The following is a 57,671-nucleotide window of genomic DNA, read 5'->3' on the forward strand; positions in this document are numbered from 1 at the left end:
GGAGCCGGGGGCGCGGTGGGGGGGCGGGGGTTTTGCCCCCCGACGGCCCGCGGCGGCCCACGCCCCCCCCGCCCCCGCCCCCCCCCCGGCACGGGGGCGCCCCGGCGCGCCCGGAGCGGTTCAGCCCCGGAAGACGTCCTTGACGTTCTCCCCGGCCTGCTTGGTGCTGGCGACCTTCTGGTCGGCCTGCCCCTCGGCCTGCAGGTCGCGGTCGTCGGTGGTCTTCCCGGTGGCCTCCTTGGCCTTGCCGGCCGCCTTCTCCGCGGCGTTGTTCAGCTTGTCCCCGATGCCCATGTGGACGCCCCTCTCGGTGATCGACGGATCCCCACGCTAGGTCGGCGCGGGCCCGGGCGCCCGTCGAGGAGGCGCCGGGGTGCGGCAGCATGCGCGCATGGACGCCGAGAGCACCACCACCTCCACCGCGAGCACCACCAGCGGCCCCTGGGGCCGCACCCGCCGCGGTGAGCCGGTCGAGCGCTGGGAGCTGCGCCTGCCCTCGGGCGCGGGTGCGTCCGTGCTCACCCGCGGTGCCGCGCTGGCCTCGCTGCGGGTGCCGGACGCCGCCGGGCACCTGGCCGACGTGGTCGTCGGCCTGGCCGACGTCGCCGCCTACGAGGAGGCCTCGGGCTACCCGGGCGCCGTCGTGGGCCGGGTGGCCAACCGCATCGCCGGCGGCCGGTTCGTCCTGGACGGCACCGAGCACCGGGTCCCCGTCAACGACGGCGCGCAGGCGCTGCACGGCGGCGCGGAGGGCTTCGACCAGCGGGTGTGGAGCGCGCGGGCGGTGGACGTGCCCGGCGGCGCGGGCGTGCGCCTGGAGCTGGTCTCCCCCGACGGCGACATGGGCTTCCCCGGCCGGCTGGAGGCGGCGGTCACCTACGCGCTGACCGAGGAGGACGGCGCGGTCGTCCTGGCGCTGGAGTACGAGGCCCGCGCGGACGCCCCCACCCCCGTCAGCCTGACCAACCACGCCTACTTCAACCTCGACGGCGCGGGGTCCGGCAGCGTCGAGGACCACGTCCTGCAGCTGCGCGCCGCGCGGTACCTGCCCGTGGACGCCGGTCTGGTCCCGGCCGGCGGGCCCGCCGACGTGGCGGGCACCCCCTTCGACTTCCGCGAGCCGACCCGGGTGGGCGACCGGCTGCGCGAGGCGGACGAGCAGCTGCGCCGCGCGGGCGGCTACGACCACGACTGGGTGCTCGACGAGCCGGCCCCGGGCCGGCCCGGCACGGCGGCCGTGCTGCGCGCCGGCCGCAGCGGGCGCGTGCTGACGGTGACGACCGACCGGCCGGGCGTGCAGTTCTACTCCGGCAACTTCCTCACCGGCGCCTGGCGCACCGCCGACGGGCGCGCCGTGCGGCAGGGCGACGCGCTGTGCCTGGAGACGCAGGCGCACCCGGACGCCGTGAACCAGCCGGAGCTGGGCGACCCGGCCGGCGTGGTGCTGCGCCCGGGCGCGGTGTGGCGCTCGACGACGGCGCTGCGCTTCACGACCGGCTGAGACGGGGCCGGCGGGCCCGGGCGCGGAGCCCGGGCCCGGGCGCGCTCAGGCCCGGCGGACGGTCAGCTGCGGGGGCGTGCGCAGGGTCTGCGCGATGACGCAGTACCGCTCGGCGAGGGAGACCATCTTCGCCTCGGTGGCCTCGTCGGCGTCGGAGGTGAAGTCGAAGGTGACGGTGACGTCGGTGATGCCGACGGGCACCTCGCGCGAGACGCCGAGGGTGCCGCGCGCGTCCCAGGTCGCCTCGGCGGTGACGGAGGCGTTGCGCAGCTCCACGCCCATCGCGGTGGCGACGCTGCGCAGCGTCACCCCGGCGCACGCGGCGACGGCCTCGCAGAGCATGTCGGCCGAGCAGGCCTCGGTGCCGTCGCCCCCGGCGGCCGGGTGCAGGCCGGCGCGCGTGGTGCCCGCGAAGCCGTCCACGGACACGCCGATGGAGGCCCCGTCGAGGACCGCGACGGCCCTGGCGGGCACCGCCGCGGTGGCGGGGTCGTCGCGGTACTTGTCCTTCAGCGGCTTCTGCAGGGCCCTCAGCTCGGTCGCGTCCACCGGGCGAGGATAGGCCGCCCCCGCGGGGCGGGCGACCACCCCCGCGCTCCGCGCGGGTGCCCGCCGGTGCCCGGGGACCCGGACCGCGCGAGCATGGGGCCGTGAGGTGGACGACGGCCGTGCGGCAGCTCGAGAAGGTCGCCGCCGGGTGCGCGCACGCGGCCCGGCTGCCGTTCCTGGGTCTGCGCGTGGACGAGGCGTGGGTGCACGGCCGCCTGCTGGGCCCGCGCGCCGAGGACGTCCCCGACGACGCGGTGGCCGTGGCCCTGGTGTGCGACGCGCAGCGCGCCGACGTGCCCTGGGGGCGCGCGCCGGCCGGCGCGCAGCACTGGCTGGGCGCCGCCGGCCTGGCGACGCTGCCGGTCGCGGTGGTCTTCCGCTCCGCGGCCGGGCCGGTGGCCGGGCACGCCGTCCAGCGGCCGGTGCGCTTCTGGAGCCGGGAGGGCGGTGCGGACGAGGACGTGCTGGGCGCCGTGCGCGACGGCGGCGCCGGGCGGCTGCGCCCACCGGCGCCGGAGCCGGAGCGGGCGGCCGCGGGCCTGGCCGAGGAGGCGCGGGTGTCGCTGGCCGCGCTGCGCCGGGCGAGCGCCGACTACCGCGAGCACCGGTGGGGCGGGGGCTCCCCCGTGGCGCGCGCCGACGTCCTGGCCGACCTGGTGGCGGGCTGGCTGGACCTGCTGGACGCGGGTGCCACCGGTCTGACCGCGCCGCCGCCGGGCGCGCCGGGCGGGCGGGGGTCCTAGGGTGCGGGCGTGAGCGAGGAGAAGCTGCGCTACCGGCTGCTGACGGGACCGGACGACCGGTCGTTCTGCGAGCGCGTCAGCGCCGCCCTGGCCGAGGGGTACGAGCTGCACGGCAGCCCGTCGGTGACCAGCGTGGACGGGAGGGTGGTGGCCGCGCAGGCCGTCGTGCTGCGCACCCCGCCGGCGCCGCGCACGCTGCCCGCCTGAGCCCGCGGGACCGGCCGGCGAGCCGGGTCAGTCGGGGCAGACCGCCCGCCAGGCGTCGGCGCGCATCTCGAAGCGCTCGTGCGTCTGCTCCGCGCTCACCTCGCCGTCGGAGTTCAGCCGGAACGGCCCGCCCGCGGAGGTGACCTCCACGACGCGCCCGCGGGCGGTGCGCACGTCCTGCCGCTCGACGTGGACGCCGTGGCGCAGCCCGGCGGCGAAGCCCACGCGCGCCAGCGGACCCGTGGAGGTGGACACGACGACGTCGGCGACGCCGTCGTGCGGGTCGGCGCCGGGCACCAGGGGCGCGCCGCCGCCGATGCTGCCGCCGATGCCGATGGCGACCAGGAGCACGGGGTCGTCCGGGTCGGCCACCCGGCGCCCGTCGACCTCCACCCGCAGCCGGTAGCCGCGGCCGATGCCGACACCGGCCCACACGGCCCCCGCGGGGTAGGCCGCCGGCCCGAGGAGGCCCTTGAGCCGGCTCGCGCGCGCGGTGGCGGCGGCGCCGATGCCGGCGTGGACGGTGTTGACGGTGATCCGGTCGCGGCTGTCGACGAGCAGCTCCAGGTCGCGCGCGCACCCGCCGAGCGCGGTGCGGGCGGCGCGCACGGGGTCCAGCGGCAGCCGCAGGGAGCGGGCCAGGTCGTTGCCGGTGCCCAGCGGCACGATCCCCAGCGGGCCGACGTCGCGGGCCGCCCCGGCGCTCCACAGCACCTGCAGGGCGGCGTGCAGGGAGCCGTCGCCGCCCATGAGCACCACGCGGCGCCCGTCGTGCTCGAGCAGCGCACGGCGCAGGTCGTCCAGGGTGGCGGTGCGCCGCAGCTCCACGGGGGCGCCGCCGCTGCGGCGGCGCAGCTCGTCGAGCACGGCGGCCACCGTCCGCGGCTGCGCCGAGCCGGCGCCCGCGTTGACGACGGCCACGACGCCCTCGACGGCCGGGCGCGCCGGTTCCCCCGCCGTCCCGTCCGCCGGTCCTGCTGATCCCGCTGCTCCCACGAGGTCCTCCTGTCCTGTCCTCCGGCGGTGCCAACGCCGGGCGGACCGCGGTCGTGCCCGGACGCGCTCAGCCGGGCGGTCCGGCCGCGCGGCCGTCGCCGCGCTCGGCGACCACCGGCGTCCCACCGTCCCGGCGCAGCACGACCCGGCCCTCCAGGACGGTGCTCACCACCCGGGACGTGACGTCCAGCGGGTCCCCGGACCACAGCACGAGGTCGCCGTCCAGGCCGGGCGCCAGGGACCCGACGCGGTCGTCGAGGCCGAGCAGCCGCGCCGGAGAGGACGTCAGCGCGCGCAGCGCCTCGTCGCGGTCCAGGCCCTCCCGGACGGCGACGGCGGCCGTCAGGGCCAGGTGCTGCACGGGCACGACGGGGTGGTCGGTCGTCAGGGCCAGCGGCACCCCGGCGGCGGCCAGCGCGGCGGGCACGGCGGGCGTGCGCCCGCGCAGCTCGGCCTTGGAGCGCGAGGTCAGCAGCGGGCCGACGACGGCGGCCGCGCCGTGCTCGGCGAGGAACCCGGCGACCAGGTGGCCCTCGGTGACGTGCTGCAGCAGCAGCCGGTAGCCGAACTCCTCGGCCAGGCGGACCGCGGTGACGAGGTCGTCGGCGCGGTGGGCGTGCTGGTGCCACAGCAGCTCCCCGTCCAGGACGCGCGCCAGGACCTCCGCGTCGCGGTCGGCGCCCGTGGCGGGCAGGAGCTCCTGACCGGAGGCGAGGCGCTCGGCGCGCCGGGCGGTGAGGGCCTGCGCGGCGGCGAAGGAGTCGCGCAGCGCCGCGGCCACGCCCATCCGGGTGCCGGGGCCGGGGTTGCCGGCCTTGCGGGGGTTCTCCCCCAGCGCGCTCTTCACCCCCAGCGGGGCGCGCACGAGCACGTCGAGGACGGTGCGGCCCCACGTCTTCAGCGCGGCCGTCTGCCCGCCGACGACGTTCGCCGAGCCGGGCATCACCACGGCCGTGGTGACCCCGCCGGCCAGGGCGTCGGCGAAGCCGGGGTCGGCGGGGTCGACGGCGTCCAGGGCCCGCAGCCGCGCCCCGCGCGGCTCGCCCTTCTCGTTGACGTCGGCGCCGTGCCAGCCCTCCCCCTCGGCGTGCACGCCGAGGTGGGTGTGCGCCTCGACGAAGCCCGGCAGCACCCAGCAGCCGGTGGCGTCCAGCACCGGAACCCCGGCGGGCACGGCGACGTCGGGGCCGACGGCCGCGACGACACCGCCGCGCACGAGCACGGTGACCGGCTCGCGCTCGCCCGCCCACCCGGGCGTCATCCGCAGGACGCTGCCGCCGACGACGGCCAGGTCGCGCCCGCGCGGGGTGGTGCGCGGGGCGCCCGGCGCGGCGGGAGGCGGGGCGGGCGGGACGGGGACGGTCACCGGGCCAGCCAACCAGCGGCCCGGTGACCCGACCACCGCGCGCACGTCAGCCGGCGCGGCCGCCCGCGCCGACCGCCGGGGCGCGCCCGTCGCGCCCGTGGTGCCCCTCGTGCCCGTCCAGCTCGGCGCGCACGGTGCGGGCGGCGGCCACCAGCGCGCGCAGCGCCGGCTCGACCTCCGCGTAGCCGCGGGTCTTCAGCCCGCAGTCCGGGTTGACCCACACCTGGCGCGCGGGCACGGCGGCCACCGCCAGCCGCAGCAGGTCGGCGACCTCCTCCTCGCCCGGCACGCGCGGGGAGTGGATGTCGTACACGCCGGGGCCGATGCCGCGGGCGAAGCCCTGCCGGGCCAGGTCGGGCACGACCTCCATGCGCGAGCGAGCGGCCTCGATGCTCGTGACGTCGGCGTCCAGTCCGTCGATGGCGTCGATGACCTCGCCGAACTCCGAGTAGCACAGGTGGGTGTGCACCTGGGTGGCGTCGCCCGCCCCGGCGGTGGCCAGCCGGAACGAGCCCACCGACCACTCCAGGTAGGCGCCCTGGTCGGCCTCGCGCAGCGGCAGCAGCTCGCGCAGCGCCGGCTCGTCGACCTGCACGACCCGGGTGCCGGCAGCCTCCAGGTCGCCGACCTCGTCGCGCAGCGCCAGCGCCACCTGCCGGGCGGTCTCGCCCAGCGGCTGGTCGTCGCGCACGAACGACCACGCCAGGATCGTCACCGGGCCGGTGAGCATCCCCTTGACGGGCCTCGCGGTGCGCGACTGCGCGTGCTGGGCCCAGCGGACGGTGATCGGCTCGGGGCGGACCACGTCGCCGAAGAGGATCGGCGGGCGCACGCAGCGCGAGCCGTACGACTGCACCCACCCGTTGCGGGTGACGGCGAACCCGTCCAGGTGCTCGGCGAAGTACTGGACCATGTCGTTGCGCTCGGGCTCGCCGTGCACGAGGACGTCGAAGCCGAGGTCCTCCTGCAGGGCCACGACGCGGTCGACCTCGGCGCGCAGGAACTCCTCGTACGACTCGGTGGCCAGTTCCCCGCGCGCGTGGGCGGCGCGCGCGGCGCGGATCTCGCGGGTCTGCGGGAACGAGCCGATGCTCGTGGTGGGCAGCAGCGGCAGGCCCAGGACCTCCTCCTGCGCGGAGCGGCGCACCGCGTAGTCGCTGCGGCGGAACGCCTCCGGGGTGAGGGCGGCCAGGCGCTCGCGGACCTCGGGGCGCACCACGCCGGGGGCGCCGGCCCGGTCGGCGCGCACGCGGGCGCTCGCGGCGAGCGCGTCGGCGACCGCCGTCTCGTCGCGCAGCGCCCGGCCCAGGACGACGACCTCGGCGACCTTCTGGTCGGCGAAGGCCAGCCAGCTGCGCAGCCGCTCGTCCAGCTGCGGCTCGTCGGCCACGTCGTGCGGGACGTGCAGCAGGGACGTCGACGTGCCCGCCGCGACGTGCGCGGCGGCCGGTTCCAGCGCGCGCAGCGACGCCAGGGCGCGCGGCAGGTCCCCCGCCCACACGTTGCGCCCGTCGACGACCCCGCCCACGACGAGCGTGCCGCGCAGCGCCTCGCGCAGCCCCGCACCGGCCTCCCCGTCGACCTCCGGCAGCCGGCCGCGCACGAGGTCGAGGCCGACTCCCTCCACGCCGGTGCGGGCCAGCGGTTCCAGCAGCTCCCCCAGGTCCCCGTAGGGGGCGGCCACCAGCAGCTGCGGGCGCTGCGGCAGCGCGGTCAGCCGCTCGTAGGTGCGGCGCACCAGCCCCGGCAGGTCCGCCACGCCGGCGGTGGCGGAGTCGCTGACGAGGGCGGGCTCGTCCAGCTGCACCCACGTCGCGCCGGCGGCCGCGTGGGCGGCGAGCAGGTCGGCGTAGGCGCCCAGCAGGTCGTCCATGCGGTCCAGGGGCCGGAACCCGGCGGGCGCGCCGTCGGCGGGCTTGGACAGCAGCAGGAACGTCAGCGGCCCGACGAGGACGGGCCGGGTGAGGAAACCGTCGGCCAGCGCCTCGGAGAACTCGCGCACGCTGCTGTCGTCGGCGAAGCGGAACTCCGTGCCCGGACCGATCTCGGGGACGAGGTAGTGGTAGTTCGTGTCGAACCACTTCGTCATCTCCAGCGGCGCGTCCGCCCCGCGCCCGCGGGCGATGGTGGAGCGCCCGGCGACGTCCACGCGCCCGTCGGGGCCGACGACGTCGGCGAAGCGCGGCGGGACGGCGCCGACGGCGACGGCCGCGTCGAGGACGTGGTCGTAGCTGGAGGCCGCCGAGGGGATGGACGCGTCGTGGGCGTGCAGGCCCAGGGCGTTCAGGCGGCGCAGCGTGCGCGCGCGCACGGCGGCCAGGGCCTCCTCCGTGGCGGCGACGTCGGCGCGCCCGGCCCACAGGGCCTCCAGCGCCTTCTTCGCCTCGCGGCGCGGGCCGGTGCGGGGGTAGCCGAGGACGGTGGCGTCCCAGCCGGTCCCGGTGCGGTCGGTGGGGTGGTCGGTGGTGCTCATGCGGTGCCTCCAGCCGGCTGCGCGGCGGGTTCGGGGAGGGGTGCCTCCGGGGAGCTGCCGGCCTGCGGCCGTCCGGCCGCCGGCGGGACCGTCGGGGTCCGCGTGTCGAGGTGGGCGCCCTCGAGCAGGTCCAGCGCGTGGTCGTGGGAGTTGAAGGTGTAGACGTGCACGCCGGGCGCGCCGGCGTCGAGGAGCTCGCGGACCAGCCGCGCCCCCCAGGCGGTGCCGGCGCGGCGGCGGGCGGTCTCCCCGGACTCCTGCGCCGCCTCCAGGACGGCGAGCAGCTCGCGGGGCACGGGCACGCCGGTCAGCTGCTGCAGGCGCAGCAGCCGGGCCGGGTCGGTGGTGGGCACGACGCCCGGCAGCACCGGGATCGTGATCCCGGCGGCGCGGGCGCGGGCCAGGTGGTCGGCGTACTCGCTCGCGCGGTAGCAGACCTGCGCGACCGCGAAGTGGGCGCCGGCGTCCTGCTTGGCGCGCAGCGCCGCCAGGTCGTCCGGCCCGCCGGAGGGGAAGGCCGCCACGGCGATGCTCAGCGGCTGCTCGTCCACGGGCCGGGCGCCGCCGCGCTGGGCGAGGTGGCGCCGGTCGGCCACCTGCAGCAGCTCCACGAGGTCGCAGGCGCGGTGGACGCCGTCGGGGTGCGGGCGCCAGTCCTCCTGCCCGGTCGGCGGGTCCCCGCGCAGGGCGAGGACGTCGCGGACCCCGGCGTCGAAGAACGCCGTGGCCAGCTCGACGACCTCGCGCCGGGAGGCGCCCACGCAGGTCAGGTGCGCCAGGACGGGCACCGGGGTGCTGGCCAGCACGTGCCGCACGAGGTCGGCGCTGGGCCCGCGGGTGGCGCCGGAGGCCCCGTAGGTGACGGAGAAGAAGTCCGGCAGGACGGCGGACAGCTCGGCCACGGTGCGGTGCACGGCGTCCACGCCCGCCGCCGAGCGCGGCGGGTACAGCTCGAAGCTGACCGTGGGCCGGTCCGTCCCCCGCAGGCGCGGGGCGAGGCTCACCGCGGGGCCCGGGCGCCGGTGCGGGCGGGGGTGGCGGGGATGGCGTGGGTGCGTGACATCGACATCGGAACTCCATCGGCCTGGCGTTAGCACCCTCGCCCGGGCTCGGGGGGTTGCTGCGGCGTCACGGAGCCAGGACTCTCGACCGCTCTGGATGGGCTGCGTCGATGCTAGGGGCACGGGGCCCCCGCTTCAACACCCTTCGTGTCGGCCGCGCGCTGGGCGTGCCTGATCGCCCGAGCGGGTGAGGTGCGGACCGCCGCCCCGGCGGGTCTTCCGGAAGCCCTCTCGGCGCGTTCTGTGGTCAGGAGTCTCGACGTCGAGCTACCGTCGGCGCCCTCACAGCCGGGGCTCGGGGTCCCGGCGCTGACGAGGAGGTCACCGTGAGCACGACCGACCACGGCCGGTCCGGGCCGGCCGGCGAACCGCCCGGCGGGTCCGGGCCCCTGGGCGGGCGCACGCCCTACCAGGAGGTCCAGGACTCCCCCGAGTTCGCCGCGCTGCGACGGCGCTTCCGCCGCGTCGTCTTCCCCCTGACCGCGCTCTTCCTGTTCTGGTACCTGCTGTACGTGCTGCTCGCCGACTACGCGCACGGCTTCATGAGCACGCGCCTGGGCGACAGCAACATCACGATCGGGCTGCTGCTGGGGCTGAGCCAGTTCGTCATGACGTTCGCCATCACCACCGTGTACGTGCGCTGGGCGAACAAGAAGTTCGACCCGGCGGCCGAGGAGCTGCGCGAGCGGATCGAGGGGGTCCGGTGAGCACCTTCGCGACGGGCCTGCCCACCGCGGCGGCCGCGGGCACGGACATCGGCAACCCCTGGGTCAACATCGCCATCTTCGGCGCGTTCGTCGCCGTGACGCTGACCGTGGTGCTGCGGGCCAGCAAGAACAACCGCACGGCCGCCGACTTCTACGCCGGCGGGCGCGCCTTCACCGGCCGGCAGAACGGCGTCGCCATCGCCGGCGACTACCTGTCGGCCGCCAGCTTCCTGGGCATCGCCGGCGCCATCGCCCTGTACGGCTACGACGGGTTCCTGTACTCGATCGGGTTCCTCGTCGCCTGGCTGGTGGCGCTGCTGCTGGTCGCCGAGCTGCTGCGCAACACCGGCCGCTTCACGATGGCCGACGTCCTCAGCTTCCGGCTGCGCGAGCGGCCCGTGCGCACGGCCGCGGCGATCTCGACGCTGGCCGTGTCGTTCTTCTACCTGCTGGCGCAGATGGCCGGCGCGGGCGGGCTGGTCTCGCTGCTGCTGGGCATCGACTCGCGCGCCGGGCAGAACGTCGTCATCGCCGTCGTCGGCACGCTGATGATCCTGTACGTGCTCGTCGGCGGGATGAAGGGCACCACCTGGGTGCAGATCATCAAGGCGTGCCTGCTGGTCACCGGCGCCGGGATCATGACGGTGTGGGTGCTGAGCCGGTACGGCTTCAACCTGTCCGACCTGCTCGGGGCGGCCGTGGCCGCGCCCGGCTCGGCCGGCGAGGCGCTCATCGGGCCGGGCGCGCAGTACGGCGCCAGCGAGGTCTCGAAGCTGAACTTCCTGTCGCTGTCGCTGGCGCTGGTGTTCGGCACCGCGGGCCTGCCGCACGTCCTCATGCGCTTCTACACGGTGCCCTCCTCCAAGGAGGCCCGCCGCAGCGTCGTGTGGGCCATCTGGATCATCGGCATCTTCTACCTGTTCACACTCGTCATCGGCTACGGCGCCGGCGCGATCGTGGGCGCCGAGGTCATCCGGGCGGCGCCCGGCGGCGTCAACTCGGCGGCACCGCTGCTGGCGTTCGAGCTGGGCGGCACGATCCTGCTGGGCATCATCGCGGCCGTCGCGTTCGCCACGATCCTCGCCGTCGTCGCCGGTCTGGCGATCACCGCGAGCGCCTCCTTCGCGCACGACATCTACGCCAGCGTGCTGAAGAAGGGGCAGGTCGACCCGGACGGGGAGGTGCGGGTGGCGCGGCTGACGGTCGTCGTCATCGGTGCCGTCGCCATCGTCGGCGGCATCTTCGCGCAGGGGCAGAACGTGGCGTTCCTCGTGGCGCTGGCCTTCGCGGTCGCGGCGAGCGCGAACCTGCCGACGATCATCTACTCGCTGTTCTGGAAGGGCTTCACCACCCGCGGGGCGATGTGGAGCATCTACGGCGGGCTGATCTCCTGCCTGGTGCTCATCGCGTTCTCCCCCGTCGTCTCCGGCAAGGTCGACCCCAACACCGGCGCGAGCCTGTCGGTCATCCGGGACACCTCGGTCGACTTCTCGTGGTTCCCGCTGGAGAACCCGGGCCTGGTGACGATCCCGCTGGCCTTCTTCCTGGGCTGGCTGGGTTCCGTGCTCGGCAAGGAGCGCGGCAACGAGAAGCGCGCCGCCGAGATGGAGGTGCGCTCCCTCACCGGCGCCGGGGCGGAGAAGGCCGTCCAGCACTGACGCCGTCGCCGGCCCCGTCGCGGGGCGGGGCCGGCCGGTCAGCGGGGCGGGTGCCGTCGGGCACCCGCCCCGCTGCCGTCCCCGCGCCCGTCCGCGCGCCGGCGCCCGGGCGCCTGCGCTGCCCCAGGACGAGGGTGCGGGTCAGCGCCCAGCGGCGGGCCACCAGCTCGACGAGGACGCCCACGGCCAGCCCGGCCAGGACGCCCAGCAGCAGGTGCAGCGGTACCGACTCCACGCCCAGGCGCTCCAGGACGACGCGCGCGGCCGAGGTCCCGAACACGTGCGTGGTGTAGATCGTGAAGGAGAAGGCGCCCAGGGCCACCAGCGGGCGCACCCGCCACGGCACGAGCAGCAGCGCCAGGCAGGCGCTGAGGCCGACCGCCGCCCCCACCGGGTCGCGCCGCGAGGGCACCGGGTCCACGACACCGAGCAGCCCCAGCAGCACCCACGCCGCCAGGGCGAGGGCGACCAGCACGACGCCGGCGCGCAGGGCGAGCGGAGCGGTGGTCAGGGAGAAGCGCTGCGCGGCCAGGCCGGTGAGGAAGAACGGCAGCAGGAACAGGGCGCTGCGCAGCCCCAGCGGGTCCACGCCGAACGGCACGAGCACGTCGGCGGCGACGGCCGCCACCACGAGCGCGGCCACGACCGCCGGGCGGGCCAGGCGCCCCGCGACGTCGAGGACGCCGACCAGCACGAAGATCCAGAAGACGGCCTCGAGGAACCAGAAGTGCGCCACCGGCAGGACGTGCCACAGGTACCAGGGCGTCCCCGCACCGCTGTTGGCGGCACCGGCCGCGAAGAGGGCCTCGCGGAACAGCGCGAACGCCGTGCCGACGACGAGCATCGGCACGAGCAGGCGCCGGGCCTTGCCGCGCACGAAGCGCCCCAGCCCCTGGCGCACGGGCCGGTACGCGTAGACCACCCCGGACAGGAACGTGAACAGCGGCATCCGCAGGTGGTCGAAGGCCGAGACCGCGCGCGACCACGGGTCGTCGGCGGCCAGCTGCAAGCCGTCGGCGGGGGTGCCGCCGCGCACGTGGTAGGCCACCAGCAGGACGCAGGCCAGGCCCCGCAGCGTCTCCACGCGCGCGTCGCGCCCGCGGGCGGGCGCGGGCCGGCCGGCCGCGGCGAGGGGGGTGGTCGGCACGAGGTGCTCCTCGGAGGTGGCGGGCGGGACGCTCGCCGTCGAGTGGTCGCAGTCTGTGCCGCCCCCTCACCGGGTGTCAAAGACGGGGCACCGCCGCCGAGCCCCCGGTCACCTCAGTCGTCGACCGGCGCGCGCCCGGCCTCCCGCACCTCGTTCCGCGAGCGCCACCAGGCGCCCGGGCCGGCCGCCGTCCCGCGGACCTGCGCGGCCAGCACGTCCCGCGGGGCGTCGTCGTCGCTCCAGGCGGTGGCCGCGGCCCGGCGCGCCAGGTCGCGCGGCAGCCCCCACGCCAGGCGGCCCAGCCCGCGCACGTCGCCGTGCCGGGCGGCGACCTGCAGGTGGTAGGCGACGTGCCCGGCCGAGTAGGCGCGCAGCTGCGCCAGCAGGCCGGCGCGGTCGGCGCGGTGCTCGTGCAGGACCACCGCGGTCGGCTGGTGCACGACGCGGTGCCCGGCGCGCAGCACCCGGTGGAACAGCTCGGTGTCCTCCCCCACCCCCGCCGGGCGGCCGGCGCCCAGCACCTCGTCGAAGGGGCCCACGCCGGCCAGCACGTCGCGGCGCACCGCGGCGTTGGCGGTGGCGCCGATCCGCCAGGTCGGCGCCGGCCCGCGGTGGCCCTCCAGCCACCGGCGGTCGTAGACGTGCCGGTGCGGGCCGCGGTCCAGGCCGCCGTAGTCCTCGAACAGCTGCGGGTCCAGCGCCCGCAGGTCCGCGGGCAGGACGGCACCGGTCACCAGCCCCACCGACGGGTCGGCGAAGGGCGCCAGCAGCTCCTCCAGCCAGCCGGGCGTGACGGCGACGTCGTCGTCGACGAGGACGACGACGTCGCCGGACAGGTGCGCCAGCCCGGCGTTGCGGGCCGCGGACAGGCCCGGCCACGGCTCGTGGACGATGAGGACGCGGGGGTCGCCGCCGGCCGCGGTGCGGGTGGCGGCCGGGTCGGGCGAGTTGTCGACGAGGACGACGCGCAGCGGCCGCGACGGCTCCTCGAGGAGCGCCGCGAGCGCCCGGCGCAGCTGCCGGGGGCGCTCGCGGGTGGCCAGCAGCACGTCGACCCGCGCGCCCGGGTCCAGCCGGGACGGCTCGCGGCGCACCGCGGCCGCCAGGGCGGCGGTCAGCGGGGCCGGGCCGCCCGCGACGGCCGCGGCGTGCAGCTCCTGCCAGGAGGTGCCGGGCGCCAGCAGCGCGGGGCCGAGGTGGTCGACGACCTCGCGGGCCAGCCGCGCCGCGGACACGTCGCTGCCGCCCGCGCGCACGGTGAGCACGGTCTGCGGCAGCCCGTCGCGCAGCAGCCGCACCCGCAGCCGCCGGGCGCCCGCGACCGGGGGCACGACCACGGCGTCCGGGGCGGTCCCCGCCGGGACGAGCACCCGGCGCAGCACGTCGACGTCGAGGACCGGGTCGGCGCGGCGCGGCGGGCGGGCGCTCGCGGGCCGGTGGACCAGCGGCCCGGCGGTCGGCTCGCCGGGGTGCGCGGCGGCCCGCTCGGCGGCCTCGCGCTGCGCGCGCCGGTAGTAGCGCCCGGCCACGGCGTCCAGGGCCCCGCGCGAGTCGGCGCGCACCAGCTGCGGCGGGTACAGCTGCGGCCACACGAGGCTGCGCAGGTGGGCGCGGCCGTGGTACTTGGCGAACCAGGCGGTGGAGGACAGCGCCATGTCCCGCGCCTGGACGCGGCCGTAGTTGCCACCGGCCCCCGCGAAGATCGAGAAGGCGCCGGTGCCGTTGCCGCGCAGCTGCCGCCGCAGCTGCTCCAGCGAGGCGCGGTGCCGGTGCAGGACCACCACGGCCGGGTCGTACACGCACAGCCCGCCCGCGGCCAGCACCCGGAAGTACATCTCCAGGTCGCCGCCGCCGCCGGTCGCGGTGCCCACGTCCAGGGCCGGGTCGAACCCGCCGAGGGCCAGGACCTCCTCGCGGCGCACGGCGGTGCTGGCGCCGGTGCCGAGGTCGCCGGTGCCGGGGTGGGCGCGGGCGGCGACCTGCCCGTCCCCGACGGCGACGGAGAACCAGCGCTCGCGGTAGCCGCGGCCGAAGCCGCCGACGGCCTCGAAGAGCACCTGCGCCGGGGTGGCGAACTCCGCCGGGGCGACCAGGCCCGTCACGACGAGGGCGGCCGGCTCCTCGGCGAACGCCCGGACGGTGGCGCGCGCCCAGCGCGGGTGCACGAGCACGTCGTCGTCGGCGAAGGCCACCAGGGGGGTGCGGGCCTCCAGCAGCGCCCGGTTGCGCGCCACGTCCAGCCCGGCGCGCGGTTCGCGCACGCAGCGGGCGCCGAACTCCTCGGCGACGGCGCGCGTGCGCCCGTCGCGGGAGGCGTTGTCGACGACGAGGACCTCCGCGACCGGGTCGGCCAGGCGCGCGACCGCCTCCAGGCAGCGGCGCAGGTCCTCGGGGCGGTCGCGGGTGCACACCGCGACCGTCAGCGCGCGGGTGTCGGCGTCCTCGGCGGCCCGCAGGCGCGGGCACTCCCGGGCCGGGGCGGCCGGGTCCAGCCCCTCGCGGGCGGCGCGGCGCACCCCGCCGGGCACGCGCAGCGCGTCCAGCAGCAGGTGGTCCAGGACGGCGTGCTCCAGCTCACGGGCCGCGCGCGCGGGCAGGCCGGGCAGCACGACGTCCGGGTCGCCGGGGACGGTCAGGTCGCCGACGGGCACGCCGTGGAACCAGACCAGGGCGTGCACGCCCTCCGGCGGGTGCTCCGGCGGGGTCAGCGCCGGGCGCAGCACCGCGGTGCGCGCGTCCAGGTCGACGTCGGCGACGGCCAGCGCGCGGTAGCGGCGGCGGGCGCCGGGCGGCCGGTAGCGGTCGAGCCCCTCGGGCCGGCGCACGGCCGCCACCGCCTGCTGCACGCCCACCCGGGCGGCCCTGCGGGCCGCCGACGTCCACGCGCCCACGCGCGCCTCCTCCCCGCGCGCGACGGAGCGCCGCGCGCTGACACCCTGCCAGGGCCGGTCGACCGCGCGTAGCGGGACGTCACCGCTGGTCGGGACTCGCCGGGTCGCGCGGGTAAGGTCCGCCGCGACCACCGACCGTCACGCGAGCCCCAGGGGCCGCGCACGCCGCTCCCGTCGCAGCTGCGGCGGGCCACCGACGCCGTACCCACCTGGAGACGCCCTTGCCCGCCACCGCACGCCTCGGCTGGGTCGACACGGCGCGCGGAGCCGCCCTGCTCCTCGTCGTCGTCTACCACGCCTTCCTGTTCGCGGACGCGGGTGAGCTCACCTCCGGGCTCGCCGCCAGCGCGTGGGGACAGCTGGTCGGGGCGGCGGGCGCGGTGCGGATGCCCCTGTTCTTCTTCCTGTCCGGGCTGCTGGCCGCCCGCGCCGTCCACCGGCCCTGGCCGGTCCTGGTGCGCGGGCGGGTCGGCACCCACCTGTGGCTGTACCTGCTGTGGGCGAGCGTGGCCTACGCCGTCTTCTCCGTCGTCCCGTACCAGCGCGAGAGCCCCCCGGACGGTGTCCGGCGCTGGCTGGAGAGCACGGTGTGGCTGCCGCACAACGCCGCCTGGTACCTGCTGGCGCTCGCCCTCTTCGTCGTCGCGGCCCGGCTGCTGCGCAGGGTGCCGACCGCGGTGCTGCTGCCGGGCGCCGTCGTCGTCGCCGTCGGGACCGCCGCGGGCGCGCACACCGGAGCGCTGGAGGTGCGCAGCTTCGTGTGGTTCAACGTGGCGAGCCTGTTCGTGTTCTTCGCCGCCGGGACGCGGGCCGAGCGGTGGGCGCCGGTCCTCGTGCAGCGGTGCAGCGGCACGGTCGCCGCGGGCGGGCTGCTCCTGACCGTCGGCGCGGTCGCGCTGCTGGCGGCCCGCGCCCAGCTGCTGACGGTCCCCGGCGTCGCGCTGCTGCTGGGCGCGGCCGGGGTCGTCGCCGGCCTGGCCGTCGCGGGGCGGCTGGCGCCCACCGCTCCCGGGCGGGCGCTCGCGCGGCTGGGCCGGGACACCCTGGGCGTCTACGTGCTGCACGAGGTGGTCCTCGGCTGCCTCGTGGCGGTCCTGGCCGTCACCGGGGCGGCGGACCTCGTCGCGGCGGGTGGTGGCGCTGGTGTCCTGGTCTCGTGGCTGGCGGTCCCCGCCCTGGTGGTGACCGCGCTGGCGCTGGCGGTGCTCCTCACCCGCCCCCTGCGGCGCGTGCCGGGGGCGCTCGGCGCACCGTGGCGGACCGCCGGGACGGGGACGGCAGCGCGGACCACCTGCGTGCCCGCGCAACCGGGCGCACCGGGCGAGCGCGCCGACGCCGGCCGCTGAACCGCTCGCGGCACAGGCTGGACGGACGCCACCGGTCGCGCGGTCCCGCGCGCCCGGTCCGCTGCCGGCGGGACCGGCTCAGGGGAAGACGACGCGGTACTTCACGCTGCCGACCAGGCGGCCCAGGAGGTACCCGCCGTGCCGCAGCACCTGCAGCCGCTCGACGTCGCCGCGGTAGCTGTAGCGCACCATCCGCAGGAAGCCCTTCCAGCGGCGCAGCAGGTCCCGCGGGTCGAACCTCAGGCCGTGGGCCCGGAAGTCGCGGTACAGCATCGGGGACTGCCGACCCCAGATGTACATCTGGCGCACCGACGTCCTCAGGTCCGGGCGCATCCGGTAGTGCACGACGGCCTCGGGCACGTCGACGAGCGTGTGGCCGGCCAGTTGCAGGCGCCAGTAGAACTCCGTCTCGGTCCCGCCGCGGACGTAGTCCTCGTCGAAACCGCCCAGCTCCTCCCACACCGACTTGCGGTACCCGGCGTTCGCCCCGACCGGGCGCGGCAGGAAGCCGAGCTGCCGGGTGATCCCCGTCTGCCCCCCGGGGGTTCCCCACCGGGCGGCGTACTCGGTGTTCAGCTTCTCCCGCTCCAGCCGGCCACCGACCCCGTCGGCGGTCTCCAGCGCGCGGGCCAGGTGCTCCAGCCAGTCATCGGCGACCTCGTCGTCGGAGTCGCACAGCAGCACGGACTCCGCGCGCGCCGCGGCCGTGCCGATGTTGCGGGCCACGTTGGAACCGGTCCGGGCGCTCGCGTCGACCCACCGCAGCCACGGGTGCTCGCGGGCGTACTCCTCCACGAGCTCGCGGGTGCCGTCGGTGCTCCCGTTGTCCGCGACGATCACCTCGAAGCGGCGGCTGGTCCGCTGGCGCGCGAGGGCGTCGAGCTGCACGGGCAGCGTGCGGGCGCCGTTGCGGGTGGGGATGACCACGGACACGTCCGGGGCGGCTTCCACGTTCTCGAGGGGGTTCACGGCCGTAGCTTGGGGAAACGCCTCACCGACTGTCAACCGAGCTGTACCCGCCGTGCTCGCGCGAGCCCACAGGGGGGTCCTCAGACAGCGGCGGGCTTCTTGCGGACGGACCGCACGAGGGTGGTGATCTCGCGGCGGGCCGACGGCCACACGAGGACGAGCAGCACCGCCACGAGCGCGCCCGGTAGACCGCCCGCGAGCAGCTGCACGAAGGGGGCGCTGCCGGAGACCAGCCACCAGGAACCCGCCGCGGTCAGGCCCGCGCCCGCCGCCACGACCCCCGGGCGCCAGGCCACGCCGAGCACGTCGCGCAGGGAGACGGGCGTGCCGCGCCCGGCGCGCGCGATGCCCAGCGGCGTGAGGACCAGCTGCGAGAGCGCGTACGCCATCGCCACACCGGTGATGCCCCAGGGCAGGCCTGCCACGAACGACAGGATCAGCACGGGCCGGCTCACCAGCGCCCAGCGGGCCATCGCCCAGGAGCGGCCCGACGTCGCGTACAGCCAGCCGTTCGTGAACCCGACCACCTGCAGCAACCCCGCGACCGACAGCCACCGGAACACGTCCGCCGACTGCGACCAGTCGGGTCCCAGCAGCACGAGCACCACCGGGTCGGCCAGCACGGCCAGCAGCACCACCACCGGCGCCACCACGAAGCACAACCCGGACAGCGCGGACAGGTAGTAGCGCCGGTAGCGCTCCGGTTCGGGCCACAGGGCCGCCATGGTGGGCCGGACGACGTTCGCGACCGGACCGTGGATCTGCGCGAGCGGCGCCATGAGCAGGCCGTAGCCGCGCGTGTAGAGGCCGAGGGCCTCGCCGCCCAGGAAGCGGCCGATGAGCAGGTTGTCGGCGTTGCGCGAGGCGTAGTCCAGCACGCGGAAGGTGGAGATGCCGCCGCCGAAGGACACGAACGAGCGGACGCCGGAGCGCCGCCGCGGCAGGCCGGGGCGCCAGTCCACCGCGCTCCACAGCACCACGACGTTGAGCACCACGCCCGCGAGCTGGCCGTACACCAGCGACCAGTACCCGGCGCCCATCAGCGCCGCCACGATCGAGACCGCGATCTCGGTCACCCCACCGGCGAAGTTGCGCAGCGCGAGGGTGCGGAACTGCAGGCGCCGCAGCAGGACAGCCTGGTGCTGCACCGTCAGCGCCCCCAGCAGGAACGTGGTGGACAGGACGATCGTGACGGCGACGAGCTCCTGCCGCCCGTAGAACATCGCCAGCAGCGGGGCGCTGGCCGCCACGAGCAGCATGAGCACCGCTCCGAGGGCGATGTTCAGCCAGAACAGGGTGCTCGCCTGGGCGTGCGTGACCTTCGCGCGCTGCACCACGGCCTCGGACAGCCCCAGGCTGCCGACCGTGCTGACGAACCCGGTGATCACCCACGCCATCGCCATGAGGCCGTAGTCGTCGGGCGTCAGCAGCCGCGCCAGCACGACGATGCTGACCATGCGCACTGCCTGCAGGCCCCACTGGCCGCCCAGCGTCCAGGCCACGCCGCGCGCGCTGTGCGCCCCGACGGCCTCGACCTTGCGACGTTGGAGGGCCAGGTCTCCCCGCTCCTCGCGGGCGGTCCTCCGCACTCCGCTGGACACGATCGCGTCGACCTCCGCCCGTCCCGCGCCGATCCCACGACCGGTCCCGGGCGAGATCAGCCGTCCTCGCTACCGACCGTGCCGAACCATAGCAGCGGGTGCCGGAGGTCCCGGGTCACGCGGACGGAGGCGCAGCACCGCTCCCGGCGGCGCGGCGGGCCGCGAGCACGGCCTCGTACAGGTCCCGCCGCGACGCGCCCGCCGCGTCCGCCACCTCGGCGCAGGCGTCCTTCAGCCGCGCGCCGCGTGCCGTCAGCTCCTCCGCGTCCGCGACGAGCTCCGCGACCCCGCGGACCCGCGGGCCCGCGCTCCCGGCGACGACGAGGCACACCTCCCCGCGCACCTCGCGCCCGGCCGCCCACGCAGCCAGGTCGGCCAGCGGACCGCGCACGACCTCCTCGTAGGTCTTCGTCAGCTCCCGGCACACGGCCGCCGGCCGGTCGCCGCCCAGGGCCTCGGCCAGCGCCGCCAGGGTGGCGGCCGTGCGGTGCGGGGACTCGAAGAGCACCACCGTGCGCCGCTCGTCCGCCAGGGCGGCGAAGGCGCGGGCCCGCTCCCCCGGCTTGCGGGGCGCGAAGCCCTCGAAGGTGAAGCGGTCGCTGGGCAGGCCCGAGACGGCGAGCGCCGCGAGGACCGCCGAGGGTCCCGGCACGGCCGTCACGCGCAGGTCCCGCTCCACGCAGGCCACCACCACGCGGTAGCCGGGGTCGGACACCGACGGCATCCCCGCGTCGGTCACGAGGAGCACGGTGCTCCCGGCCGCGACCGCGTCCGCCAGGTCGCCGGCTCGGGAGCGCTCGTTGTGCTCGTGGTAGCTGACGACCCGCCCGGCCGGTGCCACGCCGAGCGCGGAGCACAACCGGTGCAGGCGGCGGGTGTCCTCGGCGGCGACGACGTCGGCCGTCGCGAGCAGCTCGCGCAGGCGCGGGGAGGCGTCGCCGACGTTCCCGATGGGGGTGCCCGCGAGGACCAGGCGCCCGCCGGCGTCCCCGGCGGCAGGTGCCGCGTCGGTGGTCCCGGGTTCCTCGGTCGTGTCCACCCCGCGATGCTCCCCCACCGCGCGCGCCCGCCGTCGACCGCACCCGCCCACCTACGATGACCCCGTGATCGTGAGCACCGGGGACGCTGCGTGACCGCCTCGCCGACGTCCCCGGGCACGTCCCCGGGCGCCGCCGTCCGCCGCGGCGACGAGCGGGCCCTGCGGGCCCGCCTGCTGGGCGGGCCCTCCGAGATCGACGGCGAGGGCTGGCGCCGGGCGTGGCTGCCGCTGCTGCTGGTCACCGCGGTCGGCGGGCTGCTGCGGTTCTGGCAGCTGGGGCGGCCGCACCAGCTCGTCTTCGACGAGACGTACTACGTCAAGCAGGGCTGGTCGCTGCTGCAGCACGGCGTCGAGCTGCGCAACGACCCCGACCTCGCCGAGCCGGACGCGCTCTTCACGGCCGGCACGCCCGACGTGTTCGACACCGTCGGCGACTTCGTCGTCCACCCGCCGGTCGGCAAGTGGATGATCGCGTTCGGGCAGTGGGTCTTCGGGGTCGACAGCTCCTTCGGCTGGCGCTTCTCCGCGGCCCTCGTGGGCACCCTGTCGATCCTCGTGCTGGGCCGCGTCGCGCGGCGGCTGTTCCGCTCCACCCTGCTCGGCGTCACCGCGGCCGTCCTCGTCTCGGTGGACGGCCTGCACTTCGTGCAGAGCCGCACCAGCCTGCTCGACGTCTTCCTCATGTGGTGGGTGCTCGTCGCCTTCGCCTGCCTGCTGGCCGACCGCGACCGGGCGCGCGCCCGGCTCGCGCGGGCCGTCGCCGAGCACGGCGCCGACGGTCTGGGTCCGCGGCTGGGGGTGCGCTGGTGGCGGCTGGCCGCGGGCGTCAGCCTCGGCCTGGCCTGCGGGGTGAAGTGGTCGGGGATCTACGTGCTGGCCGTCTTCGGCCTGATGACGGTGCTGTGGGACGCCGGCGCGCGCCGCGCCGTCGGGGTCCGGCGCTGGCTCCTGGCCGCCGCCTGGCGGGACGGTGTGCCCGCGTTCGCCTCCACCGTCCCCGTCGCCGTCGTCGTCTACGTGGCGACCTGGTCGGGGTGGTTCGCCACCTCCGCCGGGTACCTGCGGCAGTGGGGCGAGCAGAACCCCGCGACCGGCGCGGCGGCGCTCGTGCCGGACGCGCTGCGCAGCCTGTGGCACTACCACGCCGAGGCGTACCGGTTCCACATCGGGCTCTCCAGCCCGCACCCGTACTCGGCGAACCCGTGGTCGTGGCTCGTGCAGGGCCGGCCCACCTCGTTCTTCTACGAGACGGTCCAGCAGGGCAGCCAGGGGTGCGACGCGTCCACGTGCTCCTCGGCGATCACCTCGCTCGGGACCCCCGTGCTGTGGTGGGCGGCCCTGGTGGCGCTGGCCGTCGTCGTCGCCCGCTGGGCGTTCGCCCGCGACTGGCGCGCCGGGGCCGTGCTGGCGGGTGTGGCGGCGACCTACCTGCCGTGGTTCCAGTACCAGCAGCGGACGATCTTCACCTTCTACGCCGTCGTCCTCGTGCCGTTCCTCGTCCTCGCGCTGACGTACGTCCTGGGGCTGGTGCTAGGGCCGGACCCCTCCCGCGCCGCGCTGCGCGCCGGGGTGCGGGCCGAGGCCGCTCTGCGCCGGCGCCGGTGGGGGGCGCTCGTCGCCGGGGCCGTCCTCGTCGCGTGCGTGGCCTGCTTCGCGTACTTCCACCCCGTGTACACGGCCGAGGTCATCCCCCACACCTCCTGGCAGCGGCGGATGTGGCTGCCCAGCTGGGTGTGACGCGTCACCCGCTGTGCCAGCATCATCGCGTGCAGGTCACCTTCCTCGTGCTCGCCCACCGGCAGCCGGAGCAGCTCGCCGCGCTCGCGGACCTGCTCGTGCACCACGGGGACCGCGTGGTCGTCCACGTCGACGCGAAGGTCGACGCGGTCCCGTTCCACGCCGCGACGCGGGCGCTGGGCCCGGCCGTGCGCTTCACCTCCCGCCGCCACGAGGTCCGCTGGGGCGGCTTCGGGGTGGTCGCGGCCACCACCACCGCGCTGAGCGAGGCGGTCAGCGACGCCCCCGGCGACTACTACGCGCTGCTCAGCGGCGCGGACCTCCCCATCAAGCCGCTGCCCGCCCTGCACGCCGAACTGGCCAGCGGGGCCGTGTACATGAACAGCTGGCCGATGCCCGCCGAGGAGCGCGGCAAGCCGATGTCGCGGCTGGAGCGCTGGCACTACGCGCCGCGCGACCGGGACAGCCGCGCCGCCAGCCGCCTCAACCGGCACGTGCTCGCCCGGCTGCCGCGCCGCGACGTCGCCCGCGGCCTCGGCGGCGCGCGCCCGTACGGCGGCTCGCAGTGGTGGCTGCTGCCGCACGGCTGCGCCGAGGACGTCCTCGGCTTCGTCGACCGCTCCCCGCGGTTCGTGCGGTTCTTCCGCCACGCCACGGTGCCGGACGAGATGTTCTTCCAGACGGTGCTGCACGCGCTGCCGGGCGAGCGCGAGGTGCGCCCGCACCTGACCCACACCGACTGGTCCCGCTCGCCGGGACGGCTGAGCCCGGCCGTCCTCACGGTGGACGACCTGCCCGCCCTGGCGGCGAGCCCCAAGTTCTTCGCCCGCAAGTTCGACCCGGACGTCGACGTCGAGGTGTGCGAGCGCGTGCGCCGCGAGCTCGTCGGAGCCCCCGCTCGACCCCGCGGCTGATCCCCGCCGCACCCCCTCCCGCGGCCACCGGCAGCCCGTCTCACGCGCGGTGACGGACTCGGGTCGCCTGAACGGGCCAGCGGCCACGCAGGGCGACCGTCACCGCCGCCGCCGACCGGGTGAGGAGCGCGGCACCGTCCGCCGCGATCACCGCCACGCCGTGTCGACCAGCCGCCGGTGAAACCTCGCGGGCGGGTGACAACCCCGCCCCGGACTGCAGCCGGGTCCCGGGCGGACCCGATGGGTGAGCTCCGACACCGCAGCCCACCTGGAGATCCCCGTGCTCCCCTCCCGCCTCGCCACCGCCCTCACCGCCGCCGCCTGCTCGCTCGGCCTGGTGGCCCTGTCGGCCACCGCGCTGGCGGGACCCGCCGCAGCCACCTCCACGCCGACTGCCACGCCCACCACCACCGCACCCCTCAGCAGCGCGCAGCGCACGACGGTCAGCGGTCACGGCATGCCCGCCGGTGGGGTGTTCACCGCCGGCACCGCCTGGAAGCTCGACGTCCGGAACGCGCCCCTGCACGCCAACTCGGCCGCGATGGTCGCCAACGTCGCGCGGCAGACCGCCGCCCAGTACGACGGGGTCGCCGCGTTCAACGCCTACCAGTACAGCACCAGCTTCTACACCGTCCCCGCCGACCAGCCGAAGGTCGACGTCCAGTGGAACAACTGCCAGGGCAAGACCTACACGCCCGCCGGCCTCCTCGGCCCGGGCGGCCAGTTCACCCAGGTCCCCATCCCCTCCCGCGCCGTGCCGGCCAAGGGCACCGACAGCCAGCTCACCGTCTACTCGCCCGACACCGACCAGCTGTGGGAGTTCTGGGTCACCAAGAAGGTCGACGGCGTGTGGTCGGCGTGCTGGGGCGGGCGCATCGACGGCGTCTCGCACAGCGACGGGTTCTTCCACGACGGCTTCGGCGCCAGCGCCAGCGGCCTGGCCCTGGCCGGCGGGACGATCGGCATCAAGGACGTCCAGTCCGGTGTCATCGACCACGCCCTCGCCCTGCACCTGCCCATGCCCGGCAAGGCCTCGGAGTGGAGCTACCCCGCCCAGCGCAGCGACGGCTTCGACACCGCCGCGGACCGCGTGCCCGAGGGCACCCGCCTGCGCCTGGACCCCTCGGTCGACGTCGACGCGCTGCCGATGCACCCCGTCGCCAAGATGGTGGCCCGGGCCGCGCAGAGGTACGGGTTCGTCGTCACGGACAAGGCCGGCTGCACCGCCGTGGTGGCCGAGAGCCCGGAGGCCTCGATCAACGCCACGGGCGTCGACCCGTGGAAGGCGCTGCTGGGCAGCACGCCCAGCTACTCGGTCATGAAGGGCTTCCCGTGGGAGAAGCTGCAGGCGCTGCCCAAGGACTGGGCCAAGCCGGCCCCGGTGTCCTCCGGGGACCCGGGCACCGGCCCGCTGGACACCACCGGCTACGACGTGCGCTACGCCTCCGACACGGCGTACCGCACGGTCAAGAACGGGTGGGGCCCGGTCGAGAAGGACCGCAGCAACGGTGAGTCGGCCGCGGGTGACGGCAAGGTCCTCAAGATCGCGGGCACCACGTACGCGAAGGGCCTCGGCGTCCACGCCTCCAGCGAGGTCCTGGTCCCCGTCGGTGACGCCACCGTCTTCACCACGCAGGTCGGCGTCGACGCCGAGGTCGGCACCAAGGGCTCGGTGGTGTTCCAGGTGTGGCGCGGCGGCACCAAGCTGGCCGACAGCGGCCTCCTGAAGGGGGGCCAGGCCGCCCGGACCCTGACGGCCGACGTGCGGGGGGCGGGCGAGATCCGCCTCGTGGTGACCAACGGCGACGGCAGCACGACGGGTGACCACGCCGACTGGGCCGACGCCAAGCTGCTGACCCCGAAGGTCACGGCGCCGGCCACGCCGGCGCCCACGCCCACCGCCACGCCCACCGCCACGCCCACCGCCACGCCCACCGCCACGCCCACCGCCACGCCCACCGCCACGCCCACCGCCACGCCCACCGCCACGCCCACCGCCACGCCCACCGCCACGCCCACGTACGTGTCGGACACCGCCTACCGCGTCGTGAAGAACGGCTGGGGTCCGGTGGAGAAGGACCGCAGCAACGGCGAGCTGGCCGCCGGCGACGGGCGGACGCTGACCATCGCGGGGGTCAAGTACGCCAAGGGTCTGGGCGTGCACGCGGCCAGCGAGGTCGTCGTGCCGGTCGGCGCGGCGCGCACGTTCACCGCCCAGGTCGGTGTGGACGCCGAGGTCGGCACGCAGGGCTCGGTCGTCTTCCAGGTCTGGCGGGGCACGACCAAGCTCGCGGACAGCGGCCTGCTGCGGGGCGGGCAGGCCGCCAAGACCCTCACGGTCGACGTCGCCGGCGCCGGTGAGGTCCGCCTCGTGGTGACCAACGGCGACGGCAGCTCCGCCGGGGACCACGCCGACTGGGCCGACGCCAAGCTGCTCCCCTGAGCTCCCACCCGTCCCGAGCACCCCGGTGCGGTGACATTCCGTCACCGCACCGGGGTGCTCGCGCATCTGGTGGCGACGGGACGTGATGGGTCTGTGGCTGTTCGTCGCCGAGCGGCGACCGGGACGGCCCGGCGCGGGTACTGTCTGCCCCGATCCGACTACAGGAGCCCTCGCCGAACCAGATGGAGCAGAGCCTCGTGGCCCAGGACGCCAACACCCCCGTGAGTCCCCTCACGGCCCTCGCGCGGCGCTGGAAGCTCGCCGCGGCCCTCGTCGTCGGCGGCGCGCTGGCCGGTGCGGGCCTCGCCCTCGCCACCCCCGCCACCTACACCGGCGAGGCGCGCGTCGCCGTCGGCAGCCAGAGCCTGGACGCCCGCATCGTCGCCGGCTACTCCGTCGCCGCCAACCAGCTGGCCTCCGACATCGCCCGCTACGTCAACGACCGGCAGGCGCAGGGCGACCTCGCGCCCGTCCTCGGCGAGCGCGCCGACGAGGTGGAGCGGGTCTCCGCATCCCCCATCGCCGGCTCCAGCGTCATCGTCGTGGAGGTCGACGCGACGGGCGCCGACACCGCCACCCAGGCCGCCCAGGCCGTCGCCCAGCAGCTGGTCGACCAGGTCAACTCCGCCAACACCGGTGCGCCCGACGCCCTGCTCCAGCAGTACCGCGACCTGACGGCCGAGGTCGAGCGGGCCCGCCAGGCCGCCGCGCAGGCCGAGGGCGCGCTCGCCGAGGCCCAGGCGACCGGCGCCGCACCCGCGCAGGTCGAGGCCGCGCGCCTGGCCGCCCAGGAGAGCGCCGCCGCCCTCGACGTGCTCGAGGTGCAGCAGCAGGCGCTGAGCTCCCGCTACCGCAACGCGGTCAGCAACACCCCGTCGGCCTCCGGGCTCAGCGTCGTGCGGGAGGCGCAGGTGTCCCGCGACGACCGCAGCAGCACCCTGCAGCGCAACGTGCTGGCCGGCGCCGGCCTGGGCGGGCTGCTCGCCCTCCTGCTGGCGACGTGGGCGGACCGGCGCCGCGCCCGCCGGAGCGCCGACGCCGCCGGCGAGGCGCCCGGGGGCGCGACGATCGACGTCGACCGGGACCGGCGGCACGCAGACGACGTGTCTCCCACCTCCGCGCGGTGAGCGTCGAGGCGACCCGCCCCGCCGGGGACCGGGGAGCGGTCGGCGCCGCGACGGCGGACGGGGAGCGCCACGCTCCCGCCTACGTGTGGTGCTTCCTCGCGACCATCGTCTTCAACATCTTCTCCGGCCACTGGGACCGCCTCGGCGTCCCCCTCGGCCTGGACCGCATCGCCTTCGCCGGCGGCGTCGTCCTGCTGCTGCTGGACCCGTGGGCGTGGCAGCAGCGGCGCCTGCTGCTGCGCCCGGTCCACCTCGCCGTCGCCGGCCTGGTCGCCGTCGCCACCCTGTCCGCCGCCTCGGTGGGCACCCTGACCAGCAGCTACGGGCTGTTCGCGCTCCTGGACCGGATCGTCGTGCCGTTCGTGGTGTTCTGCGTGGCGCCCGTGGTGTTCTCCACGGCCGCCCGCCGGGCGCTGCTGCTCAAGACGCTCGTCCTGCTGGGGCTCTACCTCGGCGTCACGGCCGTGCTGGAGACGCTGCGCCTGTGGTCGCTGGTCTTCCCGTCCTACATCGGCGACTCGAGCGTCGGCATCCAGTTCGGCCGCGCGCGCGGGCCGTTCGCGGCCTCGGAGGCGATGGGGATGGCGTGCGCGGCGTGCTTCTTCGCCGCCGGGCTGGCCGTCGTCCGGTTCCGCGGGGCGTGGCGGGCGCTGTCCGCGCTCGTCGTCGCCCTCGCCGGCGGCGGTGTCCTCATGTCGCTGACCCGCTCGGTGTGGGTCGGCCTCGTCCTGGGCGTGCTGGTGGTCATGGTCGTGGACCGGCGGCTGCGGCGCTTCATCCCCGGCGCGCTGCTGGCCGGCGCCGTCCTCGTCGTCGTCCTGTTCGCCACCGTCCCGGGGCTGCGGTCGGCGGTGGACGAGCGCGCGGGCACGACCCGCTCCGTGCTCGACCGGTACAACACCAACGCCGCGGCGCTGCGGATCGTCGAGCATGAACCGCTGACGGGTGTCGGGTGGATGAAGTTCCTCGACGAGTCCCCGCAGTGGGTCCGCCAGGCCGACGACTACCCGATCACCAACGTGGCGATCGAGGTCCACAACGTCGTGCTGTCCCGGGCCGCCGAGCTCGGGCTCCCCGGCGCCGCGCTGTTCGTCGCGTGCGTCCTCCTCGGCCCGTGGCGCGCCGCGGTGCAGCGGCGCTTCGACGACCCGGAACTGCTGGAGTGGCGACACGTCTCGACGGGCATGACCGCGGTCTGGTCGGTCACCCTCATGCTCAGCCCGGTCCCGTACCCGCTGCCCAACACGCTCACGTGGCTGCTGGCCGGGATCGCCCTGACCCCCTACCTGTCGGAAGGAGCCGGCCATGAGCGTCGACGCGGGAGCACGGCCGGGCGACGGGGCCCGGCCGGCGCCTGAGGAGCCTCCGGGACCGGCGGCCGGCTCCGCGCTGACGGCCCGCCGCGCCCAGCGCCTGGCCGCGGCGGCGGCCTACCTGGGCATCAGCCGCCACCTGCCCTGGTCGCCGCGGCCCGGCGGCCGGCTGGCTCGTCGGGCCCGCGCGCTCAGCGCGCGCTGGATGCTCGACGAGTGCGGTGAGGACGTCAACGTCGAGCACGGCGCCTGGTTCGGTTCCGGCAAGGGCGTGCGGGTCGGCGACCGCTCCGACATCGGCATGGACGCGCTGGTGATCGGCCCCGTGCACATCGGCCGCGACGTGATGATGGGCCCGCGCTGCGTCCTCCTGGCCTCGGCCCACGAGACCAGCCGCGTCGACGTGCCGATGAACACCCAGGGGTTCCGCGAGGACCGGCCCATCGTCGTCGAGGACGACGTGTGGATCGGCGCGGGGTGCATCGTGCTGCCGGGACGCCGCATCGGCACCGGCAGCATCGTCGGCGCCGGTTCCGTCGTGGTCTCCGACGTGCCGCCGTGGACGGTCGTGGCCGGCAACCCCGCGCGGGTCGTCAAGCGCCGCCGACCCGGCGACCAGGTGCCGGAGGCCGTGGCCGCCGCCGTCCCGCCGCCCGTCCTGGACCGCGTCGAGGTCGAGGCGGCGGTCGAGGAGGCCGCCGGGGTCGCGGAAGCGGCCGCCCGGGCCCGGCGGGGCGTCGGCGGCTACGGCTTCCCGTAGTCCGTCGGCAGGACCTGCAGCTCGCCCCACGGGAACCCGGCCATCACCTCGTAGTGGGGCGTGCCGTCCAGGAGCTCGTCCCAGGGGTTCACCTCCCCGTCGGTGACCTGCCCGGTCTCCGCGCTGACCGCGACCGACCCGGCCTTGTCGACGACGAGGAACCCGTAGCGCTGCGCCGCCTCGGCGACCATCCGCGCCACCGGGTGCAGGTCGAGGGCGTCGAGGTCCAGGTCGGGGTCCAGCCGCAGCCGCTGACCCTCCGGCAGGGCGTGCTCGTCGGTGCTGAAGCCGTCGCTGCGCTGTGCGGGCCAGCTGAACTCGTCCCACTCCTTCGGCTCGACGACCTGCAGGGCCAAGGTGTGCTCGATCCGGCCGGCGCGCACGTCGTCCAGCCGCACCATCCCGCCGGAGATCGCCAGACCGCTGGCGCTGGAACCGAACCCGCCGGAGAAGAAGCCCGGGTTGGTCGACACGTCGTCGATGCGCCCGCCCCAGCACGCCCGCCACTCGCCGTCGACCCGCTCGGCGCGCCAGAACTCCCACAGCTGGTCGGTCTCCGGCGACCAGACCGTGAGCTGCCCGTCCGCGCCGCGCGCGGGCACGGCGTCGTCGGGGACCGGCACGTTCGCGAACTGCCCGTCGGGGCCGCGCAGGCCGTCGGGCGTGTACCCCTTGCCCTGGCAGTCGTCGAAGGCGACGTCCACGCGCGGCTGGTCGGCGTCGACGGTGTAGAACGCCGTCGAGTAGTTGCTGACGTTGAACGCGGCGACCCCGCCGTAGTGGGCCTCCACCTGCCCCACGAGGTGCTCGACCATCGCGGCCGAGTCCTCGTGCAGGGGCGCGTCGCGCACGTCCTGGCGCCAGACGCTGCCGTCGCCGAAGGGGTACTCCCCGGCCACGGGCGGCAGCTCCTCCGGCCCCTCGTCCCCCGGCCGCTGCAGGAGGAGGACGGCCGCCACGGCGAGGGCCGCGAGGGCGGCGAGCGCCACGACGAGCCACCGCCGGCGCGGCGCGCGGGCGGGGTCCCGGGCAGGACCCGGGGTGCGGTCGCCTGCTGCCGTCACGGTGGCGGACTCCTCCGGTCGTGGACTGCGGGCGGGTCTCACGATACGTGCGCCCGCACCACCTCAAGTCCGGTCGGGATCGGCCGATGGCATGAGGGTCGTCACACCACGTGGGCCGCTGCGCACGGACGCCGACGCTGGGCGACCGCCGGGCCGCGGGGCCTGCTCCGGACGGGGTACCGCGGCCCCCCTCCCGCTCACCGGCAGCGACCGCTCACGCGCTGCGCCGTCCGGGGGTCGCCCCACTGCCCCGCGCACCCGGCCGCCGGGCACACCGCGTGCCCGGTGCGGGCCGGCGCCTGCGCCGCCCGGGTGGACCCGCCGCCGGACCGGGCACCCGGTGCGCGAGCGCGGCTAGCGGCGTCCCGATCACTCCAGGGAGACGAACAGCACCGACCCTGGAGACTCCCGTGCGCACCCGCCGCCCCCTCGCCGCCCTCGCCACCACGCTCACCGCCGTGACGTTCGCGACGCTCGCCGCTCCCTCGGCGGCCGTGGCTGACGCGCCGGCCGTGGCGCGCGGCGAGCGAGCCGTGGCCGCCACGCGGATGCAGACGACCGTCGACCCGACCCGCCCGCGCGGCGGCGTCTTCGGCGCCACCAGCGTCTGGAGGACCGACGTGCGCAAGGCCCCGGTGCACCCGAGGTCCCAGGTCATGGTCGCCGACCTCACGAAGCAGGTGACGTCCCTCTACAACGGTGTCGCGGCGTTCAACGTCAGCAACTACAGCACCAGCTTCTACACCGTGGGCGCTGCGCAGCCGCGCACGGACGTGGCGTTCGACGACTGCCAGCGGAAGGGCTACCTGCCTGCGGGCCTGTACGGCCCGGGCGGGCAGTTCACGGCCGTCCCGATCCCCGCCGACGCCGTCCCGGCCCGCGGCAGCGACGGGCAGCTGACGGTGTACTCGCCCTCGACGGACCAGCTGTGGGAGTTCTGGCGCGCCAAGAAGGTCGACGGGCGCTGGCAGGCGTGCTGGGGCGGGCGCATCGACCGGGTCTCCACCAGCCCCGGGTTCTTCTCCGGCAGCTTCGGCTCCTCGGCCACCGGCCTGTCCTTCAGCGCCGGGGCGATCAGCATCAAGGACGTGCAGGCGGGGTCCATCGACCACGCCCTGTCCCTGCAGATCGTCTACCCCGCGACGTGGAAGACGTTCAGCTGGCCGGCGCAGCGCAGCGACGGGTTCTCCAAGGACCCCGACGCGATCCCCGAGGGGCTGCGGTTCCGCCTCGACCCCTCCGTGGACGTGGAGGCTCTCAAGGGTCTGACCCCGATCGGGAGGATGGTCGCCCGCGCGGCGCAGAAGCACGGCTTCATCGTCACCGACAAGGCCGGCGCGGTGGCCCTGACCGCGGAGAGCGGGACGGCCGTCAAGGCCGCCACCGGCGTCGACCCGTGGCCGGAGCTCATGCGGGGCAAGCCGCACTACGAGGTCATGCGGAACTTCCCGTGGGACAAGCTGCAGGCCCTGCCGGTGGACTACGGCAAGCCCGCGCGGTGAGGCCGGGCGCCGCCCCGGCGCTCAGCCGGGGCGGCGCTCGGAGTGGGCGGAGGCGGCGCGGCCGGCGCGGTGCGCCGACCAGTAACCCCAGTCGAAGCACGACCCCGCCAGCGCGACGAAGCGCTGCGCGCGGGCGTCGGCCCCCCGGGGGACCGCCGCGCCGTAGCGCAGCCCCGCCTTGGCGGTGCGGGCGAGCAGCCGCCACGGCGGCAGCGGCTCGCGCACGTCCAGCCCGCGGTCGGACCAGTCCACCCGCAGCGCGTGGTGGCTGCGGCCGTAGCGGTAGTTCTGCTCCAGCAGGTCGCGCCAGCGGGTGCGCGGCACCCACTCCATGAGGACCTCCTCGACCACGGCCATCCGGTGGCCGGTGGCCCGCTGCACGCGCCAGCACAGGTCCGCGTCACCGCCGCTGCGCACCGTCGAGAAACCGCCCACCGCCGTGAAGTCCTCCCGGCGCACGGCGAGGTTGCACGTCGGCAGGTACGGCAGGAAGAACGGCGCGCGCACGTACTTGTCGAGGGAGGCGAACTGCTGGACCTCGCTGGCGCGCTCGGCGAGGGAACTGCCGCCGCGCACCAGGGTGTCCGAGCCGACGAGGCCGGTGCCGGGGTCGGCGAAGGCCGCCACCGTGCGCTCCACCCAGCGCGGGCGAGGGCGGCTGCGCGCGTCGAGGAACAGCACGACGTCGGCGTCCGTGGCGGCGACGCCCAGGTTGCGCGCCGCGTACGGGCCCGCGCCCCGGCTGGTCACCACCCGCACCGGGGCGGGCAGCCGCAGCGACGGCTGCGGGTCGTCGTCGACGACGACGACCTCGTCGAGCGGGAGCGTCTGCGCGCGCAGCGCCTCCAGCGCCCCGTCGAGCAGGGCGGCGTGCCCGCGCACGGGGACGACCGCGGCCGTGCGCAGCCGCTCGCCGCCCGGAGGGCCGCTCACCGCTCCTCCTCGCGGGTCACGGGCACCACGCGCGGCTGGGGGGTGGTGCCGCGGCGCGACTGCACCCCGGCCTCCCAGCGGGCCGTCACGTCGAGCAGTCGCGTGCGCCCGAAGCGGCGCGTGCGGGAGACGAACGGGTCGCCCGGTTCCGGCGCGGCCCAGTCGCGCGCGGCGCGGTGCAGCGGGTACGGGGCGAGCGGCCGCACGTGCTCCAGCGCTCGGATCTCGGCGACCATCCGGCGGTGGTAGGCGCGCAGGCCCGCGCGGCGGCGGTGGCTGCCGCTGACGACGAGCTGCGGGTCGGCGACGAACCAGCCGCCGTCGGCGACGGCCCGCCACGACCACTCCTGGTCCTCCGTGGCCACGAGCGTCTCGTCGAACGGGTGGGCCCGCCACACCTCGGCCCGCCACGCGCTCGCGGTGTTGGTGAAGCCCCAGTACCGGTACCGGGTCAGGTACTCGTGGTCGGCGCGCAGGGGTTCCGCCAGGGGCCGGTGGTCCCCGTCGGTCTCCGCGCCGCAGGCGGCCACCGCGCCCTCGTCGAGGTGGCGCACGGCCCGCTCGAGCCAGTCGGTCCGCGGCAGCACGGTGTGGCTGGACAGGGCCGCGTGCCGCGGTGCCGTCGCCGCGGCCGCCCCCACGTTCAGGGCCCGCCCGTAGGAGAACTCCTCGTGCGGCATCTCCACGACCACGTCCGCGCGCTCGCGCGCCACGTCCAGCGTGCCGTCGGTGGACCCCGAGTCGACGACCACGACCTCCACCGGCACGGTCTGCGCGCGGACGCTGTCGAGCGTCGCCGGCAGGGTGGCGGCGGAGTTCCAGGTCCGGACGATCACACTGGCGACCGGCTGCTGCACGCGGTGTCGGCTCCTCTCACGGCCTGCGGGCCGTCGGCTCGTGACCTCGGAGGTCGCCGCATGCTAGCGCGGCGGACAGTGCCCCTGGCGTCGCCCTTGGTGACCACGAGAGGGCTGGTTAGGGTGCAGGCGTGAGCGCCCCGGACGTCGTGCCCGACCACCTGCGGCGCCCCACCGGTCGCTCCACCGGGAGCCGCCCGGCCGTCGCCTACCTCGTCAGCCGCTACCCCACGCTGTCCCACGCGTTCATCGAGAACGAGGTGGAGGCGCTGCGCGCCGCGGGCGTCGAGGTCCACACGTTCTCCGTGCGCCCCGCCCCCGCCGACCAGCAGCGCTCGGCGCGCAGCCGCCGCGAGGCCGCCACCACGACCACCGTCCTGGACCGGGCGCGGGCCGGGGCGTGGGCCACGGCCTCGGGGCGGGCGCTGCGCCGGCCGGGGGCGCTGGCCGCAGCCGCGGCGCTGGCCGCCCGCTCGGGGCCGGGCACCGCCCGGTCGAAGGTCTGGCAGGCGTTCTACCTGGCCGAGGCCGTCGCCGTCCTGGACGAGATGCGTCGCCGGGACCTGCGCCACCTGCACGTGCACTTCGCCAACAACGGCGCCGACATCGCCCGGCTGGTCGTGGCGATGGGCCGCGCCCAGGACGGCCCGGACGCCGGGTGGCGCTGGACGCTGTCGATGCACGGGCCCACCGAGTTCGAGCAGGTCGACGCCTTCGACCTGCCGGCCAAGGTGCGCTCGGCGGACGCGGTGGCCTGCATCAGCGACTTCTGCCGCTCGCAGCTCATGCGCCACGTCGAACCGGAGCACTGGGGCAAGCTCGGGCTGGTGCGGATGGCCGTGGACGCCGACCGGTTCGCCGACGCCTCCGCCGAGCGCGCCGGGCGCCCGGCCGGGCCGCTGCGGGTGCTGTTCGTGGGACGCCTCGTGCCCGAGAAGGGCCCGGCGCTCCTGCTGGACGCCGTCGCCCGGCTGCGCCGCGCGGAGCCCGGCCTCGACCTGCGGGTGCGGGTCGTCGGCAGCGGCCCGCTGGCGGGCGACCTGGCGCAGCAGGTGGCCCGCGAGGGGCTCGGCGACGTCGTCGACCTCGTCGGCCCGCTCGGCAACGAGGAGCTGCCCGCCCAGTACGCGTGGGCGGACGTCTTCTGCCTGCCCAGCTTCGCCGAGGGGGTGCCCGTGGTCCTCATGGAGGCCATGGCCACGGCGCTGCCGGTGGTCACCACCCGCATCGCGGGCGTGCCCGAGCTCGTGCGCGACGGCGTGGACGGCCGGCTCGTGACGGCCGGCCGCGTCGACGCCCTCGTCGACGCGCTGCGCGAGGTGGCGCTGGCCGGACCGGAGGAGCGCCGCGAGCGCGGTGCGGCCGGTCGCCGGCACGTCGTGGAGGAGTTCTCCCCCGACCTCAACACGCGGCGGCTGCGCGAGGTCGTCGGCGTCTGAGGGCAGAGCAGGAGCGGGTCAGCGGGCCGTCCGGACGGCGTGCAGCGCCTTCGCGCCGAGCAGGTAGTACCGCATCCACAGCGTGACCGCGACGTACCGGGCGCGGTTGCGCGGTGAGGGCACCTCGAGGTCGCCCGAGCGGCGCACCGTCGAGCGCAGCGCCGGGTTGAGGCTGGCGCGCAGGACACCGGGGTCGAAAGCCGGGCGCCCGTCGCGCCGACGCGTCTCCACGTCCCCCCGGGTCACGCGGCGCGCCTTGCCGTGCAGCTCGGCCATCCGCCGACGCGCCGGGTGGGCGACCTCGGCGGCCGGGCACCACAGCGCCCGCACCCCGGCGCGGGAGGCGCGCTCGCCCCACTCGCGGTCCCCGCCGCTCTTCAGCCGCTCGTCGAAGGCGCCGACGGCGTCCAGGGTCGAGCGGCGCACGACCATGTTCGCCGTCGCGGCCCAGCCCTCGACGGTGACGTATCGCTCCTGGCGCAGGAAGTTCAGCGAGTCCCACAGCTCCGCCGCGGTGGGCCGGGCCGGGTCGGCGCAGAACAACCGCACACCGCCGCCGACGAAGCAGGGTCCGGTCCCGGCCTCCTCGGCGGCCAGCAGGGCGCCGACGGCCTCGCGCAGCCAGTGCGCGGTGGGCACGCAGTCGCTGTCGGTGAAGGCGATGACGTCCCCGCGCGCGCCCAGCAGGGCCGCGTTGCGGGCCGCGTAGCTGCCCGGAGTGGTCTCGCGCACCAGCGAGACCACCTCCAGGGCGTCCAGGGCGCCCTGCAGGTCCCGGTTGTCGCCGTTGTCGGCGATGACGACGTCCACGGCGCCCGGGTAGTCCTGGGCGGCCAGCGCCCGAGCGGTCAGCAGCAGCGAGCCCCGGTCCCCGTGGACGGGCACGACGACGGTCACCGAGGGCCAGGCGCGCCCCGTCGCACCGGGCCGCGGGTCGGCGGCGGTGTCCTCGCCCGCGCCGCGCAGGTCGGCCGGAGCGCTCACGCCACCGACCGCCCGCGCCGGCGCGCGGCCGAGCGCACCATCAGCCCGGCCGCGTAGGGCACGTCGTGCACGAGGTAGCGCTTGGCCATCCGCCGCGGCTCCTTGGCCAGGCGGTGCACCCACTCCAGGCCGCTGCGCTGCACCCACTCCGGGGCGCGCGAGACCTCTCCGGCGACCATGGTCAGGCTGCCCCCGCAACCGACGAACCAGGTCTCGGGCAGGTGCCGGCGCAGCAGCTGCATCAGCCGCTCCTGCTTGGGGAAGCCCAGCGCGACGAACACGAGGTCCGGCTTGGCGTCGACGACCGCGGCCACGGTCGCCTCCAGCTGCTCCTCGCGCCGCTCGAAGCCGAACGGCGGGCAGTGCCAGCCGGCGACCCGCAGGTCCGGCACCTCGTCCTGCAGCGTGTCCGCGGCCCGCTCGGCGATCCCCTCCGCACCGCCGAGCAGGAACACGGACCGCTCCGCGGTGGCCGCGGCGCGCGAGAGCGTCCACACGAGCGAGGAGCCGGTGACCCGCTCGGGCAGCTCCTGGCCCTGCAGCCTGCTCGCCCACACGATGGGCATGCCGTCGGGCACCACGAGCTCGGCGTCGTCGGCCAGGTCGCGCAGGGCCGGCCGGCGCAGCTGCCGCAGGATGTCGACGTTGGGGGTGACGATGCAGCCGCCGTCGCCGCGGTCGAGGGCGGCGACGACGTGCGCGACGACCTCGCTCTCGCGCAGGGCGTCGAAGGCGACGTCGTCCACGCGCACGCGCAGGCGCTCGCCGGGCGGGGTGGCGGTGACCCGGGTGGACACGGCGGGCGCCGTGGCCGCCCGGTGCGCGGGATCCGGACGCTCATCACCTGCGAGCGAACGTCCACTTACGCTGTGTAGCGAGCTGAGTGAGCGGGGAGCTGAGGAGTCGAGGACCATGAGGATCTCCAGGGGGAGTGGATCGCGGTCAGCGCGTGGAGGTGTCCCGCTGCCAGGCGCTCGCGCGCCTGCGACGGGCCAGCACCCGGGACACGACGGTGACGGCGGTGTAGACGGCGACGGACGGGACGAGGCGGGGTCGCGTCGTCGCGAGCCGCAGGAGCGCGGTGGTCGTCGTGGTCGTGGTGCGGTCGAAGGCGGCGCGGTCGCCACCGCCTCCCCCGTCGACGCCGTCGCCCGGTCCGCTCGGGACCGGACGCCCCCCGGCGTCGTCCGCAGCCGCCGGCAGGCGGCTGAGCTCGGTGTTCCCGGACGCGGTCCGGGTGCGCACCTTCAGCAGGTTGCGCAGGTCGCGCGGAGCGCTGACGACGAACTCGCCGTCGCTGGTGGCGCGCTCGGAGCGGTGGAACGTCCGCTGGACGAACAGGTCGTCGCTGGTCACGGCCGGGAAGTCCCCGAACCGCGCCCGCCCCCGCTCGGACATCCCGTACACCCCCAGGCCGACGAGGCCGTCGGTCACGTACGGGATCTCGCGGTAGACGGCGTAGAAGGCCCGCACGGGCCAGGAGGACGCGGACACGTCGAACACCACGCGCGGGGACGCCACGAGGACGTCGTCGCGGCGCAGCGTCGCGGCCAGCGCGTCCAGCGTGCCGGGCGCGAGGCGGATGTCGGCGTCGAGGTAGATCCGCGGGAAGGCGGTGGCCGCGGCGTCGCCGGCGCTCAGCGCGGCCGCCTTGGACGGCTGCGCCAGCTCCACGACGCGGGCGCCGGCCGCGCGCGCCACCTCGGCGGTGGCGTCGGTGCAGCCGTTGGCGACGACGACGACCTCGGGGACCTCGCGCCCGCCCTGGGCGGCCAGCGCCGCCAGCGTGCGGGCCAGGGGGCGCTCCTCGTCGTGGGCGGGCACGACGACCGACACGGTGGGCGCCGTCCCGGCCACGGGGACGAGGGCGGCGCGCGGGGAGGGGAGGTCGCCGGGCGCGGTGCGCTCGCCGGTCACCGGGCTCGTGCTCACGGGTCCCCTCCTCCCTGCTCTCGTGCTTGTCGATCGCTCGTCCAGCGGTTGACGGTCACCTCAGGTCACTGGTCGGAGCGCATGGTAGCCAGCCTTCACGGTCCGAGCGCAAGCCCTCACGGTGATCTCCTGGGGCGGGAGGGACTGCTGGGACGTCTCCGCCACCTCCCTCAGTAGGCCCCGCGCCCGCCCAGGACGGCCTTCACCGTCTTGGCCAGGATCAGCGCGTCGAAGGCCGGCGACCAGTTCTCCACGTACTGCAGGTCCAGGCGCGTGGACTCCTCCAGGTCGAGGTCGGAGCGCCCGCTGACCTGCCACAGGCCCGTCAGGCCCGGCTTGACCAGCAGCCGGCGGCGCAGGTCGTGGCCGTACTGGGCGACCTCGCGCGGCAGCGGCGGGCGCGGGCCCACCAGCGACATCGAGCCGGTCAGGACGTTGAGCAGCTGCGGCAGCTCGTCGAGGGAGTAGCGGCGCAGCAGGCCGCCCACGCGCGTGATGCGCGGGTCGCGCTTCATCTTGAACAGCAGGCCGTTGCCCTCGGACCGCTCGCGCAGGTCGATGAGCCTCTGCTCGGCGTCGACGACCATCGAGCGGAACTTGACCATCGTGAACTCGCGACCGTCGCGCCCGACCCGGCGCTGGGTGAAGAACACCGGCCCCCGGCTGTCGACCTTGATCGCCACGGCCAGCGCCAGGAACAGCGGGCTGAGCAGCAGCAGGGCCAGCGCCGCGGACCCGCGGTCCAGGGCGGCCTTGCCCAGGTGGCGCACCCCGCGCAGCTCCGGGCGCTCCACGTGCAGCAGCGGCAGCCCGGACACCGGCCGGATCGCCACGCGCGGGCCGACGACGTCGGTCAGCGCCGGCGCCACGACCAGGTCGGCGCGGGTGTCCTCCAGCTCCCAGCCCAGCCGGCGCAGCACCGGCCCGTCGAGCTCGGGGCAGGTCAGGGTCGCCACGACGTCGGCGTCGGTGCGCCGTGCCACCGCGGCGACGTCCTCCAGGCCGCCCACGACGGGCACGCCGAGCGCCTCCAGCTCCGGGGACGTGCGCCCGCCGGGCGTGCAGGCGGCGTCCACGCGCAGGCCGTGGTCGGTGTCGCGCCGCACCTGGCGCACCAGGGCCGCGACCGCGCCCGGGTGGCCGGCCACGACGGTGGACTGCGTGCACGAGCCGGCGGCCCGGCGCCGGTGCAGGTGCCGGCGGGCCAGCAGCCGACCGGCGACGGTGAGCACCCCGGCCACCGGCAGGGCGACGACGACGAAACCGCGGGCCACGTCCAGCGCGAACGCCCAGCTCGTCGTGCCCACGAGCGCGACGACCGTGGTGCCGGCCAGCAGGACGCGCTGGAACTCCTCCGAGCCGACCCCGAGGAATCGGGGCTCGTAGGCGCGGAACAGCAGCATCGTCACCACCCACAGCGGGGGCAGGACGAGCAGGGCCCAGGCGGCCGAGACGCCGCTGATGCTGGCGGCGGCCCCGGCCTCGCCGAAGCGCACGACCCAGCCGGTCAGCGCGGCGAGCAGGGCGGCCAGGGCGTCGGAGACGACGAGACCGGCGGTGTACTCGCGCTGCCAGGGCGCGCGCCGGGCCGCGGGCGGGCGCCCGCCGGCGGGGGTGGTGGTGCGCCGCGGCGCCGGCACCAGCGGGCGCAGCAGCGGCAGGAAGGGTTCGGCCGTGCCCACCGTCCCCGCCGCGGCGCCGGTCGGTGCGTCGACGACCCGGCGCTGCTGGGCCGGGAAGTGCTGCGCCGTCAGGGCGCGGGCGTCATCGGTCGCCACGGTGTCTCCCCCGTCGTGTCGGGCTGGTGGGCTCGTCCACGGCGGTGTGGCACGCGGTTCACCCGTACGTGGCGTCAGGAATCACGGACGGGTGAAGTTGTGGTGCCGACTGTAGCCGGGTGTCACCCGTCCGCCGCAAGTCCCTCACAGCTGGTGCACGAGCTGTTGAGCACGGGACACGCCGAGCACGTGAGGCATCTCACGGTGAGCAGCCGCTCGGACACGCAGGGCGACAGGGCTGGGCCAGGAACGCGACGAGGGCCCCACCCTGGCGGGTGGAGCCCTCTGGAGGTGGAGCTGAGGGGACTCGAACCCCTGACCCCCTCGTTGCGAACGAGGTGCGCTACCAGCTGCGCCACAGCCCCTCACCGGCGACCGTCCCGGAGGACCGCCGCAGCAGGCACGAGGTTACCAGGTGCCCGACGGCGGCCCGCACGCGCCGCTCCTCAGCGGGCGGCGGCCCGGGGCAGGTCGCGCAGGTCCAGCACGCGCGGCAGGTCGTCGTCCAGCAGGTCGGCGTCCAGCTCGCGGTCCACGGCCGTCAGGTCCACGGTGCGCGGCACCGGGGTCGTCCACGTGCGCGCCTTCGGCTTGAGCAGGTAGGTCGGCAGCGGCACCGGGGCGGGCGTCCACCCACCGGCGCGGGCCGCCGCGACGACGTCGACGTCCTCCAGCTCGACGTCGTAGCCCGCGCCGTGCCCCGCGCCGGGGCGGACGTCCGCCGCCGGGGACACCGGAGCGGCAGCCGCGGCGGGGGCCGCAGCAGCCGCGGGGGCCGAGACGGGCTCGGCGGTGCGGGGCGCCGGGACGGGCCGGGCCGTCGCCGGCGCCCGCACCACCGGCGCGGCGGCGGGAGCGGCGGGGGCGGCGGTGGGCACGGGCTGCGCGAGCGGGCGGGGCGCCGGGGCGCCGTGGCGGGCCAGCGCCGCCAGCACGAGGCCCAGGACCGCGGTCGGCGCGAGCGCCGGCCACCACGGCAGCGCCGGACCGGCCAGCGGCACGAGCACCGCGGCCAGCCAGGCCGCGGCCGTCGCCGACGCCAGCACGGCCACGAGGCGGCGGCGCCGCCGCACGACCTCGCGCCCGCGGGGGGCGACCGGCCGGGCGGGGCTCGCACCGGCGGGCCCGGGAGCGGGCACCGGAGCCGCCGGCTGGGCGGCGGACCGGGAGGCGGGCGCGGCCGGCGCGGCGGGGAGGGCCGGACGGGCGGGCCCGGTGAGGACCGGGCGGCTGGAGGCCCCGGTGAGCGCGGGTGCCACGGCCGGGACCGCGGTGCCCGCGCGGCGGACCACCACGCGCAGGGCCTCCGACTCCCGGTCGGCGGTGCGCGCGGACGCGACGCGGCGCCGGGCGCGGATCCGGCCGGGCACCAGGTAGGCGGCCGTCAGGACGACGATGGCGAGGAGGGCGAGGCCGCTGGCGGACACGTGCGCCACGGTAGGGGCGGCGGCACCGCCCCTCGGGGACGTCACGGGTGTGTCGCGCCGGGTGTCCGTGACCTGCCAGCGTGCGACGGCCGCGGAGCACCCGCACCCCGGACCGTGTCGGCGGCCGCCAGGCCCGCGCGAGCCCCTCTCAGGCCGGCCGCAGCGCCCGGTAGCGCGCCAGCAGGCCCTCGGGGACCTCCTCGGCGGTGACCGCGAAGGTGCGGTGGTCGCGCCACTCGCCGTCGATGTGCAGGTAGCGCTCGCGCAGTCCCTCGTCGCGCAGGCCCAGCTTCTGCGCCACCCGCAGCGAGGCGGCGTTCTCCGGGCGGATGTTCACCTCGATCCGGTGCAGGCGCAGCGCCCGGAAGCAGTGGTCGCCCGCCAGCGCCAGCGCGACGGGGATGGTGCCGCGGCCGGCGACGCGCTGGTCCACCCAGTAGCCCACGTGCGCCGAGCGCAGCGACCCCCACGTGATGCCGGAGACCGTCACCTGCCCGACCAGCCGGCCGTCGCGCTCGACGACGAACGGCAGCATCCGCCCGGCGCGCGCCTCGCGGGAGAAGCCGCGCACCATCTGCGCGAACGTCGGCGCCGGCCCGGCCGGCTCGGGGCTGGTGGCCTCCCACGGGCGCAGCCAGGAGGCGTTCGCCGCGCGCACCGACCGCCACGCCGCGGCGTCGCGGCGGCGCAGCGGGCGCAGGCGCACCGGCCCCTCGCGCAGCTCCACCGGCCACACGGGCGTGCTCACGCGCCCGCCCGGCCGCCGCCCGGGCGGGGGTGGTCCCCGCCGCGCAGCTGGTCCACCGCGTGCTCGAGGAACCCCGACAGGACCTCGACGCCGTCGCGGGCACCGCCCGGCGAACCGGGCAGGTTGACGACGAAGGTGCGCCCGGCGACCCCGGCCAGGCCCCGCGAGAGCACGGCCGTGGCCACGCCCTTGGCGGCGCCCGCGGCGCGCAGCGCCTCCGCGACGCCCGGCACCTCGTGGTCGAGGACGCGGCGGGTGCGCTCGGGCGTCAGGTCCAGCGGGGACAGGCCCGTGCCGCCGTTGGTGACGACGACGTCGTAGCCGGCCGCCACCGCGTCGCGCAGCGCCTCCTCCACCGGGTCCCCGTCGGGCACGACGACCGGCCCGTCGACCGCGAACCCGAGGGCGCGCAGGCCGTCGGCCACGACGGGACCGGAGTCGTCGGCGTACACGCCGGCCGCGGCCCGGTTGGAGACCGTCACCACGAGGGCGGTGCGGGGTGCGGCGCCCGATCGCTCAGTCATCGACGCTCCAGTCCCCCGAGCGGCCGCCGCTCTTGGCGGTCACCCGCACCCCCTCGATGACCGTCCGCCGGTCGACGGCCTTGACCATGTCCACGAACGTCAGCGCGGCCACCAGCACGCACGTCAGGGCCTCCACCTCGATGCCGGTGCGGTCCGCCGTGCGCACCGCGGAGCGGATGCGGACGCCCTCCTCGCCGGGCGTCGCGTCGACCTCGAGGTCGACCTCCACGGCGTGCACCGCCACAGGATGCGCCAGCGGGACGAGGTCCGGGGTGCGCTTGGCCGCCTGCAGCCCGGCGATGCGCGCCACGGCCAGCGCGTCGCCCTTGGGCAGCCCGCCCTCGGCGATCAGCGCGAGGACCTGCGGCGAGCAGCGCACGCGCCCCTCGGCGCGCGCCTCGCGGACGGTGACCGGTTTGGCGGACACGTCGACGACCCGGGCGCGGCCGGCGTCGTCCAGGTGCGTCAGCCGCGGCGCCGGCTCCTGCCCGCTCACCGCTGCTCCGCCAGCGGCGCCGGGCCCAGCAGGACGCACTCGACCTCGTCGCCGGGCTCCACGCGGGCCACCCCGACCGGCACGACGGCCAGGCAGGTGGTGCGCGCCAGCGCCGTCACCAGGTGCGAGCCGTGCCCGGAGACGGGCCGCACGCGCAGCACGCCGTCGCCGTCGCGGTGGTGGGCGGCCCGCACGTACTGCCGCTTGGCCGGCGGGGAGGACCAGCCGGCGTCGGCGACGGCCGTGACGACGGGCCGCTGCGGGTCCGGGCCGTCCTCGCCGAGCATGCGGCGCAGCGCGGGGCGCACGAACACCTCGAAGGACACGAAGGAGCTGACCGGGTTGCCCGGCAGCGTGAAGACGGGTGTGCGCTGCTCCCCCAGCCGCCCGGCGCCCTGCGGCATGCCCGGCTGGACGGCGACCCGGTCGAAGCGCACGTCCGGGGAGGCCGACAGGACCTCCTTGACGGTGTCGTAGGCGCCCTCGCTGACCCCGCCCGAGGTGACGAGGACGTCGGCGCGCACCAGCTGGTCGTCCAGGACGGCGGCCAGCTCGCGCGGGTCGTCGCCGACGACGCCCACCCGGTAGGCGAGGGCGCCGAGCTCCTCCGCCGCGGCGGCCAGCAGCGGGCCGTTGGCGTCGTGCAGCTGCCCGGGCGCCAGCGGCGTGCCGGGCTCGACGACCTCGGTGCCGGTGGACACGACGACCACGCGCGGGCGCGGGCGGACCCGCACGCGGGCGCGCCCCAGCGCCGCGAGCACCCCCACGTGCCGGGCCTGCAGGCGGGTGCCGGCCTCCAGGACCACCACGCCGGCCTCGACGTCCTCCCCCGCCCGGCGCACGTGCTGCCCGGCGGCGGGCGCGCGGTGCACCCGCACCCGCGAGACGCCGCGGTCGGTGTGCTCGACGGGCACGACGGCCTCCGCGCCGGGCGGCACGGGCGCGCCCGTCATGATCCGCACGGTCGTCCCGCCGGTCAGGCGCACCGGCTCCGAGGGGCCGGCGGCCACGTCGCCCACGACGGGCAGCTCGACGGGGGTGTCCTCGCCGGCGCCCGCCACGTCGGCCAGGCGCACCGCGTAGCCGTCCATCGCGGAGTTGTCGAAGCCCGGCAGCGGACGCGGGGACACGACGTCCTCGGCGAGCACGCAGCCGAGGGCGTCGCGCAGCGCGAGGTCCAGCGGGCGCAGCGGGCGCACGAGGTCCAGGCAGCGCCGCAGGTGCTCCTCGACCGGCACCAGCGGCGGGGGTGGCGGGGGCGGGCCCGCGGGGGTCTCAGCGCTCACGCGTCCTCGGTACCACCCCGCGGGCCGCTGCGCCCGGCCGCACCGCCGGGACGGGGGTGCTCAGCTGCGCGCGCCGGTGCCGTAGTTCTCCGCGAGCCAGGCGCGCAGCTCGGCGCCGATGTCCTCGCGCTCACCGGCCAGGCGCACGACGGCCTTGATGTAGTCGAGCTTGTCGCCGGTGTCGTAGCGGCGGCCGCGGAAGACGACGCCGTGCACGCCGTACCCGGGGCCGTCGCCCTGCGCGAGCACCTGCAGGGCGTCGGTCAGCTGGATCTCCCCGCCCTTGCCGGGCGGGGTCTCGCGCAGCACGTCGAAGACGGCCGGGTCCAGCAGGTAGCGGCCGATGATGGCGAGGTTGCTGGGGGCCTCCTCGCGCTTGGGCTTCTCCACCAGCCCGGAGACCTTGACGACGTCCTCGGTCCCGGTGGGCTCGGCCACGGCGCAGCCGTAGAGGTGGATCTGGTCCTCGGGGACCTCCATGAACGCCACGACGCTGCCGCCGTGCTCCTCGCGCACGGCGATCATCGTGTCGAGCAGGGGGTCGCGGGCGTCGACGATGTCGTCACCGAGCAGGACGACGAACGGCTCGTCGCCCACGTGCTGCGCGGCCACCAGGACGGCGTGCCCGAGGCCCTTGGGGTCGCCCTGGCGCACGTAGTGCACCTGCGCGAGGTCGGTGGACTCCTGCACGCGGGCGAGCTTGGCGTCGTCGCCCTTGGCCTGCAGACCGACCTCGAGCTCGACGTTGCGGTCGAAGTGGTCCTCGAGCGGCCGCTTGTTCCGGCCCGTGATCATGAGGACGTCGGTCAGGCCGGCGCGGACCGCCTCCTCGACGATGTACTGGATGGCCGGGGTGTCGACGACCGGCAGCATCTCCTTGGGCATCGCCTTGGTGGCCGGCAGGAAGCGGGTGCCCTGTCCGGCGGCGGGGATCACGGCCTTGCGCACGGGGCCGGGACGCTCGTCGCGTTCGCTCATGGGGCCGGAGGCTACCGCGGGCGGCTACCGGCGGCGGCGGGGCGATGACCGTGCGCAGCAGCGCTGCTCCGCGCGCGCGACGCGCGAGGGCTCGACGCGCCGCACCGGCGGGAGGCAGACTGCCGTCGAGGACGACGGCGGAACCCCCGCAGCGCGCGTCCCGGACCCTGGAGCCGCCGTGCCCGTCACCGACGACCCCGTGACGGGCGAGGTCCCCCTCGCCCGCACCTCCCCCTCGACCGGTGACCCGGCGCCGCAGGTGCGCGCGGACCCCGTGGAGGTCGAGGCCCGCAAGGCCCGGCTGCGCGGTGCCCTGCGCGAGCGCCGGCGCCAGCGCGACGCGGCCGAGAGCACCGCGCTCGACGCCGCCCTGGCCCGCACGCTGCTGGCCTGCCCCCTGCTGCAGGGCTGCGGCCGCGTGGCGCTCTACGCCTCACGGCCCGGTGAGCCGGGCACCCGCTCGACGCTGGACGCGCTGCGCCGGCAGGGCGTCGACGTGCTGCTGCCGGTGCTGCGCGCCGACGCCGACCTGGACTGGGAGCTGCGCGCCGGGGCCGCGCCGGCGCGCGGCAGCCACCCGCCGCGCGGGCCGGTGGGCCCGCACGCGGTCGCCGGCGTCGACCTCGTCCTGGTGCCGGCGCTGGCCGTCGACACCGCCGGCCGCCGGCTGGGGCAGGGCGGGGGCAGCTACGACCGGGCGCTGCGCCGCGTGCCCCCGCGGGTGCCGGTCGTGGCGGTCGTGCACGACGACGAGGTGCTGGACGCCGCCGTCAGCCCGCTGCCCGTCCTGCCGCACGACCGGCCCGTGCAGGGCGTGGTGACGCCGACCCGCTGGCTGTGGCTGCTGGCCTGACCGCCGGCGACACCACGTCACCAATCTGCTACCCCGTGTGATTACGGTGGGGCATGGGTCCCCACCGGCGCGGAGCCGCCCCCACCCGGCCGGCCCGGCGCACCCGGTCCACCCGGCTCGCCGCGGTCCCGCTGGCGGCGCTGCTGGCGAGCCTGCTCGCGGGCCAGCCCGCCACGGCCGCCCCGACGCCCGCGCCCGCTCCCGCCGGCGCGCTGGCGCCCGACCTGGAGCTGCGGTCGGCACCGGCCACCGGGGCGCTGCTGCTCGAGGAGCGCACCGCCCGCCTCGCCCCCGGGCTCGTGCTGGAGCAGCGCGCGGAGCTGACCGCGGCCGGTCCCGTCCGCAGCCGCGTCCTGCGCCTGGCGCCCGGCACCGGCACCCGCCCGCGCCTGCTGCAGGACGGGCTCAGCGGACCCCGCGAGCCCGCGGCGCTCGCGGCCGCCGGCGGGGCCGTCGCGGCCGTCAACGGCGACTTCTTCGACATCGACCGCACCGGCAGCCCGAACGGCCCCGTCGTGCGCGACGGCACCGCGCTCAAGGCCGCCGCCCACCCGCAGGCCGTCACCTCCCTCGACGGCGCTCTCGCCGACCTGCTCCTGCGCGGCACCGCGACCGTCGCCGGGCGCGGCTTCCCCCTGGCCGGGCTCAACCCCGGCCAGGTCGGTCCCGACGCCGTCGCGGTCTACACGCCCGACTGGGGGCGCGGCGACCGCGCGCTCGCCGCCGCCGGCGGGGTGGAGCTGGAGGTGCGCGACGGGCGGGTCAGCGCCGTGCGGCCCGCGCCCGGCGCCACGCCCGTCCCCGCCGGGGGGCTGGTGCTGCTGGCCACGGGCACGGCGGCCGCCGCCCTGGCCGGCACGCCCGTCGGCGCTCCCGCGAGCACGGCGTGGGACGTGCGCGACGTGCCGCCGGGCGACGCGCTGGGCGCCCGCCTGGTCCTCGTCCGCGACGGCCGCGTCGCCGCGGTCGACACGGCCGACCCGCTGTGGAGCACCCCCCGCGCCCGCACGGCGATCGGCTGGACCGCCACCGGGGAGCTGCTGCTGGTCACCGTCGACGGCGGCACGGCCCGCTCGCGCGGGTGGACCGCGCTGGAGACCGCCCGCGCCGTGGCGGACCTGGGCGCCCGCACGGCCGTGATGCTCGACGGCGGCGGGTCCGCCCAGCTGGTCGCCCGCGCCCCCGGCACGGGCGCCGCCGCGGTGGTCGGCGAGCCCTCCGACGGCGCCCCGCGGCCCGTGGCCAACGCCGTCGGCCTCGTGCCCGCCCCGGGCGACGGGCGCCCGGCCGAGCTGCGGCTGGTCACCGGGCCGTCCGGGTGGTCGCCGGGCGCCGACGACCCCGCCGAGGCCCTGCGCCTCTTCCCCGGCCTGGCGCGCGAGGTGCGGGCCGAGGCGCTGGACGCCTCCGGCGCCCCCGCCGGTGCACCGGTCCCGGCGTGGACGTCCAGCGACCCCGGCACGGTCGCGGTCGTGCCGGGCGCAGCGGCGGGCACGGCCTCGCTGCGGGGCGCCGCCCCCGGCACCGCGCGGGTGCGCGCGGCCCCGGGAGGCGGCGTGGGCGGGGAGCGGGAGGTGCTCGTCCTGGGCCGGCTGGCCGGGCTGTCACTGGTCGCGGACGACGCCGACGGCCCCGACGCGGCGGTGCCCGTGCTGCCCGGAGCCGGTGACAGCGTCGACGTCGTCGTCCTCGGCCGCGACGCCGAGGGCCGCGCGGCCCCCGTGGACGCCCGCGAGGTCACCGTCCGCACCGACCCGGCGGTCCTGCGCGCCGAGGCGCTGCCGGACGGGCGGCTGCGGCTGAGGGCCGTGGCCGTCCCCGCCGCGGGCGGCACCCGCGTCGGCCTGAGCGCGGCCGGGGTGAGCGCGAGCGCCGGGGTGTCCGTCGGCCTGCGGGCGGTGCGCGTGGACGACCTGGCCGACGCGGGCCGCTGGAGCGCGGCCGGCACCCGCGCCGCCGTCACCGCGACCGCCGTGCCCGCGACCGGGCTGCCCGGCGGGGGCGGGGCCCTGCGCCTGTCCTGGGACGTCGCCGGGCAGAGCGCGGGCACGTCCGTGGCCGCGCTCGTGCCCGCCGCCCCGCTGCGGCTGCCCGCCGGTGCCCGCGAGGTGGCGCTGGACGCGCGCGCGGACGGGCGCGGCGGGTGGCTGCGCGCGGTGCTGCGCGTCGACGGCGCCGACCGGCCCGTGACGCTGGCGCCCGCGCTGGACTGGACGGGCTGGCGGCGGGTCAGCGCGCCCGTGCCCGCCGGCGCCCGCGACGTGCGCCTGGTGCGCGTGTACGTCGCGCACACGGACGTGACGCGCCGCACCTCGGGCGCCCTGGACGTCGCCCGCCTCGACGCGGCGGCCGCGTCGCCGCCGCCCGCGGCCGCCGACCCGGGAGCCGCGACCGGGCGGGTGGACCCGGCGCTGGAGACCGCGCAGCCGCTCGCCGGCGGGCCCGCGCCGGTGGCGGTGCTGGCGGGCACGGCCGTCGAGGCGGCGCGCCCGGCGAGCGTGGAGGTGCTGCGCCGCGCCGTCGCCGACGCCGTGGCGGCCGGCGCCGGGCGGGTGGTCCTCGCCGGCGGCGTCGCCGGCCCGGCGGGGGGCCGCGCGGGCGCCGCGGACGTGCGCGCCGTGCGGGACGTCCTCGACCGCTCCGGCGTGCCGTGGGAGTGGGTGCGCGGGGACTCGGAGCTGGGCGCGGACCTGGGGCCGGGGGCCGGCGCCCGCCGGGTGGACGACGCCGGGACCCGCTGGCTGCTGCTGGACGCGGCGGGCGGGTCGCTGGGCGCGGCCGACCCCGGGCAGCTGGCGTGGCTGCGCGCGGAGCTGGACGCCGCCGGCCGCGAGGAGGGGGTGCGCGGGCTCGTCGTGGTGAGCGCGCACGGGCCCGGCTCGCTGGCCGACCCGGACGAGGCGGCGCTGCTGCGCGGGTGGCTGGCCGACTGGCGCGAGGAGACCGGTGGGCGGGTGGCCGTGGTCGCCGGCGGCGCGCCGGGTGCGAGCACCGCGGGCGTGCAGCGGCGCGAGGGGGTGCTGGAGGTGACGGCCGCCAGCGGGACGGGGGTCCCGGGGGCGCCGCCGGCGTGGACGGCGCTGGCGGTGGACGCCGCGGCCGCCTCCCGCCCGTCGGCGGGCTCGGCGGCCGTGCCCGGGCGCGACGACGGCTGGCTGCGGGTCGCGACCCGGCCGGTGCTGACCTCCGCGTCCGCCGGTGACCTCGTCCTGGCGCCGGGGGCCCGGGCCGCGCTGGCGGTGACCGGCACCGCCGCCGGGGGCGGTGCGGTGGGCGTGCCCGCGGCGGCGGTGCGCGTCTCGGGGCCGGGGCTGGCGGTCCGCCCGCCGGCGCCGGACGGGCGCCGGGTGCCGCGCGCGGGCACCCTCGCGGTCCTGGACCCCCGGACACTGGAGGTGACCGGGGTGTCGCCGGGGACGACGACGCTGCGGGTGGAGGCCGGTGGGCCGGTGACGACCCTGCAGCTGCGGGTCGGGTGAGCCGCGCCGAGGGCCCGGCGCGGCTACCATTGGCACTCGACGGGCCCGAGTGCCAGAGCCGGGCCCCGCAGCGCCGCCGCGGCAGCGCCGCGCGCCCGAGCCCAGGAGACGACGTGCCCACCTACGCCTACGCGTGCCAGGAGTGCCAGCACAGCTTCGAGGTCCGCCAGTCCTTCAGCGACGACGCGCTGACCGACTGCCCCGAGTGCTCCGGCCGCCTGCGCAAGCTCTTCAACTCCGTCGGCGTGGTCTTCAAGGGGTCCGGCTTCTACCGCACCGACTCCCGCAAGACCCCGTCCGAGCCGTCCGGGTCCTCCAGCTCCTCCGGCGGCTCTGCGAAGGACTCCTCGAGCTCGTCCTCGTCGAGCTCGTCGTCCTCCTCGGGCTCGTCGTCGACCACGTCGTCCGGGTCGTCCTCCGGCTCGTCCTCCTCCAGCACCTCGGCGGCCTGAGGCCGCTCCGGCGGCGGGGTCCACACCCCGCCGCCGGGCACCGCTGTCCACAGGGGCCGGCGCGCGGCCCGGAGCCGGCGGCGAGCGCTGCCTAGCGTCCCCGCGTGCTCGCCGACAGGTCGACCCGACCCACCGCCCCACCGGTCCCGCCCGCGGGCCGGGGCCCGGCCGCGCGACGACGCCGGCGGCGGGCGCGCGGCTGGCTGAGCGCCGGGCTGGTGGCGGGCGCGGGCGGCCTGGCCGTGGCCGCGCTCGCCCCGCCGGCGCCCGCGACCACCACCGTCCTCGTGGCCGCGCGCGACCTGCCCGCGGGCAGTCCCCTCACCGGCGGCGACGTCGTGCCCGCCGCCTGGCCGCGCGAGCTCGTGCCGCCCGGGGCGCTGACGAGCGCCGACGGCGCCGTCCTGGCGGGTCCGCTCGGCCGCGGTGAGCCGCTGACGCGCACCCGCACGGCCGGGCCCGGGCTCCTGACCGGGCAGCCCGCCGGCGCGGTGGCCGCCCTGGTCGACCTGCCCGCCGGCGCGCCGCCCGGCCTGGCGCCCGGCACCCGCGTCGACGTCCTCGCCCGCGTCCTGGACCCGGTGACGGGCGCCGTCACGGGCGCGACCGCGCTCGCGGTGGACGTGCCCGTGCTCGCCGTCGCGGGCGGCGCCCCACCCGGCAGCTCGAGCGCGGGCCCCGGGGGTGCGTGGCCCGGCGGGGGCGCCGGGGACGGTCCGGGCGCCGTCGTGGTGGCCGTCGGTGCGAGCACGGCGGCGGACCTGGTGGCCGCGGCCGGCCGCACCGTCCTCGTCGTGCGCGGGACGTGAGCGCCGCGCGCCCGGGTTCCCGGTCCGGGAGGTCAGTCCCAGTGCGGCGGGCGCTCGCGCAGGAAGCGCTCGTCGTCGCCGTCGTCCCCGCGGGCCTCGCCCCAGCCGAGGTCGCCGTCGTCGGCGGAGCGCTCGTCCTCCAGCGGCACCTCGCGCTCGCCGTCCTCGCCCGGCCCCCCGCTCACCGGGTCCCCCGCCCGCCGCGCCCGGCCCCCGCGGGCGCCACGGCCCGCGAGCGCACCTGCTCGTCGAGCACCGGTCCCGGCGTCCGGGGCGTCGGCGGTCGCGGCCCGGCGTCCGCGGGCTGCGGATCGACGCCCCGGGGGTCGGCCGCGTGCAGGTCCCCGGCGCGCAGGTCGATGGTGCGCGGGGTCAGCGGGCCGCCCGTCGTCGGAGCGCCACCCAGCGAGCGCCAGGCCCCGGCGATGCGGCGGGCCTCGCCGGCCGGGTCGGCGTGGACGTCCCCGGAGGTCGAGCGCAGGCAGTGCCAGCCGGCGCGCTCCCAGCGGGCCGGGCGGGCGACCTCGCGCTCCAGGACGTCCGGCTCGTCGGCGGCGTCCAGGTCGACGGCCACGGCCGGTCCCCCGCCGGGCGCCTGCACCACCAGCGGCAGGGCGGCGCCGGTCCCGACGCCCGTGGTCACCGGCAGGCCGGCGTCCGCGCAGGCCGCGGCGAGGCGGGCGACCAGCGCGCCGGGGTCCCCGGTGGACGGCCGCAGCTCCCCGGCGGCCTCCCAGTCCAGCGCCAGCCGCAGCAGCTCCGCCGGGACCGCGCGCTGCCCCTCGGACGCGGTGTCGTCCACGACGAGGGTGGTGCGCCGGCGCGAGCGGGTGAGCGCCAGGCGCACCTGCGCGCGACCGGCGGGGCCGGTCCAGACCCCCACCGGCGACCCGGAGCCGGTCGCGGAGCCCGCCGCGGCGGCCACGACGACGACGTGGTCGCGCCGCTCCCCCGGCCACAGCGCCGCCTCGGCCACGAGCAGGGCGGCGGGCAGGCGGACACCGGCGTCCCCGGCGCGCAGCCGCAGCGCGGCGGTGACGGCGTCGGCGGTCACCGTGTCGGCCAGCACCACGCCCAGGCTCTCGCGGGGCCGGGTGCGCAGGGCCTCCAGCACCACGTCGACGGTCAGGTCGACGACGGCCTCGGGACCGCGGCGCGCCCCGGCGGGCCGGCCGGACGTGCGCTCCACGCGCCGCGCCCCCGTCCACGCCGCGGGCAGCGCCTCCGCCCCGGCGTCGGCGGCCGGCCCGGCGAGCAGGGACTCCTCCAGGCAGGCGTGCTGGCGCGTCAGCCGCAGCGCCGGCAGCACCCCCTCGCTCTCGGCGAGCAGGTCGCGCGGGCTCGACGGGTCGGCCGCGGCGGACGCGGCCGGGCGGGGCGCCGGGCCGCCGGTGGGCGGGGGCGCGGGCGGGCCGGGCAGGGCCGGGTCGCCGACGACGACGACCTGCGCGCCGCGCGAGAGGGCCGGCAGGACGGCGGCGGTCGCCACGGCCTCGGCGCCCAGGACGAGGACGAGGTCCGCGGCGGGCTCCTGGTCGCCGGCGCCCGGCACGGCCCCGGCGCCCAGGACGGCCGCGGCACCGGCCGGGGACAGCGCCCAGCACGGCAGCACGTCGGCCACCGCGGCAGCGGGCGCGGCGGCACCCGCAGCGCCGGCACCCGCAGCGCCGGCACCCGCAGCGCCGGCACCCGCAGCGGCCGCGCGGTCGAGCCGCGCGTCGACGGCCGCCCGCACCCCGCGGGCGGCGTGCACGTGCGCCGCCGCGACGGCCAGCTGCAGGTCGGCGCGCGCCTGGCGCAGCGCGTCGCTGTCCCCGGCGCCGACGAGGGGGTCGTCGAGGCTGACGACGTCCAGGACGCCCGACCACCAGGCGGCCTCGACCTCCGCGGCCAGGTCGAGGCTGCCGGGCCCCGCCCAGCGGGCGGCGAGGTCCTCCACGAGGGGCTGCCAGCCGGCGGCACCGAGCTCGCGCAGGAGCGTGGTGCGCCGCGGGAGGGTGTCCAGGGCGTCGACGTCGCGCTGCAGCGCGGCCAGCTGCGCGCCCAGCTCCGGCAGCGGCAGCTCGACGAGGCTGCCCTCGGCGCGCAGCCGCTCCGGCAGCACCTCGGCCAGCGCGTCCAGGTCGTCGCGCAGGGCCACCACGGCCACCTGCGCCTCGGCCAGCCCGTCGGGCACGTGGGGCGCCGCGTCGCGGGTGGTGAAGCGCTGCCAGGCCAGGCGCTGCGCGCGCGCCTGCTGCAACCAGTCGTGCAGGTGCTCGGTGCTGTCGGCGACGACGCCCTCGCGCAGCATGGCGCGCGCCTGCCGGCGCAGCCGCCACCGGGCCAGCGGGCCGGTGCGCACGCCGTGGCTGCGGCGCCAGTCGGCGGTGGCGGTGGCAGCGGCCACGTCGCCGAGGGAGCGCGCGAAGACGTCCGCGCCGAAGCGGCCGACGGTCAGGCGCACGCCCTCCAGCAGCTGCAGCTGCTCGACGGCCTCGGCGACCGAGGCGGCGCCGCGCAGGCCGGCCGCGTCGGCCAGCGTGGCGGTGCGGGCGCGGGCGCGGGGCAGCTCCTCCTCCACCACGCGCCGCAGCCGCCGCCGGGTCGCGTCGGCGGCCTCGTCGCTGGTCAGGTCCGCCCCGGCCCAGCAGCTGGTGTCGGGGGTGACGTCGAAGGCGCCCAGGCGCACCGCCTCCTCCAGCCGCGCCGCCCACCCGGGCAGGTCCTCGCGCCGGCAGGCGGCCAGGTGCTCCCCGCGCAGGCGGCGCGTGGTGGAGGGGGCGGTGGGCCGGGCGGCGAGCTCGGCGAGGGCCTCGCGGGCCTGGTGGGCGCTGACCCCCCAGGGCGCGCGCGGGGTGTGCAGGGCGTCGGCGGTGGCGGCCAGGACGGCGGCCAGGCGCTTCACGTCCTGCTCGGGACCACGGTGCTGCTCCTGCGGCGCGGCGCGCCCGTCGCGGCGGCGCTCGTGCTCGGCGAGCGCGGCGCGCACCTGCCGCTGCGCGGCGGCCGCCACGGGCGCGGCGCTGAGCTCGCCGTCGAGGTGGAGCACGAGGGAGCCGAGCCCCGCCCCGCGCAGGCGGTCGTCGACCGCGCGCCGCTCGGCCGCGGCACCGGCGACGAGCAGGACGGTGCGGCCGTGCTCGGCGGCGGCGGCCACGAGCGCGGCGGCGACCTGGGTGGCGCCGGTGCCGGCGGGCGCCACGAGGCGCAGGTCGCCCCCGGCGGTGACGTGCTCGACGGCGCGCCGCTGCGCGGGGTCCAGCGGCAGCGGGGACCGCGCGGGGCTCGCACCGCCACCGTCCGGGGTGGCCGTCCCGGCCCACGGCCCGGGGCCGGGCGCGGGGGCCCGGCGCTCGGCGAGGGCCTGCACGACGCGGTGCCCGCGCACACGGGCGCCGCGGCGGCGCAGGTCGGCCAGCAGGTCGGCGGAGGGGTCGGCGAAGGCGGCCAGCAGCAGCCGCCGCTCCACCCGCAGGCCGGGGGCGGCGTGCAGCTGGCGGCGCACCTCCGCCAGGGCCGGGTCGGGGTCGAAGCCGCGGTGGCGCCCTACGGCGCGCAGGACGGCGGCGGTGTCCAGCGGCAGGCCCAGCTCGCGGCGGGCGGTGGAGGCCAGGACGGGGTTGACGAGCACCTCGTCGTCGAGGCGGACGACGTGGTCGTCGGGCGCGTCGGCGGGCACCTCCAGCGTGCAGCGGCGCAGCAGCAGCGGCACCCGCCGCGAGGGCGCGCCGTCCCCGCGCCAGCTGACGACGCCCACGGCCAGGGCCAGGCCGCGGGTGCCGTGCTGGGTGAGCAGGACCTGGGCGGTGCGGTGCACGGCGCGGGCGCGCTCGCGGGCGGTGGCGTGGGCACCGGCCTCGCGCACGAGGCTGGACAGGGCGGTCGGTGACCCGGCGAGCAGCTGCGCCAGGCCCGAGGGGTGGGCGGTGGTGAGGTCCAGCCCGGTGCTCGTGCCGTCGGGGCAGTGCAGCAGCGCGGAGGGCACGCCGAGCGCGGAGGCCTCGTCCCACCAGCGCCGGCGGGTCAGGTCACCGGTGCCCGCGGGAGCGCCCGCGGCCGCGGCGTCCCTCGTCGCGGTGGGGGTCCCGCCGGGTGTCCGCCCGGCCTGCCCGGGGGTGGCCGGGGCGTCGTCGGGCACGGGCTCGTCCACCCCTCCACAGTAGGCGCTCCGCCTCACTCCCCCGCCGCGGCGACACCGCCCGTCCGTGTCCGCTCACCGTCCGTGCGGGCCGTGCTGCCGAGGCGCTGCAGGGCGACGAGGGTGACGTCGTCGCGCACGCGCCCGCCGCTCCAGCGGCGGGCGACGTCGAGGGCCTCGTCCACGATCACCGCGGGGGTGAGCTCCTCGTGGTCGGCCAGGGCCTGCAGGAAGCGGTCGACGCCCAGCTCGTCGGTGCTGCCGGTGGGACGCGCCTCGACGAGGCCGTCGGTGTAGACGACGAGCGTGGAGCCCGGCGCGAGCGGCACGGTGGCGGCCGTCCACGCGCCCGGCACGTCCAGGTGCAGCCACGACAGCAGCGGACCGGTCGGCCGCAGCTGCGACACGACCCGCACCCCCTCGGCCCCGGAGCGCACGACGAGCGGCTCGGGGTGCCCGGCGTTGGCGTAGGTGACGAGGCCGGAGTCGGGGTCGACGACCGCGACGACGCAGCTGGCGAAGCGCTCCGCCTCGTCGGCGAAGACGCGCGCGGCCATCGCCAGCGCCAGGTCGGGCTCGGGGGCCAGGTGCAGGGCGGCCTCCAGCAGCCGCTTGAGCTGGATGGCGACGATGCCGGCGCGGGCGCCGTGCCCGGACACGTCGGCCACGACGACGGCGTAGCGGCCGTCGCGCAGGGGCAGCACGTCGTACCAGTCGCCCGCGAGGAGCCCCTCGGCCGGGCGCAGCGCCGCCGCGGCCGCCCAGCCGGGCATGTCCGGCACGGGGTGCGCCTGGAGCTGGTCGCGGACCTCCGCGACGAGGGGCTGGCCCTGCGCGAGGGCCTCGCGGGCGGCCACGGCGTCGGCGAGCTCGTCGAGGATGCGCCGGCGCATCGTCTCCGCCGAGGACGCCACGGCGGCCAGCTCCGGCGGCCCGGCCAGCCCGACGGGCGTCTGCAGGTCCCCGCCGCCCACGCGCAGCATCTGCGCGGACAGGTGGTCCAGGGGGCGCAGCACCCAGCGGCGGACCAGGTAGAGGGCGGTGGCGACCAGGACGATGGCCACGGCGGCGACGGCGACGACGAGGAAGAGCCAGTTCCTCTCGCGCTCCGCGGCCTGCGTGATGGTCCGGCTCCGCGCGTCGTCGAGCCGGCCGGCCAGCACGTCGATCTGGCTGTAGGTGTCGAGGAACTGCCGGCCGGCGGGCCCTCCCCGCTGCGACTGCTCGATGCTCTCGAGGTTGCCGGAGCGGACGGCCTGCAGCTGGCCGTAGGTGATGAGGCTCCACCGGTCGACCTCTTGGCTGATCGCTTCAGCCTCCTCGTGGAAGGCCTCGATCCCGGTGTCGTCGACGGCGTCCACGAGGGTCGAGAGCTGAGTGTCGACCTCCTCCTGCAGGACGCCGCGCTCAGCGAGGTCGGCGAGGTCCCGAGTGACCATGTAGCGCTGGTGGGTGACGTGCAGCTCGACGAAGTCGCGGCGGAAGTCCGTCGCGGCGGTCACCGCGGCGTCCCAGCTGTCGGGATCGTCGCTGACCTGGTCCCGGTTGAGGAGCCCGACGACGACGACGGTCGCGAACACCACCACCACGGCGAGGAACGCGGCCGCGATGACGGCCACCCGCCGCTGCAGGGAGGTGCGCAGCATGAGCCGGTGCCACGCCCGTGCCACGCGCGCCAGCGCCACCACCTCCACTCCTCCGGACCGCCCGGTCCCGGCGGGTCCGGGGCGGCCGCCGTCGCCCGCCCAGTGTCGACGACAGTGCCGTCGACGGTCACCACCTTGTCACCCGTCACGCCCCGTGCACGAGGGACACCCGTCGTCACCGCGCGCGGTGGGCGCCGGTGCGGTTGGCTGGCCGCCGGAACGGGCGCGAGGGGGAGGAGCCGACGTGGGGGTGCCGGGCGGCTGGCCGGCGGGACTGGTGTGGGTGCGGCACGGGCAGAGCGTCGGCAACGTGGCCGACGCGCGCGCCCGGGCCAGCAGCTCGGAGGTCGTCGACGTCGGGGAGCGCGACGCGGACGTGCCGCTGTCGGCGCTGGGGCACCGGCAGGCGCGCGCGGTGGGCCGCTGGCTGGCGGCGGACGCGGACGCGCCCCCGCTGCCGGAGGTGGTCGTCACCTCCCCGTACCGGCGGGCCCGCGCGACGGCGGAGGCCGTGGTGGCGGCGCTGGGCGAGGCGGGTCACGACCCGGGGCGCCTGCGCACCGACGAGCGCCTGCGCGAGCGCGACCTGGGCTGGTGGGACGGGCTGACGGGCGCCGGGGTGCGCGCCCGGTACCCGGAGGAGGCCGCCCGCCGCGACCACCTGGGCAAGCTGTACTACCGCCCGCCGGGCGGGGAGAGCTGGTGCGACGTGGCGCTGCGGGTGCGCAGCCTGCTGCGGGACCTGCGCGCCGAGCACGCCGGCCGGCACGTGCTGCTGGTCAGCCACCAGGCGGTGGTGATGAACGCGCGGATGGTGCTGGAGGACCTGGACGAGGAGGAGGTCCTGCGCCTGGACCGGGACGAGCCGCTGGCCAACTGCTCGGTGACGGCGTACCGCGCGGGCCCGGACGGGCCGGTGCTGGACGTGGCGGGCGACACGACCGCCGTGGCGGACGTGGCGGACCTGGCGGTCACCGACGACGAGGTGGACGACGAGCCGGACGACGCGCCCGCGGGCGCGTCGGGAGCGGCCCGGTGAGCGGGCGCGCGGCCGAGGCCGCGACGACGGTGACGTCGGCGCTGCTACGCGAGTGGCCGCTGCCGCCGCCGGGGTCGGGCAAGGAGAGCCGCGGGCGCACGCTCGTGGTGGGGGGCAGCACCCGCACGCCGGGCGCGGTCCTGCTGGCCGCGGAGGCGGCGCTGCGCTCGGGCGCGGGCAAGCTGCAGGTGGCGACGACGCGCACGACGGCCGCGGGCCTGGCGGTGGCGCTGCCGGAGGCGCTGGTGCTGCCGCTGCCGGAGACGCCCGGCGGCGGGATCGACGCCTCCGCGGGCGAGGAGGACGGCGAGCTGGCCGACCTGGCCGGGCAGGCGGACGCCGTGCTGCTGGGGGTGGGCGCGGTCGGCGAGCCGGACGTGTGCGCGCTCCTGGAGGCGGTGGTGCCGCCGCTGTCGACGACGGTGGTGCTGGACGCGCTGGGGCTGGCGGCCGTGACGCGCGACGAGACGTTCCTGCACCACCTGGACGGCCGGGCCGTGCTGACCCCGAACGCGACGGAGCTGGCGATCGTGCTGGGCGCCGAGCCGGAGGATGTGGAGCGCGACACCGCCGGGGCGGCGGTGGAGCTGGCCCGCCGCAGCCGCTGCGCGGTCGTGGCCGGCGGCGGGACGAGCTGGATCGCCGCGCCGGACGGGCGGCTGTGGAGCGACCCGTCGGGCGGCGCCGGGCTGGGGGTTTCGGGGTCCGGGGACGTCCAGGCCGGCATCGTCACGGGGCTGTGCGCGCGCGGCGCGGAGCCGGTGCAGGCGGCGCTGT

At 77.7% G+C, this 57,671-nt stretch carries 47 protein-coding genes, 1 tRNA gene and 1 riboswitch (1 of these 49 running past the window's edge); of the genes, 20 read left to right on the plus strand and 28 right to left on the minus strand.

Annotation, left to right across the window (positions count from 1 at the left end):
• Nucleotides 1–120: 120 nt before the first annotated feature.
• Nucleotides 121–294: a CsbD family protein gene (locus tag ACRYMY_RS11275; protein WP_432547351.1), complete on the minus strand. Its 174-nt coding sequence runs from the start codon at nucleotides 292–294 to the stop codon at nucleotides 121–123.
• Between the two features lie 97 nt (nucleotides 295–391).
• On the opposite strand from ACRYMY_RS11275, the gene ACRYMY_RS11280 reads away from it, so the two are divergent.
• Nucleotides 392–1,501, plus strand: coding sequence for an aldose epimerase family protein (locus tag ACRYMY_RS11280; RefSeq protein WP_432547352.1), 1,110 nt, complete (start codon nucleotides 392–394; stop codon nucleotides 1,499–1,501).
• 45 nt (nucleotides 1,502–1,546) lie between these two features.
• On the opposite strand, the gene ACRYMY_RS11285 is transcribed toward ACRYMY_RS11280, so the two are convergent.
• On the minus strand, nucleotides 1,547–2,050 hold the full coding sequence (locus ACRYMY_RS11285; RefSeq protein WP_432547353.1) for an OsmC family protein: 504 nt from the start codon (nucleotides 2,048–2,050) through the stop codon (nucleotides 1,547–1,549).
• Nucleotides 2,051–2,151: 101 nt separating this feature from the next.
• Here ACRYMY_RS11285 and ACRYMY_RS11290 point away from each other — a divergent pair, with 101 nt between their 5' ends.
• Both ACRYMY_RS11290 and ACRYMY_RS11295 read left to right on the plus strand, forming a co-directional pair.
• On the plus strand, nucleotides 2,152–2,793 hold the full coding sequence (locus tag ACRYMY_RS11290) for a DUF7711 family protein (RefSeq protein ID WP_432547354.1): 642 nt from the start codon (nucleotides 2,152–2,154) through the stop codon (nucleotides 2,791–2,793).
• A 9-nt stretch (nucleotides 2,794–2,802) separates the two neighbouring features.
• The gene (locus tag ACRYMY_RS11295; RefSeq protein ID WP_432547355.1) at nucleotides 2,803–3,000 is read left to right on the plus strand and encodes a DUF1737 domain-containing protein; all 198 of its coding nucleotides are present in this window, start codon (nucleotides 2,803–2,805) and stop codon (nucleotides 2,998–3,000) included.
• Between the two features lie 27 nt (nucleotides 3,001–3,027).
• On the opposite strand, the gene ACRYMY_RS11300 is transcribed toward ACRYMY_RS11295, so the two are convergent.
• The 4 genes from ACRYMY_RS11300 to ACRYMY_RS11315 form a co-directional block, all read right to left on the minus strand.
• Nucleotides 3,028–3,996 (minus strand): diacylglycerol/lipid kinase family protein, encoded by a 969-nt coding sequence (locus ACRYMY_RS11300; protein WP_432547356.1) that lies wholly within the window; start codon nucleotides 3,994–3,996, stop codon nucleotides 3,028–3,030.
• Nucleotides 3,997–4,063: 67 nt separating this feature from the next.
• Nucleotides 4,064–5,257 (minus strand): amidohydrolase family protein, encoded by a 1,194-nt coding sequence (locus tag ACRYMY_RS11305; RefSeq protein WP_432547401.1) that lies wholly within the window; start codon nucleotides 5,255–5,257, stop codon nucleotides 4,064–4,066.
• Between the two features lie 151 nt (nucleotides 5,258–5,408).
• On the minus strand, nucleotides 5,409–7,835 hold the full coding sequence (metE, locus tag ACRYMY_RS11310) for a 5-methyltetrahydropteroyltriglutamate--homocysteine S-methyltransferase (protein WP_432547357.1): 2,427 nt from the start codon (nucleotides 7,833–7,835) through the stop codon (nucleotides 5,409–5,411).
• On the minus strand, nucleotides 7,832–8,839 hold the full coding sequence (locus ACRYMY_RS11315) for a methylenetetrahydrofolate reductase (protein ID WP_432547358.1): 1,008 nt from the start codon (nucleotides 8,837–8,839) through the stop codon (nucleotides 7,832–7,834). Before ACRYMY_RS11315 ends, metE begins: the two co-directional genes overlap by 4 nt.
• Nucleotides 8,840–8,908: 69 nt before the next feature.
• Nucleotides 8,909–9,000, minus strand: a riboswitch (SAM riboswitch).
• 222 nt (nucleotides 9,001–9,222) lie between these two features.
• Here ACRYMY_RS11315 and ACRYMY_RS11320 point away from each other — a divergent pair.
• Together ACRYMY_RS11320 and ACRYMY_RS11325 are read left to right on the plus strand one after the other, a co-directional pair.
• Nucleotides 9,223–9,603, plus strand: a complete 381-nt coding sequence (locus ACRYMY_RS11320; RefSeq protein WP_432547359.1) for a DUF485 domain-containing protein — start codon at nucleotides 9,223–9,225, stop codon at nucleotides 9,601–9,603.
• Entirely contained in the window at nucleotides 9,600–11,261 is a 1,662-nt protein-coding gene (locus ACRYMY_RS11325; RefSeq protein ID WP_432547360.1) for a solute symporter family protein, read from the plus strand. The genes ACRYMY_RS11320 and ACRYMY_RS11325 overlap by 4 nt, the downstream gene beginning before the upstream one ends.
• Here the strand turns inward: ACRYMY_RS11325 and ACRYMY_RS11330 are convergent.
• Together ACRYMY_RS11330 and ACRYMY_RS11335 are read right to left on the minus strand one after the other, a co-directional pair.
• Nucleotides 11,224–12,408 (minus strand): acyltransferase family protein, encoded by a 1,185-nt coding sequence (locus ACRYMY_RS11330; RefSeq protein WP_432547361.1) that lies wholly within the window; start codon nucleotides 12,406–12,408, stop codon nucleotides 11,224–11,226. The genes ACRYMY_RS11325 and ACRYMY_RS11330 overlap by 38 nt on opposite strands.
• Before the next feature lie 113 nt (nucleotides 12,409–12,521).
• A complete protein-coding gene (locus ACRYMY_RS11335) occupies nucleotides 12,522–15,299 on the minus strand; it encodes a glycosyltransferase (protein ID WP_432547362.1) in 2,778 nt (925 codons plus the stop codon).
• Nucleotides 15,300–15,520: 221 nt separating this feature from the next.
• On the opposite strand from ACRYMY_RS11335, the gene ACRYMY_RS11340 reads away from it, so the two are divergent.
• Nucleotides 15,521–16,645, plus strand: a complete 1,125-nt coding sequence (locus ACRYMY_RS11340) for an acyltransferase family protein (RefSeq protein ID WP_432547363.1) — start codon at nucleotides 15,521–15,523, stop codon at nucleotides 16,643–16,645.
• A gap of 78 nt (nucleotides 16,646–16,723) precedes the next feature.
• Here the strand turns inward: ACRYMY_RS11340 and ACRYMY_RS11345 are convergent, their stop codons facing one another.
• The 3 genes from ACRYMY_RS11345 to rsmI form a co-directional block, all read right to left on the minus strand.
• Nucleotides 16,724–17,614, minus strand: coding sequence for a glycosyltransferase (locus ACRYMY_RS11345; RefSeq protein WP_432547364.1), 891 nt, complete (start codon nucleotides 17,612–17,614; stop codon nucleotides 16,724–16,726).
• Nucleotides 17,615–17,694: 80 nt separating this feature from the next.
• Nucleotides 17,695–19,215: a lipopolysaccharide biosynthesis protein gene (locus ACRYMY_RS11350; RefSeq protein WP_432547365.1), complete on the minus strand. Its 1,521-nt coding sequence runs from the start codon at nucleotides 19,213–19,215 to the stop codon at nucleotides 17,695–17,697.
• Between the two features lie 115 nt (nucleotides 19,216–19,330).
• Nucleotides 19,331–20,254, minus strand: a complete 924-nt coding sequence (gene rsmI / locus ACRYMY_RS11355; protein WP_432547366.1) for a 16S rRNA (cytidine(1402)-2'-O)-methyltransferase — start codon at nucleotides 20,252–20,254, stop codon at nucleotides 19,331–19,333.
• A 90-nt stretch (nucleotides 20,255–20,344) separates the two neighbouring features.
• On the opposite strand from rsmI, the gene ACRYMY_RS11360 reads away from it, so the two are divergent.
• From ACRYMY_RS11360 to ACRYMY_RS11385, 6 genes are all read left to right on the plus strand, one after another.
• Nucleotides 20,345–21,991: a dolichyl-phosphate-mannose--protein mannosyltransferase gene (locus ACRYMY_RS11360; RefSeq protein ID WP_432547367.1), complete on the plus strand. Its 1,647-nt coding sequence runs from the start codon at nucleotides 20,345–20,347 to the stop codon at nucleotides 21,989–21,991.
• Nucleotides 21,992–22,020: 29 nt separating this feature from the next.
• Nucleotides 22,021–22,905, plus strand: a complete 885-nt coding sequence (locus tag ACRYMY_RS11365; protein ID WP_432547368.1) for a beta-1,6-N-acetylglucosaminyltransferase — start codon at nucleotides 22,021–22,023, stop codon at nucleotides 22,903–22,905.
• Nucleotides 22,906–23,149: 244 nt separating this feature from the next.
• Nucleotides 23,150–25,348, plus strand: a complete 2,199-nt coding sequence (locus ACRYMY_RS11370; RefSeq protein WP_432547369.1) for an NPCBM/NEW2 domain-containing protein — start codon at nucleotides 23,150–23,152, stop codon at nucleotides 25,346–25,348.
• A gap of 197 nt (nucleotides 25,349–25,545) precedes the next feature.
• Nucleotides 25,546–26,475, plus strand: a complete 930-nt coding sequence (locus ACRYMY_RS11375) for a hypothetical protein (RefSeq protein ID WP_432547370.1) — start codon at nucleotides 25,546–25,548, stop codon at nucleotides 26,473–26,475.
• On the plus strand, nucleotides 26,472–27,833 hold the full coding sequence (locus ACRYMY_RS11380; RefSeq protein WP_432547371.1) for an O-antigen ligase family protein: 1,362 nt from the start codon (nucleotides 26,472–26,474) through the stop codon (nucleotides 27,831–27,833). The genes ACRYMY_RS11375 and ACRYMY_RS11380 overlap by 4 nt, the downstream gene beginning before the upstream one ends.
• Entirely contained in the window at nucleotides 27,781–28,548 is a 768-nt protein-coding gene (locus ACRYMY_RS11385) for an acyltransferase (RefSeq protein ID WP_432547372.1), read from the plus strand. The genes ACRYMY_RS11380 and ACRYMY_RS11385 overlap by 53 nt, the downstream gene beginning before the upstream one ends.
• Here ACRYMY_RS11385 and ACRYMY_RS11390 read toward each other — a convergent pair.
• On the minus strand, nucleotides 28,533–29,612 hold the full coding sequence (locus ACRYMY_RS11390) for a DUF4124 domain-containing protein (RefSeq protein WP_432547373.1): 1,080 nt from the start codon (nucleotides 29,610–29,612) through the stop codon (nucleotides 28,533–28,535). The genes ACRYMY_RS11385 and ACRYMY_RS11390 overlap by 16 nt on opposite strands.
• A gap of 410 nt (nucleotides 29,613–30,022) precedes the next feature.
• On the opposite strand from ACRYMY_RS11390, the gene ACRYMY_RS11395 reads away from it, so the two are divergent.
• Nucleotides 30,023–31,114, plus strand: coding sequence for a DUF4124 domain-containing protein (locus ACRYMY_RS11395; protein ID WP_432547374.1), 1,092 nt, complete (start codon nucleotides 30,023–30,025; stop codon nucleotides 31,112–31,114).
• 21 nt (nucleotides 31,115–31,135) lie between these two features.
• Here the strand turns inward: ACRYMY_RS11395 and ACRYMY_RS11400 are convergent, their stop codons facing one another.
• Together ACRYMY_RS11400 and ACRYMY_RS11405 are read right to left on the minus strand one after the other, a co-directional pair.
• A complete protein-coding gene (locus ACRYMY_RS11400; RefSeq protein WP_432547375.1) occupies nucleotides 31,136–32,047 on the minus strand; it encodes a glycosyltransferase family 2 protein in 912 nt (303 codons plus the stop codon).
• Nucleotides 32,044–32,883, minus strand: coding sequence for a glycosyltransferase (locus ACRYMY_RS11405; RefSeq protein WP_432547376.1), 840 nt, complete (start codon nucleotides 32,881–32,883; stop codon nucleotides 32,044–32,046). The genes ACRYMY_RS11400 and ACRYMY_RS11405 overlap by 4 nt, the downstream gene beginning before the upstream one ends.
• Before the next feature lie 152 nt (nucleotides 32,884–33,035).
• On the opposite strand from ACRYMY_RS11405, the gene ACRYMY_RS11410 reads away from it, so the two are divergent.
• A complete protein-coding gene (locus tag ACRYMY_RS11410) occupies nucleotides 33,036–34,343 on the plus strand; it encodes a glycosyltransferase (RefSeq protein ID WP_432547377.1) in 1,308 nt (435 codons plus the stop codon).
• Nucleotides 34,344–34,361: 18 nt separating this feature from the next.
• Here the strand turns inward: ACRYMY_RS11410 and ACRYMY_RS11415 are convergent, their stop codons facing one another.
• The 11 genes from ACRYMY_RS11415 to galU form a co-directional block, all read right to left on the minus strand.
• A complete protein-coding gene (locus tag ACRYMY_RS11415) occupies nucleotides 34,362–35,327 on the minus strand; it encodes a glycosyltransferase family 2 protein (RefSeq protein WP_432547378.1) in 966 nt (321 codons plus the stop codon).
• Complete coding sequence (locus ACRYMY_RS11420) at nucleotides 35,324–36,124, minus strand: WecB/TagA/CpsF family glycosyltransferase (protein ID WP_432547379.1); 801 nt, start codon at nucleotides 36,122–36,124, stop codon at nucleotides 35,324–35,326. The genes ACRYMY_RS11415 and ACRYMY_RS11420 overlap by 4 nt, the downstream gene beginning before the upstream one ends.
• 145 nt (nucleotides 36,125–36,269) lie before the next feature.
• Entirely contained in the window at nucleotides 36,270–37,259 is a 990-nt protein-coding gene (locus tag ACRYMY_RS11425) for a glycosyltransferase (protein ID WP_432547380.1), read from the minus strand.
• Nucleotides 37,260–37,429: 170 nt separating this feature from the next.
• Nucleotides 37,430–39,037 (minus strand): sugar transferase, encoded by a 1,608-nt coding sequence (locus tag ACRYMY_RS11430; RefSeq protein WP_432547381.1) that lies wholly within the window; start codon nucleotides 39,035–39,037, stop codon nucleotides 37,430–37,432.
• Nucleotides 39,038–39,329: 292 nt separating this feature from the next.
• Nucleotides 39,330–39,402 (minus strand) — tRNA-Ala (locus ACRYMY_RS11435).
• Between the two features lie 81 nt (nucleotides 39,403–39,483).
• Nucleotides 39,484–40,464, minus strand: coding sequence for a hypothetical protein (locus tag ACRYMY_RS11440; protein ID WP_432547382.1), 981 nt, complete (start codon nucleotides 40,462–40,464; stop codon nucleotides 39,484–39,486).
• Between the two features lie 148 nt (nucleotides 40,465–40,612).
• On the minus strand, nucleotides 40,613–41,212 hold the full coding sequence (locus ACRYMY_RS11445) for a GNAT family N-acetyltransferase (RefSeq protein ID WP_432547383.1): 600 nt from the start codon (nucleotides 41,210–41,212) through the stop codon (nucleotides 40,613–40,615).
• Complete coding sequence (locus ACRYMY_RS11450) at nucleotides 41,209–41,736, minus strand: MogA/MoaB family molybdenum cofactor biosynthesis protein (protein WP_432547384.1); 528 nt, start codon at nucleotides 41,734–41,736, stop codon at nucleotides 41,209–41,211. Before ACRYMY_RS11450 ends, ACRYMY_RS11445 begins: the two co-directional genes overlap by 4 nt.
• The gene (moaC, locus tag ACRYMY_RS11455) at nucleotides 41,729–42,232 is read right to left on the minus strand and encodes a cyclic pyranopterin monophosphate synthase MoaC (protein ID WP_432547385.1); all 504 of its coding nucleotides are present in this window, start codon (nucleotides 42,230–42,232) and stop codon (nucleotides 41,729–41,731) included. Before moaC ends, ACRYMY_RS11450 begins: the two co-directional genes overlap by 8 nt.
• Entirely contained in the window at nucleotides 42,229–43,518 is a 1,290-nt protein-coding gene (gene glp, locus ACRYMY_RS11460) for a molybdotransferase-like divisome protein Glp (protein WP_432547386.1), read from the minus strand. The genes moaC and glp overlap by 4 nt, the downstream gene beginning before the upstream one ends.
• Before the next feature lie 60 nt (nucleotides 43,519–43,578).
• Nucleotides 43,579–44,496 carry a UTP--glucose-1-phosphate uridylyltransferase GalU gene (gene galU / locus ACRYMY_RS11465; protein WP_432547387.1) on the minus strand — a complete coding sequence of 306 codons (918 nt, stop codon included), beginning with the start codon at nucleotides 44,494–44,496 and terminating at the stop codon, nucleotides 43,579–43,581.
• 178 nt (nucleotides 44,497–44,674) lie between these two features.
• Here galU and ACRYMY_RS11470 point away from each other — a divergent pair, with 178 nt between their 5' ends.
• The 4 genes from ACRYMY_RS11470 to ACRYMY_RS11485 all read left to right on the plus strand — a co-directional run bounded on the left by ACRYMY_RS11470 (nucleotide 44,675) and on the right by ACRYMY_RS11485 (nucleotide 50,089).
• A complete protein-coding gene (locus ACRYMY_RS11470; protein ID WP_432547388.1) occupies nucleotides 44,675–45,349 on the plus strand; it encodes a 5-formyltetrahydrofolate cyclo-ligase in 675 nt (224 codons plus the stop codon).
• A 53-nt stretch (nucleotides 45,350–45,402) separates the two neighbouring features.
• Complete coding sequence (locus ACRYMY_RS11475) at nucleotides 45,403–48,828, plus strand: phosphodiester glycosidase family protein (RefSeq protein ID WP_432547389.1); 3,426 nt, start codon at nucleotides 45,403–45,405, stop codon at nucleotides 48,826–48,828.
• Between the two features lie 113 nt (nucleotides 48,829–48,941).
• Nucleotides 48,942–49,280, plus strand: coding sequence for an FmdB family zinc ribbon protein (locus ACRYMY_RS11480; RefSeq protein WP_432547390.1), 339 nt, complete (start codon nucleotides 48,942–48,944; stop codon nucleotides 49,278–49,280).
• A 104-nt stretch (nucleotides 49,281–49,384) separates the two neighbouring features.
• Entirely contained in the window at nucleotides 49,385–50,089 is a 705-nt protein-coding gene (locus ACRYMY_RS11485; protein ID WP_432547391.1) for an SAF domain-containing protein, read from the plus strand.
• A 32-nt stretch (nucleotides 50,090–50,121) separates the two neighbouring features.
• On the opposite strand, the gene ACRYMY_RS11490 is transcribed toward ACRYMY_RS11485, so the two are convergent.
• The 3 genes from ACRYMY_RS11490 to ACRYMY_RS11500 are packed head-to-tail and all read right to left on the minus strand — an operon-like array spanning nucleotide 50,122 to nucleotide 55,894.
• On the minus strand, nucleotides 50,122–50,274 hold the full coding sequence (locus tag ACRYMY_RS11490) for a hypothetical protein (RefSeq protein WP_432547392.1): 153 nt from the start codon (nucleotides 50,272–50,274) through the stop codon (nucleotides 50,122–50,124).
• A complete protein-coding gene (locus tag ACRYMY_RS11495; RefSeq protein WP_432547393.1) occupies nucleotides 50,271–54,221 on the minus strand; it encodes a hypothetical protein in 3,951 nt (1,316 codons plus the stop codon). The genes ACRYMY_RS11490 and ACRYMY_RS11495 overlap by 4 nt, the downstream gene beginning before the upstream one ends.
• Before the next feature lie 23 nt (nucleotides 54,222–54,244).
• Nucleotides 54,245–55,894, minus strand: coding sequence for a PP2C family protein-serine/threonine phosphatase (locus tag ACRYMY_RS11500; RefSeq protein WP_432547394.1), 1,650 nt, complete (start codon nucleotides 55,892–55,894; stop codon nucleotides 54,245–54,247).
• Nucleotides 55,895–56,099: 205 nt separating this feature from the next.
• Between ACRYMY_RS11500 and ACRYMY_RS11505 the strand changes: the two genes are divergently transcribed.
• The gene (locus tag ACRYMY_RS11505) at nucleotides 56,100–56,894 is read left to right on the plus strand and encodes a histidine phosphatase family protein (protein WP_432547395.1); all 795 of its coding nucleotides are present in this window, start codon (nucleotides 56,100–56,102) and stop codon (nucleotides 56,892–56,894) included.
• Nucleotides 56,891–57,671, plus strand: the 5' portion of a protein-coding gene (locus tag ACRYMY_RS11510; protein ID WP_432547396.1) for an NAD(P)H-hydrate dehydratase. Its footprint extends 122 nt past the window's final position; only the first 781 of its 903 coding nucleotides appear in the window; it begins with the start codon at nucleotides 56,891–56,893; its stop codon lies beyond the right edge, outside the window. The genes ACRYMY_RS11505 and ACRYMY_RS11510 overlap by 4 nt, the downstream gene beginning before the upstream one ends.

The sequence above is a fragment of the Kineococcus haloalkalitolerans genome (assembly GCF_050871905.1).
GTDB lineage: Bacteria > Actinomycetota > Actinomycetes > Actinomycetales > Kineococcaceae > Kineococcus.

Bases quoted from the DNA above. Each gene is read 5' to 3' on its own strand.
- ACRYMY_RS11475 (WP_432547389.1), top strand. From the start codon at position 45,403: ATGGGTCCCCACCGGCGCGGAGCCGCCCCCACCCGGCCGGCCCGGCGC.
- ACRYMY_RS11280 (WP_432547352.1), top strand. From the start codon at position 392: ATGGACGCCGAGAGCACCACCACCTCCACCGCGAGCACCACCAGCGGC.
- galU (WP_432547387.1), bottom strand. From the start codon at position 44,496: ATGAGCGAACGCGACGAGCGTCCCGGCCCCGTGCGCAAGGCCGTGATC.
- ACRYMY_RS11450 (WP_432547384.1), bottom strand. From the start codon at position 41,736: ATGACTGAGCGATCGGGCGCCGCACCCCGCACCGCCCTCGTGGTGACG.
- ACRYMY_RS11305 (WP_432547401.1), bottom strand. From the start codon at position 5,257: ATGACGCCCGGGTGGGCGGGCGAGCGCGAGCCGGTCACCGTGCTCGTG.
- ACRYMY_RS11385 (WP_432547372.1), top strand. From the start codon at position 27,781: ATGAGCGTCGACGCGGGAGCACGGCCGGGCGACGGGGCCCGGCCGGCG.
- metE (WP_432547357.1), bottom strand. From the start codon at position 7,835: ATGAGCACCACCGACCACCCCACCGACCGCACCGGGACCGGCTGGGAC.
- ACRYMY_RS11275 (WP_432547351.1), bottom strand. From the start codon at position 294: ATGGGCATCGGGGACAAGCTGAACAACGCCGCGGAGAAGGCGGCCGGC.